The organism is Sulfurimonas hydrogeniphila (assembly GCF_009068765.1).
GTDB lineage: Bacteria > Campylobacterota > Campylobacteria > Campylobacterales > Sulfurimonadaceae > Sulfurimonas > Sulfurimonas hydrogeniphila.
Map to the genome: position 1 here is coordinate 1,553,050 of NZ_CP035534.1, position 57,671 is coordinate 1,610,720.

52 protein-coding genes and 2 rRNA genes (2 of these 54 only partly in view) are annotated in these 57,671 nt (G+C 37.6%); 18 read left to right on the top strand and 36 right to left on the bottom strand.

Features of this window, described 5'->3' with window-relative positions:
* Window positions 1–1,105, top strand: the 3' portion of a protein-coding gene (locus ETP70_RS08170; RefSeq protein ID WP_151900726.1) for a GGDEF domain-containing protein. The gene continues 743 nt to the left of window position 1, outside the view; the window shows 1,105 of its 1,848 coding nt (coding positions 744–1,848); its start codon lies beyond the left edge, outside the window; the stop codon is at window positions 1,103–1,105.
* Between the two features lie 54 nt (window positions 1,106–1,159).
* On the opposite strand, the gene ETP70_RS08175 is transcribed toward ETP70_RS08170, so the two are convergent.
* Both ETP70_RS08175 and thiC read right to left on the bottom strand, forming a co-directional pair.
* Window positions 1,160–2,317: an Mrp/NBP35 family ATP-binding protein gene (locus tag ETP70_RS08175; RefSeq protein ID WP_151900727.1), complete on the bottom strand. Its 1,158-nt coding sequence runs from the start codon at window positions 2,315–2,317 to the stop codon at window positions 1,160–1,162.
* A 210-nt stretch (window positions 2,318–2,527) separates the two neighbouring features.
* Window positions 2,528–3,928 (bottom strand): phosphomethylpyrimidine synthase ThiC, encoded by a 1,401-nt coding sequence (gene thiC / locus ETP70_RS08180; RefSeq protein WP_151900728.1) that lies wholly within the window; start codon window positions 3,926–3,928, stop codon window positions 2,528–2,530.
* Window positions 3,929–4,146: 218 nt separating this feature from the next.
* Here thiC and ETP70_RS08185 point away from each other — a divergent pair, with 218 nt between their 5' ends.
* Genes ETP70_RS08185 through ETP70_RS08200 form a run of 4 tightly spaced genes read left to right on the top strand, consistent with a single transcriptional unit; the run spans window position 4,147 to window position 7,843 of the window.
* Window positions 4,147–5,271 (top strand): bifunctional 2-C-methyl-D-erythritol 4-phosphate cytidylyltransferase/2-C-methyl-D-erythritol 2,4-cyclodiphosphate synthase, encoded by a 1,125-nt coding sequence (locus tag ETP70_RS08185; protein ID WP_151900729.1) that lies wholly within the window; start codon window positions 4,147–4,149, stop codon window positions 5,269–5,271.
* Window position 5,272: 1 nt separating this feature from the next.
* Window positions 5,273–6,160 (top strand): response regulator, encoded by an 888-nt coding sequence (locus ETP70_RS08190; protein ID WP_151900730.1) that lies wholly within the window; start codon window positions 5,273–5,275, stop codon window positions 6,158–6,160.
* Window positions 6,138–7,328, top strand: coding sequence for a sulfate adenylyltransferase (locus ETP70_RS08195; protein WP_151900731.1), 1,191 nt, complete (start codon window positions 6,138–6,140; stop codon window positions 7,326–7,328). Before ETP70_RS08190 ends, ETP70_RS08195 begins: the two co-directional genes overlap by 23 nt.
* Window positions 7,329–7,336: 8 nt before the next feature.
* On the top strand, window positions 7,337–7,843 hold the full coding sequence (locus ETP70_RS08200) for a phosphatidylglycerophosphatase A family protein (protein WP_151900732.1): 507 nt from the start codon (window positions 7,337–7,339) through the stop codon (window positions 7,841–7,843).
* 124 nt (window positions 7,844–7,967) lie between these two features.
* Here ETP70_RS08200 and ETP70_RS08205 read toward each other — a convergent pair whose 3' ends face one another.
* The 3 genes from ETP70_RS08205 to gdhA all read right to left on the bottom strand — a co-directional run bounded on the left by ETP70_RS08205 (window position 7,968) and on the right by gdhA (window position 11,356).
* On the bottom strand, window positions 7,968–8,162 hold the full coding sequence (locus ETP70_RS08205) for a YwbE family protein (protein ID WP_151900733.1): 195 nt from the start codon (window positions 8,160–8,162) through the stop codon (window positions 7,968–7,970).
* Window positions 8,155–9,939 (bottom strand): mechanosensitive ion channel family protein, encoded by a 1,785-nt coding sequence (locus ETP70_RS08210; protein WP_230973245.1) that lies wholly within the window; start codon window positions 9,937–9,939, stop codon window positions 8,155–8,157. The genes ETP70_RS08205 and ETP70_RS08210 overlap by 8 nt, the downstream gene beginning before the upstream one ends.
* 67 nt (window positions 9,940–10,006) lie before the next feature.
* Window positions 10,007–11,356 carry an NADP-specific glutamate dehydrogenase gene (gene gdhA, locus ETP70_RS08215; RefSeq protein ID WP_347400469.1) on the bottom strand — a complete coding sequence of 450 codons (1,350 nt, stop codon included), beginning with the start codon at window positions 11,354–11,356 and terminating at the stop codon, window positions 10,007–10,009.
* Window positions 11,357–11,537: 181 nt separating this feature from the next.
* Between gdhA and ETP70_RS08220 the strand changes: the two genes are divergently transcribed.
* Window positions 11,538–13,451 carry a methyl-accepting chemotaxis protein gene (locus tag ETP70_RS08220; protein WP_151900735.1) on the top strand — a complete coding sequence of 638 codons (1,914 nt, stop codon included), beginning with the start codon at window positions 11,538–11,540 and terminating at the stop codon, window positions 13,449–13,451.
* 9 nt (window positions 13,452–13,460) lie between these two features.
* Here ETP70_RS08220 and ETP70_RS08225 read toward each other — a convergent pair whose 3' ends face one another.
* Window positions 13,461–13,832 (bottom strand): hypothetical protein, encoded by a 372-nt coding sequence (locus ETP70_RS08225; protein WP_151900736.1) that lies wholly within the window; start codon window positions 13,830–13,832, stop codon window positions 13,461–13,463.
* A gap of 78 nt (window positions 13,833–13,910) precedes the next feature.
* On the opposite strand from ETP70_RS08225, the gene ETP70_RS08230 reads away from it, so the two are divergent.
* Window positions 13,911–14,309 carry a rhodanese-like domain-containing protein gene (locus tag ETP70_RS08230; protein WP_151900737.1) on the top strand — a complete coding sequence of 133 codons (399 nt, stop codon included), beginning with the start codon at window positions 13,911–13,913 and terminating at the stop codon, window positions 14,307–14,309.
* A gap of 129 nt (window positions 14,310–14,438) precedes the next feature.
* Here ETP70_RS08230 and ETP70_RS08235 read toward each other — a convergent pair whose 3' ends face one another.
* Window positions 14,439–14,912, bottom strand: a complete 474-nt coding sequence (locus ETP70_RS08235; RefSeq protein WP_151900738.1) for a hypothetical protein — start codon at window positions 14,910–14,912, stop codon at window positions 14,439–14,441.
* Window positions 14,913–14,987: 75 nt separating this feature from the next.
* On the opposite strand from ETP70_RS08235, the gene ETP70_RS08240 reads away from it, so the two are divergent.
* A complete protein-coding gene (locus ETP70_RS08240; protein WP_151900739.1) occupies window positions 14,988–15,695 on the top strand; it encodes a DUF445 domain-containing protein in 708 nt (235 codons plus the stop codon).
* Between the two features lie 4 nt (window positions 15,696–15,699).
* Here ETP70_RS08240 and ETP70_RS08245 read toward each other — a convergent pair whose 3' ends face one another.
* Both ETP70_RS08245 and ETP70_RS08250 read right to left on the bottom strand, forming a co-directional pair.
* Window positions 15,700–15,906, bottom strand: a complete 207-nt coding sequence (locus ETP70_RS08245; protein WP_151900740.1) for an RNA-binding S4 domain-containing protein — start codon at window positions 15,904–15,906, stop codon at window positions 15,700–15,702.
* Window positions 15,896–16,156, bottom strand: coding sequence for a GIY-YIG nuclease family protein (locus ETP70_RS08250; protein WP_151900741.1), 261 nt, complete (start codon window positions 16,154–16,156; stop codon window positions 15,896–15,898). Before ETP70_RS08250 ends, ETP70_RS08245 begins: the two co-directional genes overlap by 11 nt.
* A gap of 159 nt (window positions 16,157–16,315) precedes the next feature.
* Between ETP70_RS08250 and ETP70_RS08255 the strand changes: the two genes are divergently transcribed.
* Window positions 16,316–17,068: a response regulator transcription factor gene (locus ETP70_RS08255; protein WP_151900742.1), complete on the top strand. Its 753-nt coding sequence runs from the start codon at window positions 16,316–16,318 to the stop codon at window positions 17,066–17,068.
* Here the strand turns inward: ETP70_RS08255 and ETP70_RS08260 are convergent.
* From ETP70_RS08260 to pepN, 5 genes are all read right to left on the bottom strand, one after another.
* Window positions 17,065–19,359 (bottom strand): hybrid sensor histidine kinase/response regulator, encoded by a 2,295-nt coding sequence (locus ETP70_RS08260; protein WP_151900743.1) that lies wholly within the window; start codon window positions 19,357–19,359, stop codon window positions 17,065–17,067. The two genes, ETP70_RS08255 and ETP70_RS08260, sit on opposite strands and share 4 nt — an antisense overlap.
* Before the next feature lie 10 nt (window positions 19,360–19,369).
* Complete coding sequence (locus tag ETP70_RS08265; RefSeq protein WP_151900744.1) at window positions 19,370–20,188, bottom strand: peptide deformylase; 819 nt, start codon at window positions 20,186–20,188, stop codon at window positions 19,370–19,372.
* 57 nt (window positions 20,189–20,245) lie between these two features.
* Window positions 20,246–20,422, bottom strand: a complete 177-nt coding sequence (locus ETP70_RS12425; protein ID WP_188109968.1) for a hypothetical protein — start codon at window positions 20,420–20,422, stop codon at window positions 20,246–20,248.
* A 15-nt stretch (window positions 20,423–20,437) separates the two neighbouring features.
* On the bottom strand, window positions 20,438–21,907 hold the full coding sequence (locus ETP70_RS08270; RefSeq protein WP_151900745.1) for an NAD(P)/FAD-dependent oxidoreductase: 1,470 nt from the start codon (window positions 21,905–21,907) through the stop codon (window positions 20,438–20,440).
* 169 nt (window positions 21,908–22,076) lie between these two features.
* Window positions 22,077–24,638 (bottom strand): aminopeptidase N, encoded by a 2,562-nt coding sequence (pepN, locus tag ETP70_RS08275; RefSeq protein ID WP_151900746.1) that lies wholly within the window; start codon window positions 24,636–24,638, stop codon window positions 22,077–22,079.
* 210 nt (window positions 24,639–24,848) lie between these two features.
* Here pepN and ETP70_RS08280 point away from each other — a divergent pair, with 210 nt between their 5' ends.
* Window positions 24,849–26,657, top strand: a complete 1,809-nt coding sequence (locus ETP70_RS08280) for an EAL domain-containing protein (RefSeq protein WP_188109969.1) — start codon at window positions 24,849–24,851, stop codon at window positions 26,655–26,657.
* Here the strand turns inward: ETP70_RS08280 and ETP70_RS08285 are convergent.
* Window positions 26,654–27,928, bottom strand: coding sequence for a DEAD/DEAH box helicase (locus ETP70_RS08285; RefSeq protein WP_151900748.1), 1,275 nt, complete (start codon window positions 27,926–27,928; stop codon window positions 26,654–26,656). The genes ETP70_RS08280 and ETP70_RS08285 overlap by 4 nt on opposite strands.
* Window positions 27,929–28,081: 153 nt before the next feature.
* On the opposite strand from ETP70_RS08285, the gene ETP70_RS08290 reads away from it, so the two are divergent.
* On the top strand, window positions 28,082–29,932 hold the full coding sequence (locus ETP70_RS08290; RefSeq protein WP_151900749.1) for a GGDEF domain-containing phosphodiesterase: 1,851 nt from the start codon (window positions 28,082–28,084) through the stop codon (window positions 29,930–29,932).
* A 79-nt stretch (window positions 29,933–30,011) separates the two neighbouring features.
* Window positions 30,012–30,500, top strand: coding sequence for a DUF2062 domain-containing protein (locus tag ETP70_RS08295; protein ID WP_151900750.1), 489 nt, complete (start codon window positions 30,012–30,014; stop codon window positions 30,498–30,500).
* Between the two features lie 84 nt (window positions 30,501–30,584).
* Here the strand turns inward: ETP70_RS08295 and lgt are convergent, their stop codons facing one another.
* The 7 genes from lgt to ETP70_RS08330 form a co-directional block, all read right to left on the bottom strand.
* Window positions 30,585–31,370 (bottom strand): prolipoprotein diacylglyceryl transferase, encoded by a 786-nt coding sequence (gene lgt / locus ETP70_RS08300; RefSeq protein WP_151900751.1) that lies wholly within the window; start codon window positions 31,368–31,370, stop codon window positions 30,585–30,587.
* 1 nt (window position 31,371) lies between these two features.
* Window positions 31,372–32,655: a (Fe-S)-binding protein gene (locus tag ETP70_RS08305; protein ID WP_151900752.1), complete on the bottom strand. Its 1,284-nt coding sequence runs from the start codon at window positions 32,653–32,655 to the stop codon at window positions 31,372–31,374.
* Window positions 32,656–32,657: 2 nt separating this feature from the next.
* Window positions 32,658–34,028, bottom strand: a complete 1,371-nt coding sequence (gene hemN / locus ETP70_RS08310) for an oxygen-independent coproporphyrinogen III oxidase (RefSeq protein WP_151900753.1) — start codon at window positions 34,026–34,028, stop codon at window positions 32,658–32,660.
* 118 nt (window positions 34,029–34,146) lie between these two features.
* On the bottom strand, window positions 34,147–35,433 hold the full coding sequence (locus ETP70_RS08315) for a 3-deoxy-D-manno-octulosonic acid transferase (protein ID WP_151900754.1): 1,287 nt from the start codon (window positions 35,431–35,433) through the stop codon (window positions 34,147–34,149).
* Window positions 35,434–35,537: 104 nt separating this feature from the next.
* Entirely contained in the window at window positions 35,538–36,797 is a 1,260-nt protein-coding gene (locus tag ETP70_RS08320; RefSeq protein WP_188109950.1) for a transposase, read from the bottom strand.
* A gap of 238 nt (window positions 36,798–37,035) precedes the next feature.
* A complete protein-coding gene (locus ETP70_RS08325; protein WP_151900755.1) occupies window positions 37,036–37,407 on the bottom strand; it encodes a GtrA family protein in 372 nt (123 codons plus the stop codon).
* Complete coding sequence (locus ETP70_RS08330; protein WP_151900756.1) at window positions 37,397–38,329, bottom strand: glycosyltransferase family 2 protein; 933 nt, start codon at window positions 38,327–38,329, stop codon at window positions 37,397–37,399. The genes ETP70_RS08325 and ETP70_RS08330 overlap by 11 nt, the downstream gene beginning before the upstream one ends.
* 71 nt (window positions 38,330–38,400) lie before the next feature.
* On the opposite strand from ETP70_RS08330, the gene ETP70_RS08335 reads away from it, so the two are divergent.
* Window positions 38,401–39,069 carry an acyltransferase gene (locus ETP70_RS08335; protein ID WP_151900757.1) on the top strand — a complete coding sequence of 223 codons (669 nt, stop codon included), beginning with the start codon at window positions 38,401–38,403 and terminating at the stop codon, window positions 39,067–39,069.
* Here the strand turns inward: ETP70_RS08335 and ETP70_RS08340 are convergent.
* Genes ETP70_RS08340 through ETP70_RS08350 form a run of 3 tightly spaced genes read right to left on the bottom strand, consistent with a single transcriptional unit; the run spans window position 39,066 to window position 41,705 of the window.
* Window positions 39,066–39,614: an acyltransferase gene (locus ETP70_RS08340; protein ID WP_151900758.1), complete on the bottom strand. Its 549-nt coding sequence runs from the start codon at window positions 39,612–39,614 to the stop codon at window positions 39,066–39,068. The two genes, ETP70_RS08335 and ETP70_RS08340, sit on opposite strands and share 4 nt — an antisense overlap.
* Window positions 39,611–40,690 carry a glycosyltransferase family 4 protein gene (locus ETP70_RS08345; RefSeq protein WP_151900759.1) on the bottom strand — a complete coding sequence of 360 codons (1,080 nt, stop codon included), beginning with the start codon at window positions 40,688–40,690 and terminating at the stop codon, window positions 39,611–39,613. Before ETP70_RS08345 ends, ETP70_RS08340 begins: the two co-directional genes overlap by 4 nt.
* Window positions 40,680–41,705, bottom strand: a complete 1,026-nt coding sequence (locus tag ETP70_RS08350; protein ID WP_151900760.1) for a glycosyltransferase family 9 protein — start codon at window positions 41,703–41,705, stop codon at window positions 40,680–40,682. Before ETP70_RS08350 ends, ETP70_RS08345 begins: the two co-directional genes overlap by 11 nt.
* Window positions 41,706–41,763: 58 nt before the next feature.
* Here ETP70_RS08350 and ETP70_RS08355 point away from each other — a divergent pair, with 58 nt between their 5' ends.
* Both ETP70_RS08355 and ETP70_RS08360 read left to right on the top strand, forming a co-directional pair.
* Entirely contained in the window at window positions 41,764–42,504 is a 741-nt protein-coding gene (locus ETP70_RS08355; RefSeq protein WP_151900761.1) for a lipopolysaccharide kinase InaA family protein, read from the top strand.
* A complete protein-coding gene (locus tag ETP70_RS08360; protein ID WP_347400456.1) occupies window positions 42,494–43,267 on the top strand; it encodes a glycosyltransferase family 2 protein in 774 nt (257 codons plus the stop codon). The genes ETP70_RS08355 and ETP70_RS08360 overlap by 11 nt, the downstream gene beginning before the upstream one ends.
* 67 nt (window positions 43,268–43,334) lie before the next feature.
* Here the strand turns inward: ETP70_RS08360 and ETP70_RS08365 are convergent, their stop codons facing one another.
* A complete protein-coding gene (locus tag ETP70_RS08365) occupies window positions 43,335–44,300 on the bottom strand; it encodes a glycosyltransferase family 9 protein (RefSeq protein ID WP_151900762.1) in 966 nt (321 codons plus the stop codon).
* Between the two features lie 190 nt (window positions 44,301–44,490).
* Here ETP70_RS08365 and ETP70_RS08370 point away from each other — a divergent pair, with 190 nt between their 5' ends.
* Both ETP70_RS08370 and waaF read left to right on the top strand, forming a co-directional pair.
* A complete protein-coding gene (locus ETP70_RS08370) occupies window positions 44,491–45,780 on the top strand; it encodes a glycosyl hydrolase (RefSeq protein ID WP_151900763.1) in 1,290 nt (429 codons plus the stop codon).
* Complete coding sequence (gene waaF, locus ETP70_RS08375) at window positions 45,761–46,756, top strand: lipopolysaccharide heptosyltransferase II (protein WP_151900764.1); 996 nt, start codon at window positions 45,761–45,763, stop codon at window positions 46,754–46,756. The genes ETP70_RS08370 and waaF overlap by 20 nt, the downstream gene beginning before the upstream one ends.
* On the opposite strand, the gene ETP70_RS08380 is transcribed toward waaF, so the two are convergent.
* The 3 genes from ETP70_RS08380 to rfaD are packed head-to-tail and all read right to left on the bottom strand — an operon-like array spanning window position 46,753 to window position 49,760.
* A complete protein-coding gene (locus ETP70_RS08380; protein WP_151900765.1) occupies window positions 46,753–47,328 on the bottom strand; it encodes a YfaZ family outer membrane protein in 576 nt (191 codons plus the stop codon). The genes waaF and ETP70_RS08380 overlap by 4 nt on opposite strands.
* Window positions 47,322–48,752, bottom strand: a complete 1,431-nt coding sequence (gene rfaE1 / locus ETP70_RS08385) for a D-glycero-beta-D-manno-heptose-7-phosphate kinase (protein ID WP_151900766.1) — start codon at window positions 48,750–48,752, stop codon at window positions 47,322–47,324. The genes ETP70_RS08380 and rfaE1 overlap by 7 nt, the downstream gene beginning before the upstream one ends.
* A complete protein-coding gene (rfaD, locus tag ETP70_RS08390; protein ID WP_151900767.1) occupies window positions 48,753–49,760 on the bottom strand; it encodes an ADP-glyceromanno-heptose 6-epimerase in 1,008 nt (335 codons plus the stop codon). It lies immediately after the preceding gene.
* Between the two features lie 112 nt (window positions 49,761–49,872).
* Here rfaD and ETP70_RS08395 point away from each other — a divergent pair, with 112 nt between their 5' ends.
* Complete coding sequence (locus ETP70_RS08395) at window positions 49,873–50,160, top strand: c-type cytochrome (RefSeq protein ID WP_151900768.1); 288 nt, start codon at window positions 49,873–49,875, stop codon at window positions 50,158–50,160.
* Between the two features lie 40 nt (window positions 50,161–50,200).
* On the opposite strand, the gene ccoS is transcribed toward ETP70_RS08395, so the two are convergent.
* From ccoS to ETP70_RS08430, 7 genes are all read right to left on the bottom strand, one after another.
* Window positions 50,201–50,443, bottom strand: coding sequence for a cbb3-type cytochrome oxidase assembly protein CcoS (gene ccoS / locus ETP70_RS08400; RefSeq protein ID WP_151900769.1), 243 nt, complete (start codon window positions 50,441–50,443; stop codon window positions 50,201–50,203).
* Between the two features lie 3 nt (window positions 50,444–50,446).
* Window positions 50,447–52,786: a heavy metal translocating P-type ATPase gene (locus ETP70_RS08405; protein WP_230973336.1), complete on the bottom strand. Its 2,340-nt coding sequence runs from the start codon at window positions 52,784–52,786 to the stop codon at window positions 50,447–50,449.
* A 43-nt stretch (window positions 52,787–52,829) separates the two neighbouring features.
* On the bottom strand, window positions 52,830–53,333 hold the full coding sequence (locus ETP70_RS08410; protein WP_230973246.1) for an asparaginase domain-containing protein: 504 nt from the start codon (window positions 53,331–53,333) through the stop codon (window positions 52,830–52,832).
* Window positions 53,317–53,829 carry a D-glycero-beta-D-manno-heptose 1,7-bisphosphate 7-phosphatase gene (gene gmhB, locus ETP70_RS08415; protein WP_151900771.1) on the bottom strand — a complete coding sequence of 171 codons (513 nt, stop codon included), beginning with the start codon at window positions 53,827–53,829 and terminating at the stop codon, window positions 53,317–53,319. The genes ETP70_RS08410 and gmhB overlap by 17 nt, the downstream gene beginning before the upstream one ends.
* Before the next feature lie 3 nt (window positions 53,830–53,832).
* Window positions 53,833–54,426 (bottom strand): D-sedoheptulose 7-phosphate isomerase, encoded by a 594-nt coding sequence (gene gmhA / locus ETP70_RS08420; protein WP_151900772.1) that lies wholly within the window; start codon window positions 54,424–54,426, stop codon window positions 53,833–53,835.
* Window positions 54,427–54,546: 120 nt separating this feature from the next.
* Window positions 54,547–54,662, bottom strand: a 5S ribosomal RNA gene (rrf, locus tag ETP70_RS08425).
* 256 nt (window positions 54,663–54,918) lie between these two features.
* Window positions 54,919–57,671: ribosomal RNA gene (locus ETP70_RS08430) — 23S ribosomal RNA — on the bottom strand (it continues 140 nt past the right edge of the window).

Consider the following 57,671-nt stretch of genomic DNA (forward strand, 5'->3'; position numbering starts at 1 on the left):
GCAAGAGACCTTTGGCGACATAAAATACAACCTTGCAACATTTATTCCCCAGGGATGTGTCTCTTCAAGTGACCCTCTTCAAGAGGCAAAAACAATCATCGGAGAACTCTCAGATATATATAAATTTAAAAAGACGATTGAGCATGATCTTACAAAAGAGATAGTCTATCAAAGAATTGTAGATGTACTGAGTAATAAATATGAACTTTCGCATTTTGCATTTTATGAAATAGATACACTCAAGGCTGTAAGAAAGCTTATTTACATCTCCAACGGCAAAAGTGTCTGCAATGACAAAGTGGATGAAGATGCATCATTATGCAGAGCACACAGAACAAATACGGCAGTAATCTCAAGTGAATTTGTCAATTTATGCCGAGAATGCAGTTGTGAAGGATTGGAATATATATGTATTCCTTTTACCATTAATGATGAAAACTCTCTTGTCATTTCTATTACAACCAAAGAAAAAAATGAATTAAACAGAGTCAATAGTTTTATTAAAAGTATTGAAAACTATCTTGAAGCGGCTAAACCGGTTATAGAGAGTAAAATTTTAATGTCCAAACTCCGTGACACCTCTCTCAGAGACGCAATGACAGGACTTTATAACAGAAGATTTCTCGAAGAATTTATAGACACTTTTGCAAATCAGGCAAAACGGGACAATACAACATACAGTGTTTTAATGCTTGATGTTGATTTCTTTAAAAAAGTCAATGACACCTACGGGCATGATGTAGGAGACAAAGTCATTGCCAAAATAGGAGAAGTACTCCGCAGCAGTATCAGAGAATCAGACCTGGCAATTCGATACGGAGGAGAAGAGTTTGTTGTCCTGCTGCACAATGCCACAGATGAAGGAACAAAAATGATTGCTTCAAAAATTCACTCTGAATTTTCAAAACTTGTTTTTGATGTCGGCAACGGAAAAACCATACAAAAAACCATGAGTATAGGTATATCCAAGTTTCCCAAAGACGGTGATACTATTTGGAAATGTATCAAATACGCAGATACTGCTTTGTATGTGGCAAAAACGACAGGAAGAAATAAAATTGTTGAGTATAAACCGGAGATGTCAGAGGATGAGCACTTACGATAAACAGATATAGAGGAAGCTTAAGCAACGCAAAAAGCGTTGCTTGTTTATAAGTTTTTAGCTACAGCCGCATCCGCCGCCGCTTTGCTCTTTAGGTGCAGAAGCAGCACCTGTTGAACATGCACTTACACCCGGTGGTGTTGTCGGCTGAACAGACTGATTGTCCACTCCGCCGTTTGCATTGATCTCTTCAATTGTACTCCAGATAGATTCAGCAGCTTTCATATAACGTTTTGCTGTTTCTGATGACGGGTCTGCAAAAATAATTGGTTTTCCTTCATCTCCACCGGTACGGATAGCCGGCTCAATTGGGATTTCGGCAATTATTTTCGTATCAAACTCATCCGCCATTGGCTGAGATGTGCCTTTTCCAAAAATATCATACTCAACACCGGTATCAGGTGCAATAAATCCGCTCATATTTTCAACAATTCCGGCTATAGGAATGTTTAATTTTCTAAACATATCAAGTGAACGGCGTGAATCATCAAGTGAAACAGACTGTGGTGTTGTTACAGTCAGACCCGCAGTTACAGGCACAGCCTGTGCAAGTGAAAGCTGTGCATCACCTGTTCCAGGTGGCATATCAATCACTAAAACATCCAGTTCTGACCATAAAATATCACGTAAGAACTGCTCTATCGCTTTCATAATCATAGCACCACGCCAGATTAACGACTGCCCTTCTTCCATGAGTGAGCCCATAGACATAACTTCAATACCGTATGCTTTCATCGGAAGCACTTTATTTCCGGTTACTTCCGGTTTTTGATCAGAAATACCTAACATACGAGGGATATTCGGACCATAAATGTCAGCATCCAAAAGACCTACTTTTTTGCCTTGTTGCGCAAGTGCAATTGCAATATTTACAGCAGTAGTTGATTTTCCGACACCGCCTTTACCTGAACTCACCATCAAAAAGTTTTTGATTTGCGGTGCGATGTTTTTGCCTTGAGACGAACTTTCTTTTGGCATTTGCGGTGCTTTTATATTTACAGTAACATTTTCTGCCCCTGCTGATTTTAAAGCTTCTGTAGCTTCATCTTTAATTTGTTGTGCTACTTCCGGAGCTGATGATGTAATTTCAACAGTGAAACTTACATCATTTCCGTTTATTGCTATATCTTTTACAAAACCAAATGTTACGATATCTTTGGTAAATCCTGGATACATAACTTTTGAGAGTGCCGATTTTACAATTTCTTCAGTCATTCGTTTTCCTTTAATTTATTTAACTTTTTTGCCATTCTCAGCCCGCACTAGAGTGCGGATTCCCAAAGAGTCGCTTAACTTATTGGCATTGACCCTAAAGGATAGTTCCGACTATTTAAACTTTTTGACAATTTTTGCTTTAAAAGTGTACTATATCTAAATAAGATAAATATTGTCTTGTTTAAAATCAATTTCTTTTTAAGCCAGACTTTAAACTAAAGCTTCTGCTTCAGCCTCTGCCGCTTCTTTATCTTTGTTGTCTTGAATAATTCTTTCTATTCCCTCAGGGTTGTCCATAATTTCCTGTGTAATTTTGTATGAACAAAATTTAGGCCCGCACATAGAACAGAATTCTGCTTCTTTAAATACATCCTGAGGCAGTGTTTCATCATGGTATTCGCGAGCGCGTTCGCTGTCAAGTGCCAATTCAAACTGTTTTTCCCAGTCAAATGTATAACGTGCATCGCTCATGGCATCATCAATATCACGGGCACCTTTACGGCCACGGGCGATATCAGCAGCATGTGCCGCAATTTTATAAGCGATAATTCCCTCGCGGACATCATCGGCATTTGGAAGACCAAGGTGCTCTTTTGGTGTTACATAACAAAGCATGCTCGCACCGTGCCATCCGCCGACAGCCGCACCGATTGCAGAAGAGATATGATCATATCCTGCTGCAATATCAGTGACCAACGGACCTAAGATATAAAAAGGTGCTTCGTGGCAGAGTTCTCTTTGTATCTTCATGTTACGCTCAATCTGGTTGATTGGAACATGTCCCGGACCTTCAATCATAACCTGTACATCTTTTTCCCAGGCACGAAGCGTTAAATCTCCAAGCACTTTGAGTTCACCAAGCTGTGCTTCATCAGACGCATCTGCCAGACAACCGGGACGAAGAGAGTCTCCTAATGAAAGAGAAACATCATACTTTGCGCAGATATCCAAAATATCATCAAATGCCGTATAAAAAGGGTTTTCTCTGTGATAATGCATCATCCAGGCAGCCATTAAAGATCCCCCGCGAGAGACAATACCCATTTTACGTTTTGCAACTTTTGGCATAGTCTCAAGCAGGAAACCCGCATGAATTGTAAAGTAAGAAACCCCTTGTTTTGCCTGACGTTCCAGCACTTCAAGCATAACATCTATAGTCAAATCCTCGATTTTGTTTCCGACATCATGCAAAATCTGATAAATAGGCACTGTTCCGATAGGAATCTTTGAAGAAGCGATAACAGCTTTTCTGATTTCATCCAGGTCGCCGCCGGTTGAGAGATCCATTGCCGTATCTGCCTTATAGTGTTGAGAGACCTCCATCTTTTCTACTTCACCCTGTACATCAGAGGCAATGGCAGAAGAACCGATATTTGCATTTATTTTACATTTACTTGCAATTCCGATAGCCATTGGTTCCAATGAAGTATGATTTATATTTGCCGGTATAATCAGTCTACCGCGTGCTATCTCGCTACGAACCAGTTCAGGAGACAAATCTTCTACTTTTGCAACATACTCCATTTCTTGTGTGATGATGCCTTTCTTTGCGTAGTGCATCTGTGTTCTTACAGAATCACCCTCTCGCTCTTTTACCCATGAAGATCTCATAAGTTACTCCTCAATATTATATTTTCATTCTTTATATATGATGGAAATATAATCAAATAAAGTTAATCTAACATAAAGTGAAACAATTGATGAGATTATTTATGTAAGTGCTTAGTCAAAAAATGTGAACATAAAAATGACAAATTTACACATTCAAGATAAAAAAAAGCTTTCTATGTGTATAATTTCGTAACACTTTTATATATGTAGGAGACTATTTGTCTGATTTAACGCTTGTACTATTGTCAGCCGGTAGTTCTAGTCGCTTTGACACCTCTGTAAAAAAACAGTGGTTGCGGATACAGCACAAACCTTTATGGCAGTTTGTAGCAGACAGGTTTGCTCACAGCGGGCTTTTTTCAAAAATTATTATTGTTTCATCCGAAGAAGATATTGCCTTTATGCAAAACTATGCCGATTACTCTTTTGTAAAAGGAGGCAGTTCCAGACAAGACTCTTTGCAAAATGCCTTACTACATGTAAAGAGTGAATATGTTCTTGTCAGTGATATAGCAAGAGCCTGTATCAGCGAAGATTTGCTTCAAAGAATACTTGCGCAAAAAGAAGAAGCTGACTGTATCGTTCCTTTTTTACCTGTAACAGACACCATAGTATATGAAAATACGACAATAGACAGAGACAAAGTCAAAAAAATCCAAACACCCCAACTCTCCCGCACTAAAATACTTCAAAAAGCCCTGCAGACACCTACTGAATTTACAGATGAGAGCAGTGCCATTGTTGCCTACGGAGGAACCCGCACCTTTGTTGCAGGGGATGAAGATGCCTGCAAGATAACTTTTACCCATGATTTAAACAGGCTTCCCTGCCTCGAAGCACCATCAAGTGACATTTTAAGCGGCAACGGTTTTGATGTCCATGCTTTTGACGAAAAAGGAAAAATGTTTCTTGGTGGTGTAGAGATAGATGCTGATTACGGATTTAAAGCCCACAGTGACGGAGACGTTGCTCTGCACGCACTTATAGACGCCCTTTTAGGGGCTGCAGGCATGGGTGATATAGGCATGCTTTTTCCGGACAACAACAGTGCCTATAAAGATATAGATTCAAAAGAACTGTTACGAACAGTCGTGACAAAAATCTATAGCTACGGTTTTGAAATTGTCAATGCAGACATTACAATAGCCGCACAAAAACCAAGACTTGCAAACTATAAAGATGCAATGAGAAAAACTATTGCAGAAATACTTAAAATCGACAAAGCAAGAGTCAATGTCAAAGCAACAACCACAGAAAAACTTGGTTTTATAGGCAGAAGTGAAGGTGTTGGAGTCATTGCCAATGCAAATTTAAAATATTTTAACTGGAAGATAATAGGATAACATGAAGATATTAATTATAGAAAATGAAGTGTATTTAGCCCAGAGTATTGCAACAAAACTAGGTGAACTTGGTCACACATGTGAAATGTGTACATCCACCAGAGATGCCATCGGGAGTAACAACTATGATGTTGTTTTACTCTCGACAAACATCAACGGACAGGATTTTAACCCGCTTATAGAAACATTTAAGAACTCTATCGTTATTTTAATGGTTTCCTACATTAGCAATGACACGGTTTCAAAACCACTGAGTGCCGGGGCAAAGGACTATATCCTCAAACCTTTCATGATTGAAGAGCTTGTACGGAAAATTGACCATTATCAGGATTATGAAAAACTCAAAAAACGCACTGAAGCCTATGAAAAATATCTTGCACACACATTTTCCAATACAAAACATGAACAGAATTTGGATGAAATTGAGTTGCCGCTTTTCGTATCATCCAATTTTCAAAAATATGCGGATGCATTCGCCTTTGAATATGCCCAAAAGAAAAATCTTCCCATACATTTTTTATCATTAAGTGATTCAAAAGCATTAAATGAGATAGCTTCGCTGCCACAAAATTCAATTATATATATCATTGATTATCAGGCACTCAAAAAAAGTGATAAAAAACGTTTTTGTGACCTGATACAGGGGAAAAAAGCCATTATCGCCAGCAGCGATAAAATTGAGGAAGTCGCCTACCCTGTTATAGAGATAAAAAGCGACAGCAATGTTTTTGACAAAGGAGAAATCCTGCCAATAGAAGATTATGTCAAATTTATTGTTTTAAACTATCAAGACAAATATCCGGATACAGAATTGTCAAAAAAACTTGGGATAAGCCGCAAAAGTTTATGGGAAAAAAGAAAAAAATATGACATCATCAAGAAAAAATAAAACAATTTATATAGACAAAGAGGCTGCTTCTGTTCTTGAACTCGTTACAGAAGGCCTTTTGGCCCCTGTAACAAAACTTATGAATGAACAGGAATCCAAGGAAGTCCTGCAAACCGGTCTTGTAAACGGTCAGTCTTTTCCCTTCCCTTTTATATTGGCTCCTTCGGGCAAAAAAAATGAAAAAATCATTCCTACCTTGGAGCCGGGCGAAGAAGTTACTATTATCTGCAATGGTAAAGAGTTTGCTGTGCTGTGTGTCGAAGAAACTTTTCAAATTAATCCCAAGGAACGGGTAAAGCACATCTATGGCACTGATGACCTCACCCATCCGGGTGTCATGGCCACCATTAAAAGAATAGGCACCTGGGCACTTAGCGGTAACTATACCATTCTCAGTAAAACAAAACACAAGAACAAAATAAAAATCCAAAAAGCAAAAGAACTCATAGGAGCAAAACACACCTCCTCTTTGATGATGGGAGTCAACCCGCTTCACCGTGCCCATGAAAGGCTGATTCGCCAAACACTTGAAAGTACCGATCTGCTTGTTATATTTTTACTCAAACCTTATGACAATGCAAATTTAAAGTATGAAGTACGGAAAGAAGCATTAGAATATTTTATCAATAATTTTCTTCCTAAAAACCGGGTAATTATTATTCCTCTTGAAAACAGCTATATCTTTGCAGGCTACAATGAAATTATTGTCGATGCAATTGTCGCAAAAAACTATGGCTGCGACAGACTGACCATTGGCCGTAATCATGCCGGTTTAGGCATGTTTTATGACTGTAATTCAAACAAATCGATCATAGACAAAGTTACAGGCATAGATATCGAGATTACCGTTGCAAGTGAGTATGTGTACTGTGATGAGTGCAAAACGCTTGTGAGCAAAAACACCTGTCCTCACGGACAGCATCATCAGATCTCTTACCATGCGGACTCAATTTTGGCACTTTTGGAGGCAGGACTTTTACCTCCTGCTGTTCTTATACGGAAAGAAATTTCATCATTTTTACTTTCTAAACTCTTTCCGAACAGGTTTAAAAATCTTGAAAAACTCTATTATGACACTTTTCCGGTAAAAGGTTTGCTTGAAGAACATACAGAAAAAGATTTTTATCTTGAGTTAATGAAACTCTATCAAACAACATCACTGACATAAGGAAAACAATGAACTGGTTTTTTCTCACTTTAGGCTACAGCGGACTCTCTCCTAAAGCTCCCGGGACTATGGGAACACTGGCTTCACTGCCGCTTGGTATGGCAATACTTGTCTACTTTGATGCAACTACACTTTTTTTGGCGGCACTGCTTATTTCGATTATAGCCATTAAAGTTATTAACAAATATGAAGATGAAACAGGCAATCATGATGACCAAAGAATAGTGATAGATGAACTTGCCGGGATGTGGTTTGCACTCAGTGTTGCACCCGCTGTCGGTGTTGCAAGCACTGAGATAACGGATCTTCAAAATGGGTTTTTGGTGCAGGCACTTCTCTCTTTTGTTCTTTTTCGATATTTTGATATAACAAAACCCTCTATTATAGGGAGAATAGACCGTGAAGCAAAAGGCGGCGTCGGCGTGATGGGAGATGATATTATTGCAGGTTTTGCGGCCGGAATCTCCTCAGCTGCGCTTTGGCAGGGATGGCTCTACATCAGTAAAATGATATAAAACATCCCCCGTCAATGCCATTAAGTTAAGCAAATCAATACTTTCTCGGAACCGGTACTTCAGTGCCGGCTGTTACAATAGTCTTGCCACTCTCAGCCCGGACTAAAGTCCGTGTTGCGAAAAATCAATATATCTCCTTTACCCGTCCTACTTCGCCACTCATCAAACGGACTTTAATACCGTGAGGGTGTGTTGCAGATTTTGTAAGAATATCTCTGACAATCCCGTCTGTTAAATAGCCGCTTTCCTGATCCTGCTTTAAAACGATGGCAACAGAAGCACCCTGTTTGATATCTGCTCTTTTCGTACCCTTATTCATGTTCATCCTTTGTTTCATTATAAATTGAGAGAGACGGAAAGGCAAATTCTAAAGAGTTTCTTTCAAAAATTATCATTATTTTTTCCATAACATCCTGCTTCGTCTTCAGCCACTCTTCCCACTCCACTGATTTTGAAAAACAGTATACAAGTATGTTAATGCTTGAATCTGCAAACTCGTCAAGATACACAAGCAGTGTCTTTTTGACACCTTCAAGATCATCTTTAGAAACAAGTTTTGCTATATGTCCATACTCAATCTCATGCTCATATTTTGTATTTTTTGTTGCAATTTTCGGATGATTTTGCAGCATTTCTCTGATTTCTTTGATGGCATTTTTAATATCTTCCTGTCTGGAGTCATATTTTACACCCAGTTTCATCTTTATTCTGCGTCCAAGTTTTCTTTTGTTCCAGTTTTTTATATCTTTGGATGCAAAGGTGCCGTTTGGAATGGCAATAAGAGCATTATCAAAGGTTCTTAGTGTTGTCACACGCAGACCGATTTCAACAACAACACCCTCTTTGCCGTCAACTTCTATCCAGTCGCCTTGTGAAAATACATCGCTGAAAAGGACAGAGAGTGTTCCAAAAAAGTTTGAAATTGTATCTTTTGCTGCAAAAGCAACCGCAAAACCACCAATTCCAAGACCAGAAAGTACAGCGGTCAAGTCAACACCGGCAAAATACAGAACAATCAGCAAACCGATAATGACAATAAAGAAATTGATAATTTTCAATCCGACATTAATCAGTTCGCTTTTTATATTTGATTTTTCTTTTTCAAAAGTATTGAGCTTGATAATGGCTGCCGTATTGACAATAATATAAATAATATATGTAAAATAAAAGCCGTATATCATGTTAAATATACGACTTACTTCCTCTATGGAGCTGAAATTATTGTAAACATATATAACCATGTTTACATTAATAATCAGGATGAGGATCTCTATACTTTTACGCAGTTTCTCAAGAATCTGTTCAGAGTATCTGCTTAAAAAGTCTATTTGAAGAAACAGTTTTTGCAATGCGATATAAAAAACTTTTCTTAAAACATAAATTACCAAAATCAGCAAAAAGATAATAATAAGCTTCACAACACTCAGTCCGTACGACTCTAAAAACCCATCTACAGCTTTCACCACCGTAAAGGAGTTAATAAAAACAACAGGCTTGATTATATGGTATTTGACATATTTGTTCAGTCGGTAGAGTTTATTCTCTGCTTTGTATAAAAAGGCTATAAAATCACTGTTTATCTCCTGCAGCGCATAGTATTCCTCTATATTTTTTTTTGCCGCTTTTAAGATGGGAGAAGGATCTTTGAGTGCCAAAATATGTTTATAGTCTTTTGCTGTAATTTTACTCAGGGCTTCTTGATTCTGTGCCGTATAAACATTTAATTTTTCTTCAAAATCCTGAATATTCGGTACATCCAACGACAAAAGTACATTTTTAATCAATATGTTCTGATTTTTGACAATTTCATACGACTTCAATTGTGCCTCATCTCTGATTACGGCATATCCGTTACCCAGCCGTCTGTTAATCGCAATGATTTTTTTCAGTGAAAATATTTCCTTGCTGAAATCCTGCACATTCTCAATATACTGCTGTTTGTTTGAGATGATAGTATTGAGTTCCTGATCATACATGTACTCCTGTTTTTGCAGTAAATTTTCTATCTGCTCCTGGGAGAGATTTGCATCATTCATTTGATACACCAGCTGTAACTGTGCATCTATAAACTCTGAGTATTTTACCTTTGCACTCAATGTCCCGGCAAATATAAAAACAAAAGTCAGTAAAATTAATTGAACTTTTTTAATGGGAAATCCTTTATTATATACCTTCAGCTATCATAGCATCAGCTACTTTTTTAAATCCTGCAATATTTGCACCATCAACATAATTCCCCTCTACTCCATAGTCTTTTGCCGTAAGCGCCACCCGTTTACAGATCATCTGCATCGTCTCCTGAAGCTTGTAGTTCACCTTTTCATAACTCCATTTACTCATAGAAGCATTTTGACTCATCTCAAATTCACTCACAGCCACACCCCCTGCATTGGCAGCTTTAGCCGGTGCAAAGCATACTTTATGCGATTGCAGCAAAGCAATAGCATTTGGAGTCGATGGCATATTCGCACCCTCAGAAACACTCACGCAGCCGTTTTCTATAAGGTTTTGTGCATCCGCTTCAAAGAGTTCGTTTTGCGTAGCGCACGGAAAAGCCGCATAACACGGAATATTCCAAACAGCATGCTCCCCTTCAGGGTACTCTGATACAGGCGTATATTTTGCCTCTGTATGTGTCTGTACATACATTTCCAAAGAATTGCTTCGATTCAGTTTTAACTCTTTTACCAGAGCCAGGTCAATCCCTCTTGGATCATACACTGTCCCGTGAGAATCCGAACATGTCACTACAACAGCACCAATCTCCTGCAGCTTTTCGATTACATGTAAAGCAACATTTCCAGCACCGCTGACTGTGCATATTTTCCCCTCAAGCGGCTCTTTGTTTTCAATTTCAAGCATACTCTGTGTAAAATAGACCACCCCGTAGCCTGTTGCTTCGGGACGCATTAAAGAACCTCCGAAAAAATAGGGTTTTCCGGTCAAAGCACCTTCGTATGAAGATGTAATCTTTTTATACTCTCCAAAGAGATAGCCGATTTCCCGGGCACCGACTCCGATGTCACCGGCAGGAACATCTATGCGCGGCCCGATATATTTATGCAACTCTGTCATAAAGGCTGTACAAAACTTCATAACTTCAAAGTCACTTTTTCCTTTTGGATCAAAATCACTCCCTCCTTTGGCACCACCTATAGGTAAACCCGTCAGTGAGTTTTTCAAAATCTGCTCAAAACCCAAAAACTTCAAAATCCCTTCATTCACACTCGGATGAAAACGGAGTCCTCCTTTATAGGGTCCGAGTGCGTTGTTAAACTGTACTCTGTATCCTGTATTTACCTGTATTTGATTATTGTCATCCAGCCAGGTCACTTTAAACTTTATAATCCTGTCAGGAACGACCAATCTGTCTAAAATTCCGAATCTGCTGTATCTCTCATCAGACTCAAGCAACGGGGCAATCGAGTAAATCACCTCCTCCATCGCCTGGTAAAATACATTGTTTTCAGCACAGTTACCATGCTCAAATTTTTTAATTTCTTTCTCTGCTATCGACAAAAAGAATCCTTTATAAACTACTATTGTGAAGGAATTGTAGCACAAGCTGGAAAAAAAGTAAAAACTATTGAAAAAAGTCACAAATTTATCATAAAAGCCCTTGCTTTAAGTCAGTCATAATATATAACATATTATTATGTGACAATCTTGTGATTTACTTATAAGGAACATATTCATGTTTAGAAACAAAAGCATAAAAGAACTGATGTGGCTATTAACAATAGTTATTGTTGTATCTCTCGTCGGTGCAGCCGGATTTACATATTATGCGCTTAACAGCATAGAAAAAGAGTTCAATGAGATAAAAGAGAGTTCCATTGACACATCTCTGACTATCTATGATATAGAAAAAAGAATGAACTATATCAGCAGAAATGACAGAGATGTTATGCTCGGCGGCGATATTGAAAAAGACAAAAGAGAGCTCAGAGAAAATATCAGTGCAATTGCAGAAAATTTCAAAAAACTTGAAAAAGTGTCCAAAAACGGTTCCAATGCAGAACTTCTGAAAAAGGCAAAATATTCAACACTGAAATTTATCAATGAAGCATATAAGTATATAGATTCTTTAAGCGCTGATGATATTAAAAACAACAAAGAAGGCATTTACCACGTTTATCATCAAAAACTCTCGCCTTTGGCTATGGAGTCACGAAAATATTTTAAAACATTTGTAAAAAACAAAAAAGAACAATTTATAAAAGATATGAAAGCCATGAGAAGCGCCATAACATTTTACAAATTATTTGTACTTGGTTCAAGTCTCCTTATTATCATTATATTATTTTTGCTCACTACAAAAATCAGAACTTCCATAGTTTCGGGTATCAACAGATTCAGATGTCTGATAGAGACTGCTTCCAATGGTGATTTCAGCAAAAAGAATGAAATCAGAACACAGGGAGACACCGAACTTGATGCTATGGGCAAAGCACTCAAAATCCTTATAGAACACACTGAAAATATGATTCATGAAGTAAATACTGCTATAACAAATGCCTCCCAGGGTGACTTTTCCAAACCTATCTCTACTGAAGGAATGCACGGAGAGTTCCTGGTTGCTATCAGAAATGTCAGTAAAAGTATAGATTTTATGCGTGAACAGTATCAAAAAGCACAAAGAGACTCTTTTAACTCAAAACTGAGTGTAAAAAGCGTCAATGTGTCCGAATCTCTTACCGTTATTCAATCTGATTTAAAAACAAATATAGAAAAAATCAAAGAAGTAACACATGCTACAGATTCTGCTGCAAAACTTGCAAATGACTCTCGGGCAAATATCAACACTGTTGTCAATGGACTGCATGAACTCAATGAACAGGTAGGTACAAACCATTCAAATATAGATGAACTTGCTTCACAAACAAATAATATTACATCAGTCATCGAGCTTATTACCGATATTGCCGATCAGACAAATCTTTTAGCTCTTAATGCTGCCATAGAAGCAGCCCGTGCAGGTGAACATGGTCGAGGATTCGCAGTTGTAGCAGATGAAGTCAGAAAACTTGCAGAACGTACACACAAGGCTACAAGCGAAATTTCAATCTCTATAAAATCACTCCAGCAGGGTATGAGCGAAATTCAGACAAGTTCTGAACTGATGAAAGAGACAGTAGATGCCTCTACCGCTAAAATAGAAGAGTTTGAAACGACACTCATTGAACTGAGTGACTCCTCAACAAAAATTGTAGACCAGTCATACTATATGGAAAACAGTATATTTATTGTACTGGCAAAAATAGATCATATTTTATATAAATCACGAGCATATAACTCTTTGATTTCTTTGAAAAAAGTACTCAAAGCAGTCTCTTCTCATGAATGTAATCTTGGAAAATGGTATGATCATGAAGGAAAAGAACGATTTAGCAATACTTCGGCTTATCCGCAAATAGCACAACCTCATAATATTGTCCATGAAAATGCAAACAAAAATCTTGCATTCCTTGATAAAACAAACGCGCAAGAAGAGGTATTGGAACATGCTCAGGATATTTTACACAACTTCGAAGATATGGAAAAAGCATCAGAAGAACTCTTTATACTTCTTGACACTATGCTGAGTCAAACACAAAGAGAAGAATAAGCTCTTTGTTTACTCCCACTCCTCATATTTGGAGTGAGAGTGCTTGTCTTTTTTATACCGTTTGGCATTTTTACTTTTCTCCAACTGGTTTATACTGTAAAGCAGTTCTTCTTTAATATTATCAATATCTTCATCAGAATCTTTATAGCCTATCATTTTTTTTACGAGCTGTTGCAGATCCTGCAGTTCACCCTTGTACAGTTGCACCTCTTCCACCCGATTGAGCAGTTTCAGCGCATTGTCAATCTTTTTATTGTACTTTTCATGGTCCAGGGCATCGCTGTTTAGCAAGTAGGACAAAATACTTTTTTTAAATCTTTCCAGTGCTCGGATATACCGAAGCCTGTTTGCATTCTCGATTGCTTTTTTTGATGCTGCCATTGTAAGCCTATTATTTATTTATGAGTATAATTATACAAGAGATTTCTAAGAACTCGAACAATATTTGGAGAAAATACCATGAAAAAAGCAATTTTACTGCTGATGCTCTTTGCTCTGTCCTTAGCAGCAGAAGTAAAAAATGAATATATTTCACAAGAATTACTCAAGCAAAATATTCCTATTGTAGATATCAGAACACCGGGAGAATGGAAAGAGACCGGTCTTTTAAAAGGTGCAATTCCTATCATGTTTTGGGATGCAAGAGGAAACTATGATGTAAGAAAATTTTTAAATGAATTACATAAAAAAGTTGACACCACAAAACCTTTCGCCCTTATCTGCCATACAGGCAGCAGAACTTCCATAGTCGCGCCGTGGCTTGCAAAAGAGTTTGGGTATAAAGTAATCAACCTCAAGGGTGGAATGGAGTATGCAACCAAAGGGTTACATCTCAAAACAGTATCCTACAGGCAATGAGTCGATTAAAAACAGTTTTAAAATTTCTTCTTTTTCTGACACTCCGAATTGTGATAACATTCGGAGTGCTTGGATTGCTGATTTTTCTTCTCTGGGGTGCTCTTTATCTTATTTTTTACTAAATCCGAATCAGAGTAATGATTTTATAACATTACTGACCCCTTGGTGCAGATTATAATTGGCTATTGGAAAGTCCAGACTTTCATTTTCCAAGTTCACCGTATACCTGCTTAAATATGTCCCTAACTCACTCAAGTCTATCGGTGTGTACTGCTCACATTTCTCCTCTTCAAGTTTTGTCCGTACTAATTTATTTGCCTCATTAGAGTGTGCAAGGGTAAAAGCCAGTGTTTTCAAACTCAAAAAATCACTCCATCGAAGAAAAATTTCGGGAGTCAACGTCTCTATATACTCTCCTTCCGGTGTAAACAACAGGTCATTGTCCCGCAAAGGAATCAGTACCGATAAAATTGCACGTGAAAAGGGGGCCACTTTATCACTCCAAAATGGTGACTCATTTCTTGTTTTGAGCTCTTTTTCAATTTCATTTACTATCGTATCTAGACTTTCATTTTTAAAAAGTTCATATGTTTTTTGTTTCATACCCTCATCCATGTAATATTTTTTATAATCATACACTTTTAGTATATAATTTCACATTTAAAAAGGAGCAATAGTATGAAATTACATAAAAGTTTTATCACAAACCTCACTGCGCTGTTTCTTGTTGGAATATCTTTTATAGTGCCTTTATACAAAGAAGCTTTATTATATGCAGGTCTGTTTGCACTCTCTGGTGCCTTGACAAATCAGTTGGCAATTCACATGCTCTTTGAAAAAGTACCGTTTTTGTATGGTTCCGGTGTTATCGTAGAGAGATTTGAAGCATTTAAAAGTGCTATAAAAAATCTTATCATGAATGAATTTTTCACAAAAGAACAGCTGGAAAAGTTTTTTGCCAATGAAGAAAAAAAAATAAACCTTGTACCTATCATAGAAGAGACAGATTTTACACCTGCTTTTGATGCTTTAAGCAAAACAGTAATGGAGTCCTCTTTTGGCGGCATGTTAGGGATGTTCGGCGGAGAAAATGCCTTGAACACTTTAAAAGAACCTTTTACAAACAAACTTAAATCAGCAGTCATAAAAATAGTCACATCCAAAGCATTTAATGACACCCTGCAACACCACCTTAGCCATTCATCCTTAAATGACGATATGATACAATCAATCGAACGCGTTGTAGATGCAAGACTAAGTGAACTGACGCCTCAAATGGTCAAAGATATCATACAAAAAATGATACATGAGCACCTTGACTGGTTGGTTGTATGGGGTGGCGTATTTGGAGGGCTGATCGGACTACTGAGTTCTTTTATACTATAGAAGTTTAAACAACTTCTATAGTTACATCATCACCTACACTCAACACATCGCCTGCTCTTATTTTGGCTCGTTTTCGCAGTTCAACTTCTCCATTACGGGTCACATATCCGTCAGCTACAATCATTTTTGCCTGTGCGCCGCTGTCTACAAGATCTAACACTTTTAATAATTTATACAACTCTATATACTCATCTTTTAACTCAAATTTCATCTACTCTCCTCTTTATAATTTTCAGTTTTTCTGACCGTGATAATTTTTTTATTTCATATTCACGCTTTGAAGCACTGCTTCTGTTTGTATGTTCTTCATTATATACCAATCTTACCGGTCTTCTGATTTTAGTATATTTTGCACCTTTTTCTGAATAGTTATGTTCAGAAACCCGTCGTTTCAAATCTGTTGTTATCCCTGTATACAGGCTATTATCACTACATTGTAAAATATATACATAATATACCATTTATACGTCCTTTCATCAAACTATATCATAACTACAGTATCATTTTGTAACAATTTCTTAAAAATATATGAATTTAGTTGTAAATAACAAAAAGTTATAATATAATAAAGACTTAATTTATCACAAATTGGTCACTTTTTTTTAATATAGGAAAAGAACATGGAAAAACAAAAAGTAATAATAGTCGAAGATGATGAAATCACATCACTTAACTTAAATATGTCTTTACAAAAGCACGGATACAGTGTGGTGGCGATGTGTGATAATGCTCCTATGGCAAAAAGTAAAATAGCTACACACAATCCGGATGTCATTATTATTGATATCTCTTTACAAGAAAGCAATGACGGAATCGAACTTGCAAAAACTATAAAAGAAAAATATGATATTCCTTTTATTTATCTCACTTCGTACAGTGATGATGACATTATTGCCCAGGCAAAACTTACTGAACCTTATGGATATATTGTAAAACCTTTTGACCCCGGATCTCTGCATGCAACTATTCAAATGGCTTTGTTCAAATACCAACAGGAAAATGAGAGAAAAGAGAATATCAATTCACTCAAAGTAGATAAACTGAATCTTGAAAAATTACTCTATTCCAAGCGTTCACAAGACAAACCAATTGTTCCGTTCGGGGGTGGTGATTACCATCTTGACATCAGTATATGCGAAACCTTTTACAAAGGGAAAAAAATCAAGCTTACAAAAAAAGAAAATGCTTTTTTACGCCTTCTTGTTGCCCAACTTGGTTTGGTTGTATCATTTGAGCAGGCAATGAACTATGTCTGGGACGAGCACGGTGCTACAGAAAACAGCGTCAGAACACTGGTTTGGAGACTGCGGAATAAACTTGAAACAGACATTATAAAAAATGCCTCAGGAATTGGCTATTATATAGAAGATTAATTTATTTTAATGGATGCAATTTTTTCTTCTATTTCTTTCAGGGTTTGCTCATAATTATAGTCTGCATTTTCAAGTTTTGCCATTCTTTCCATTTCAGTTGCATTTTTTTGTAAAATTTCAATTCTGAAATTTCCACTTGACCCTTTAATACTATGAGCCAGAAGTGCTGTTTTTTTATAATCTCTTGCAGCAACCGCTTTTGCCAAGTCACTCAGGGTCGTTTTCATTTTTTTGATAAAAAGTGTCAAAAGCATAATAAGTTCATCTTCATTCAACATCAACTCTTTCATCAGTTTCTTCGCATCCAACCCTGTAATCTTTTGGTTGTCAGCGGAAGATACATCTGTTTTATCTTCCTGTATAACACTGTAGGAATCCAGTTTCAGATATGCCATAAAAACACGTTCCAACTCTTTTAAAACCAGAGGCTTCCCTAAAAATGTGTCAAATCCGTTCAGTAAATCTCTCTCTTTACTCCCCTTTAACACATTGGCCGTCAGGGCAGAGATTGGCGTATGACTTAAACCGTTTTTTTCCTCGTATTCGATAATTTTAATGACGGCATCTGTTCCGTTCATAACAGGCATCTGTTCATCCATAAGAATCAAATCATATTTGTTTTTTTGATACAGTGCAACCGCTTCTTTTCCATTGTGAGCCAAATCAAATGTCAAGCCATATCTGTTGAGGACAATCTTCATTAATTCCTGGTTTGCCTCATTGTCCTCAGCAACCAGGATATGTCCCTTAAATCTATTGGATATTTTTTTATTATGAATTAATGATAATTCAGGGTTGAGCAGCTCATTGAAATGTTTATGAATTTTTGAACAATACAGAGGAAAACTCATCGCTTTGATGTGCGCATAGTGTTCATATGTATCATACTCTTTGCTCATAAGTGCTATATATTTTTTCCCAGAGTAGATAATCTCTTTTTGTATGTTTATGTCACATGTCTCATGTACAAATATACATATGTCAAACTCGCAGTCCAGCGTCTCTACAACACTGATGTTCATCGCAAAAATTTCAGCATACTTCAAAAAGGATTCATGTCGGAAATCCAAAACTTTGTCTTTTGCATAAAGTACCATTTTTAGTTTCTGAAAATCACTGATATCTTTAAATACCTGACACTCATCATTTTGCACTGCAACAGGAATATCCAGCCAAAAGGTACTGCCCTCTCCCACCTGTGATTCTACATGAACACTTCCATTCATTAACTCTGCAAGCTGGTGTGATATACACAGACCCAGGCCCGTTCCCTCTTTGTTGTTGTTTTGGCTAAACTGTGCCTGTGTAAATGCTACAAATATACTTTCCATATCTTTTTCGTTTATGCCGACTCCGTTGTCTGTTACACTGATTTTCAGTTGGTTGTCATGACAGCTTGCTTCAACCTTTATCACACCGCCGTCGGGTGTAAATTTTATGGCATTACTTAAAAAATTTGAGACTATCTGTTGAATTCGAAGGACATCGCCAAACAACTCTTTTGGAATACGAGGATCTATAAATGAAGTAATGGTAATATTTTTTGAATTTGCACTGGCTACAAAAAGCTCCATCGTATGGCTTAGCTCTTCATGCAGAGAAAAAATCTTTGGTTCAATCGTAAACTCACCGCTTCTCAGTTTTGAAAAGTCCAAAATATCATTGATAATACTCAGTAAGTTTTCGCCGCTGCTTAATATAATATCTAAATAATTTCTATGTTTATTGCTTATATCTTCATCCATCAAAAGGTTTACAAAGCCTAAAATAGCATTTAAAGGCGTGCGAATTTCATGAGACATATTGGAAAGAAAGTACTCTTTTGCCTGAGAAGCACGCAGTGCTTCCTGTCTTGCGTCAATAAGCTTTTGAAAAATACTGTCTGTATAATACTTTAAAATACCTTTAAAATTTTTATCAAAAATATACGAAATTTCTTCAAAGATCTCTTTTGAATTTATCTTCGCATCATAAGTGAACTCTACCATAGAACGACGAAAATTACTGCATATCTCAAACAACTCGTCAGCACTGATTTCACGATGTTTCAAATAGGCCAAAAACTCCTGCATAACAGGACAGTCACCGATATCTCTCTCACCCGCGATTACACCCATAAAGTAGTCAAATACACCGCTGGCATATTTTTCTATAAATTCTTTTTCATCTATCTTATGTAAATGAAGGATCTCTTTTACAGAAGCATACGATATCCATTGCTGTAATATATCTGACTTTGAAGATACAAATACGCCTTTTACTGCTCTTAAATGGATGCTGCCTTCTTTCATTGTTATACCATTATCCTACATGTAACAAAAAGTATGACGCAACTGTAATGACAAACAGTTTCACCAAAGATATTGCAGTTGTTCCGACAATATTGCCCAATTGGCAACTACTGCATGCGACATAAAGTTTTCCTTCATACTGAGCATAAAAAAAGTAAACTATGTTTAACCCAAGGACTCCGTATATCGTATAAAGTTGATATGTCCATAAAGTCTGTAACGTCTGCTCCTTATCAATAAAGAAAGATGCTACAAGCGGAAGAAGCATAAAAAACATAACGACATGTATGAGTTTCAAAATTTTGTCTCTGAAAAAGACCGTAGGACAGTAATCGGCATTTGTAGTATTTATACCATTTTCTAAATTTTTTTCAAACTTCTCTTTTTCTTCTTTGGACATTTTTTGCACAAAAGTAGCGCCAAAGGTATAGTCTATTTTTCGCTGAATTCTTACAGAAAAATCTCCACTTGCCTGCAGTGACTTATCATTTCCGTTTCTGTCTTGATAAACAACGCTGATAGTTTCAAACCGTTGTATCTGTGCTGTTTTTCCAGGATAGTACAGTGTTGATTCTGTAGCCGTGACAGTACCCTTATGGTTTATCAACCGGGGGTTTATCATCTCTATCAGCTTCCCTTCATCATCTTTTACAATAATCAGGTTATAGTAACTCCCTATCTGATAAGCACTCAAAGCATCCAAATTATTTTCATTGATAGTATCTTTGAGATCTTCTATCAAGGCAAACAATTCATCATCAAATTTTCTTATGTCTACAGCGTATTCTATACTCAGGGGCGTAGGATGCGTTATAATCTCTCTTACCATTATTTTTTATACCTTATACACGAAAGAGTCTTGAATAAAATTTCAAGACTCTTCTTGTTAATGACTTTTACCTACAACTATAATCATTTTTATATTGATTATTATAAATCTGATAAACTGCCAGATTACACACGTACGCATTTTTCTAGCAAATGCCCCCGGTATCATTGTTAATGTAAACTGATCATTCTTTTGAAAATTTACCTCTTCTTCAACATGTTTTACTTCGCTCATAATATCTCCTCTTTTTTATTCTGGAATTAATGTCCAACCTGGATTTAGTTTTGCTTTATAGATAAACAGATAGTGTAAAATATGTTTAATCCAGTGCCCAGCAAGACCTATTTCACCAAATGTATAGTCTGTATCACGCCCTGTTCCCGGATATTTTTCAAAATCAGGAACAACAGGATAGACTGTCATAGCAGCCGCAGTTCCGTCAAACAAACCTTTTCCGGCACTTGCAACACAGGCAGCACCCATTTCAGCCATTGACGCTTCATGCAGGTGGGCATTTTCGCCTTTTGTAATCATATCACAAACAGAGTGTGCAACCGCTTTTCCGATAATACCAGAAGGCATACCCGTTCTTGGAGGCGTCGGATTAATCGGTGTTCCGTTTGGTGATTTCATCGGTTTAGAGATAAGATGTGGCGGAGCAAAAGCAATACCTGCAGCAAACATATTTTTATAAGTAGGATTTTGGTATGTTCTTGGCCAGTCACTTGCTTTCCACTCTTCGTATGGCTTTGGCGTATAGTCCGCATCCACTTTCATGAAGCCGTTTGGAGCAAATACCGTATCAGTAATATCTTCACCGGCTTTGTTGTAGGCTTTTAAACCAACACCCGCAAAAGGAGGAATAAGCATTGCAAAATCAAACTCTTCTTCACCAGTTGAACCGTCAAGCAGTTCATACTCAACTTTTCCGGCTTCTACTTTACTTGTATGTGCACCGATAAGCCAGTCAACATTTCTTTCGGCAAAAAGGGATTCTGCAAACAGTTTGGAAGAAACAACATAGCCGCCAACTTTCATATGCAGTCCGCCCATACCGAAGTCACCTAAAAAAGATTCATTGGAAATCCATTTCATATCCGCCATGTCACGCACACCGGCTTTTCTTAATTCATGCTCAATATTGAAAATATACTCAAATGCAGCCCCCTGACATGTACACATTCCGTGTCCTGTTCCTATTAGGAATTTTTGACGGGTACCGCCTTTCATTTTTTCAATGGCTTCATTTAATTTTTCTGAAGCATGGACTGCATGGTCAGCTGTACAGACAGAAACAGTATGCTCACCCAATTGACTACCTTCGCCTAAACCCGGAGTAGCTCCGAAATTCAGCTTTGGTCCTGTCGCATTGACAATATAATCATACTCTATATTTTCAGTCTGTCCTGCTTTGTCAGCACTTGTATACTCAATAGTCACAAAAGGTTTATCACTTGACTGCGAACCTTCCGGATTTAAAGAGAGCGCTTTTGCCTGACGATAATCAATACCGGCTTTTGCATAAACAGGCGCTAAATCAAATGTCACATCCTCTTTTTTCATTTGGCCGACACCCACCCAGATGTTTGACGGAATCCAGTTCCACTTGGCATTTGGAGTGACAACAACAACTTCATGATCTGAGCCTAACCATTTTGCAGCGAATGTAGCTGTTGTATGACCAGCAACACCACCACCTAATACAACTAATCTTGCCATATAATTTTCCTCTATAATTTAAGTTCTTGGTAACTTTATCAAAATAATATCACAATGTTATCACATGATTTTCTTTCTTTTTTAGATAAATTTTAAAAGCAAAAGACACAACAGCCTGAAAATGCCTAAAACAGGGCATTTGTAAAAACAGTAACTCCATAAATTAAGTTTATTTTAATATTTTATCAATAATTTCAAAACTGTTTTTTGAAAGCCCCTGTGTAGAAATTACACGCGAGAGTTCTTTTTTTATCAGTTCTTGATTATGTTTGTTCATTTTATCACAGACTTTAAAAGCACCGCAGAGCCCTGAAGCTATTTGCGGATTGATTTTATCTATTTCTATGATTTTGTCAGCCAGGAATTTATACCCGCTTCCGTCTTTGGCATGAAAATGTTTATGGTTTCGCGCGAAAGAACCGACTAAAGAGCGGACAAGATTAGGTACTTTTTCATCATATACTTTATCTCTTTGTAATTTTTCAACACGTTCGAGCACATCATAACGGCTCGAAGATGCCAAAATTGCAAAATATTTGTTCATGACGAGTGTTTCATCTTTATATCTGTTATAAAAATCCTGCAGTGCAACTTCAGCATACGATACATGTAAGTTTTCCAAAACATCCAAAGCAACAATACGGTCAGTCATCGTAAGTGATTCTTCATACTGCTTTTGTGCCAACTCTGCGACCTCACTATTTTTCAAAATAGAGAGAATTTTCAATGCTCTGTTTTTTATAGCTCGTTTTGCAATATGTTTTGCTTCTAAACTTCCTGATGCAGGCAGATGATTTTGTTTATAAATATCTAACAACTTCTCTTTGTATTTTTGCGCTATATGCAACAACAGTTGATCCTGTGCATCATATATCACGTCAAAATCTATCTCTTTTTGCAGTTGCATAATTGCCGAAACAGACGGCAGTTCCAAAAGCAGTGCTTTGTAAGACAAGTCGACATCCAAATCAAGCAAATGTCCATAGGCATCTACAAAATCATTATTGATTGCATTCGACTCTATAATTTCATTGATTGTCCGGAGTGCAAAATTCTGTGTTGCCTCATACTGCGTAAAACTGTTTGTATCATACTTCATTAAAAAGGCATAGTTGTTTTCTTCCTGTTCTACAATTATCGGTGCAGAAAAATCCCTGTTTATCGAAAGTACCGGTTTTTCTTTTAAATTATCAAATACAAAAGTTTCACTTTCTTTCGATATTATCAAAGTTTCTGCCAAAATCTCATTGCCATCTCTGTCTAAAAGCCCCATCTTTAAAGGGTAATAATAAGGCTTTTGTTTTTTTCCATCAACATCATCTGGAACTTTTTGTGTTAATACTATGCTATATGTCCCGTTTTCAAACGACTCCTTTACATGTAAACGCGGTGTACCGCTTTGTTTGTACCATCTTTTAAAAAGTGCCAAATCAAAATCACCGCATTGATACATCGCCCATAAAAAGTCATCAGTGGTAACCGCCTGTCCGTCAAAGGTTTCAAAATACAAATCCATTGCCTGTCTGTAGTTTTTCTCACCCAAAAGTGTATAAACCATGCGTATCACTTCTGCACCCTTTTCATAGACCGTAGCTGTATAAAAATTGTTCATAGATATATAAGACTCCGGCTGAATAGGATGGCGTGTCGGGGAAGCATCTTCGACAAACTGTCTTTCTCTGAGTGCTTTTACATCTTCAATGCGTTGCACCTGTACTGAATTCATATCTGCTGAAAAGCACTGGTCGCGAAAAACTGTCAGTCCTTCTTTGAGTGTGAGTTGAAACCAGTCTCTACATGTAATGCGGTTTCCTGTCCAGTTGTGAAAGTACTCATGCGCTATCACAGACTCTATTCCCATAAAATTGGCATCAGTGGCTGTATCGGTATCTGCCAATACATAGGCGGAGTTAAAAATATTGAGTCCTTTGTTCTCCATTGCACCCATGTTAAAACTGTCAACCGCTACAATATTGTATATATCCAAATCATAGGCACGCCCGTATTTCTCTTCATCCCATTTCATAGAGGCTTTAAGCGAGTGCATGGCATGATGACACTTCTGCTCATTTCCCAAATCGCAGTAAATATTCAATGCGACTTTATTGCCTTGTATTGTTGTAAATTCATCACTTATACTGCCAAGATGCCCTGCCACAAGCGCAAAAAGATACGAAGGTTTTGGATGCGGATCCTGCCAGGTTACCCCATGGCGTTCATTGAAATTATCATGACATTTAATTTTATTGCCGTTACTGAGTAAAACAGGATACTTCTTTTTGTCTGCAAAAATCGTCGTTGTAAACAGACTCATGATATCCGGACGGTCAAGGAAAGGTGTAATACTTCTAAATCCCTCAGGCTCATTCTGGGTACAAAAAATATCGCCTGATTTATACAGCCCTTCAAGTTCTGTATTGTCTTGCGGATATATTTTGTTTTTTATTTTTAGCTCAAACGCATCAGGAACATTGAGAACAGTCAGGTGTTCCTCTTCGATAATATAACGGCTCTCCTGCAACTTTAAGGCGTTTAAAGAAAGCTCTAAAAGTTCCAGATTCACAGCATCAAGAGTTAAATCATTCACACTTGCATCTATTTTTTTTATCTGCATAGTATTTGTCACAAGTGTCTCTTTTTCAAATAATTCAAACAACAAATCAACACTTTCAATTGCATAGGCGGGCTTTTTATAATCTTTTAGATATTTTGCTTTTACTTCTGTATTCATTATTACTCTTTCATTTTTAATACTGATATTTTACTTAAATTTTCCATGAAAATTCATTAATTTTAAAGTATAAGAAAGTTTTATACAATATAATTCCACATGTTCAATTCAAAATTAATAAATTTCAAAAACTTACTTGTTTTTATCCTCATATACACACTCTTTTTCTTTCTTTACGGATTATATTCTTACAGTACGGCCGAAAAAGCCTTGCATGCAAATATTAAACAAGAACTGCTCCATGGTGCAAACAGTGTCCCTTTGATTCTTAAAAGTACCTACCATGATGATAATTTGCTTGCAAAGAAACCTTCGTATGCACAAGATTTTGAAAATATTAAAAATCTTACTCAGTTTATCCGTAATACCCATCTTGCATATGTATACTCCTTCGTCCGGGATAAAAACAATATCATCAGATTTTCAAGTTCAAGTGCCAAAGAAAAAGATTTGGAACAAAACAGCAGTGACATCTACTCTTTTGATACATATACAGACCCACAACTGCAAGAGCTTTTTAACACTGCAAACTTCAACCAACCTCTTTTTAATCATTCAAAAGACAAATGGGGAGACTTTTACAGTGTCTACATCCTTAAACAGACAAAAAACGGTAAAAAATATGTTGTCGGTGCCGATTACAATATTGAGGACATCATCACACTCAAACATATACTTTTAAGTAAAATTCTGTATTTGATTGTCCCTGTATTTTTTATCATTCTGTTTTATATGTTTTTCAACTTCATCGTTGTCAAACGTTTAAACAGTATTGTGACACAAAAAACAGACGAAATTGAAAAGGCTTACAATGTTGATGCACTTACGCAGCTTGAAAATGCCAAAAAACTTGTTTATGACTTAGCTAAAAAACACAATGACATTCCCTTTTTTATTGCCATTTTGGATATTGAACATTTTGGTATGCTGAATGATATTTACGGTTATGCCTACGGAAATGAATATCTGAAATATGTTGCAAAACTGCTGCAAAAAAATATCTCTTTGGACCTGAAACTGTATAAACTCCATGCAGACTTGTTTTGCATAGTCAACACACAGACAATGCCGGTAAAAACATTTATGCAAAAAACAGAAGATATACTCTCTGCTTTGCATCACCAAAAATTTACCTGTGAGGGATATAAAACTACACTCAGTATGAAAGCCGGCATAGGAGAAGTTGTTGAAAGTTCCAATCCATTTATTCATGCCGAAATAGCCTTGAAGTTTGCAAAAAAACACAATATGCTCTTAGCCCTGTATCATGAAAATATGAATCACAACAAAAAAAACAAACGTATTTTGGATGATATAGATTATGCCCTGCAATATAACAAGGTCTACAGCTATCTGCAACCCATATATGATGTCAAACAGCACAAAATCATCAAATATGAGACACTTATGCGCCTAGAGAGACAAAACGGAGAGATTGTTGCTCCATGGTATTTTTTGGATGTAGCCAAAAAGACACCTCTTTATCATAAACTCTCTCTGCAAATGTTTACACAGGTTATTCAAATAGCCAAAAAGAACCCTTCTTTAAGCTTTTCTTTTAATATTTCCGCTTTGGATATTCAAAATTCAGAATTCTGCGAAGCCATTTTTACGCAGGCGGTCCAAGAAAATATTGCCCGGCAGTTAACCTTGGAAATTTTAGAAAGTGAGGAGTTTGACAATTTTGATGCACTCTGTAAATTTATACAAAAAGCAAAAGATGCCCGGATCACAATTGCCATGGATGATTTTGGAAGCGGATATTCCAATCTTTCAAATGTCATTAAACTGAATCTCAATTATCTTAAAATTGACGGTTCCATAGTCAAATATATTGCATCAGACATACATTATGAAAAACTCTTTAAAAATATTATCAATTTGGCAAAAGAGCTTGACCTTATAACCATTGCTGAGTATATAGAAGACGAGACGATACAAAACAAGGCTATAGAACTTGGGATTGATATGCTCCAGGGCTATCATATAGGAAAGCCTCTGCCCGATATTTTAGACTAGTCTCTCTTGGTTGTCTTACGCTTTTTCGGATTTCGTTTCGTCTGTATGCCTGTGGTATTTTTACTGTAGTGACGAATTCTTTTACTTTCAGGCTTTTTATGCTCTGCTTTGAGTTTGACTTCATCCACATCTTTTCTTCGTATCGTCGGGTCCGGTTCAAAACCTTCTACCACTTCTTGAGGAATTTTTTGTCCTATAAGCTTTTCTATATCTTTTATGTCATATTTTTCATAAATATCAATGAGAGAAATTGCCTCACCTTCACGTCCTGCACGCCCCGTACGACCGACTCTGTGAACATAATCTTCAGGAATTGAAGGCAGTTCGTAGTTAATGACATAAGGCAACTCTTCTATGTCCAAACCACGTGAAGCAATGTCGGTTGCCACCAATACTCTTGTTTTACCCTCTTTAAACTGCTTGAGTGTTTTTAAGCGGTTTGCTTTTGTTCTGTCTCCGTGAAGAATCCCACATTTTAGTCCGTCTTTTTGCAGTTCCTCAAAAAGTCTGTCGGCACTTGCTTTTGTTCTTGTAAAAACCAAAACCTGAGGAAAGTTTCTTGAACCGATGAGATACGCCAAAAGCTCGGCTTTTCTTGCAGTATCCACAAGATAGGCCACCTGATTGATTGTATCTACCGTTGTATTTTTCTTCGCTGTTTCTATAAATGCCGGTTTGGTCAAAATCAGTTTGGAGAGCCTGCGTACCTTGTCACTGAATGTTGCCGAAAAAAGAAGTGTCTGATGTCTCTTTGGCATAAGCGGATGAATTTTTCGAATATCTTTGGTAAAACCCATATCTAACATTCTGTCCGCTTCATCAAGCACAAAGATTTCCACATCTTTGAGGCTCAGACCGTTTTCTATATGTTCCAAAAGACGTCCGGGCGTTGCAATAACAATCTCCGTTCCCTTTTTCAAGGCTTCACGCTGCTTTTGCAAATCTTTGCCGCCAACCAGAATCGTTGTCCGAATCTCCATATATTTTGATAAAGCCGTAATATCATCATGTATCTGTATACTCAACTCCCGTGTAGGAGAAAGTATAACAGCACGGACTCCTTTGCCCTGTACAGGTTTTCTCAGTTTTTGCAGTATCGGCAAAACAAAAGCGGCTGTCTTGCCCGTTCCCGTCTGTGCTGTTGCAAAAACATCTTTTTTTGCCAGTACCAAGGGGATAGCCCTTGTTTGCACCAGAGTAGGCTCTGTATAGCCCAAATCCTTTATAGCATCCAGTAACGGCTTAAAAACTCCCAGCTTTTCAAATGACATTTTCTTCCCTCAATTAATATATCTAATTTTAGCATATTTTCTTCCCTTTGTATCACATTTTGTTTATAAATCAGATAATAAAATTTAATAGCTGTTTCAGCAATACTTGTGATAATTTTGTGATATAATTACCAAAAAATTAAAAGTTAGCGAATGATTCAAGCCTATAAACATTATTTACATATACTGCTTAACACTGAACAGGTCAGTGAAGATGAACTCAAAGAAGCATCTATTATTATAGTACCGATGATTATAGGGCCCATAAGCCTTGTCTGGGCTCTTATTTATATCGCTTTTGAACAGTATATTCCGGCACTCATCCCTCTTTTTTACTCTTGTGTCTCATTTATAAACCTTTGGTGTTACAGGCGAAATAAAAATTTGTTAATCATTCAGAAAGTCCAAATGTTACTGGTCCTTATTTTACCATTTCTGCTCATGTGGACCTTAGGAGGCTTCGCACAGGGAAGCTATGTCATGATTTGGGCATTTTTTGCCCCTATTGCCTCGCTTATTCATGAAAAAGAGCAAAAGTCTCAGTACTGGCTCTATTCATTTGTAGCCCTGGTGGTGTTGTCAGTAGTCATAGATCCTCTCCTGATTACACATTACAATCACACCATACCGCCGCTTGCACAGGAAGTTTTTTTCTTTTTGAATGTTACTGCCGCTTTGTGCGGTATATATCTTTTACTCAAATATTTTATTCGCAAAACAGATATCAACACAAAAGAAAAACTCAAAGAAAAACACAATGAACTCATGGAATATACCCAGGATGAGTTAACCAAAATGTTTTACACAGACTCTCTGACAGGTTTGCCAAACAGACGGGCCCTGATAGAAGCAAAAAAGGAGATACACAATTTCTCGCTTCTTTTGATAAACATAGATACTTTCAGTCAGATCAATGATCTTTATGGTGAAAAATTCGGAGACAAGGTTCTTATAAAATTTTCTGAATTTTTGCAGGAAAATCTTAAAAAGAATCCGGAATGCAAACTGTTCAGACTCAGCGGAGACGAGTTTGTTTTACTCTCCAAAGAGAAAAACCGCGACACACTCAAAAATAATCTCACAAAACTTATAGAGGAGATACACAAACATCCTCTTACAATTGAAGACCATGATATCTATTTAAACATAACCGTCGGCATCTCTTTTGAAGAAACAGAACTTCTCCTGCCAACTGCAAATATGGCACTCAAACTTGCAAAAAAAGAGTCAAAAAATATCGTTTTTTACAGTGATGAAGCCTCACTCAACGAAGAATATGAAAATAATCTAAAATGGATTCAGGAGATAAAAGATGCCATCCTTGAGAACAGAATTGTTATGTTTTTTCAACCTATTATGGATAACAAAACGCATACAGTTACCAAATACGAATCACTGATACGGCTTGTAGACAAGAAAGGCAATATTATTACACCATGGCACTTTTTGGAAATTGCAAAAAAAGCCAAACTTTATAAAAAACTGACAAAAATTGTGATCAGAAAGAGTTTTGAAGCTTTTAAAGACAATACCTATGATTTTTCCATTAATTTAACCATTGAAGACATTCTGGATCACAATATGAATGAATATATTTTTCAAATGCTACAAAACTATGGCATAGGGAAGAGAGTTATTTTTGAAATTGTCGAGAGTGAAAGTATAAAAAACTTTGACACCGTTGAACGCTTTATAAAGAAAGTGAAATCCTACGGATGCCGTATTGCCATAGATGATTTTGGCACAGGGTACTCAAACTTTGAATACCTTATGAAACTGCAGGCAGATTTCATCAAAATAGACGGCAGTATTATCAAATCCATTCTAAACAACAAAAGTTCAGAAGTTTTGACCTCCGTCATTATTTCCTTTGCCAAAGAGATGAATATAAAAACAATAGCAGAATATGTTGAAACGAAAGAGATACATGAAAAACTCATAAAAATGGGTGTAAACAAATCACAGGGTTATTATATAGACAAACCGAGTGCAGACCTGCACTAAAACATTTTTCACTGCTGTTTATAAGTTCTCTCCTGCTATAATCGTGGTCAAATATAATTTATATAAAACAAGTACAGAGATGATAAGAAAAACTTTAAAAAAAACCTCCAAACATAAAAAACTCAGAGATTTAATAAAAAAATATAAAATACCCCCAGAGTATCTTGCAACAAACCGTAAAATGATTTCACGCGGTGTACTTATAGGTCTCTTTATAGCATTTATTCCTATGCCTATGCAGATGGCAGCCGTTTTGCTTTTTGTGCCCTTTATAAAATTCAATGTACCTGTAGCTCTTGCCATGTGTTGGCTGAGCAATCCTTTGACAATGCCTCCAATGTACTATATGGAGTACCTGACCGGTTCATTTTTGCTTGGCATACAACCGGAACCTGTACAAATGACACTTGAATGGTTTTCAAACAACTTAGACAATATTTTCATACCTCTTTATTTTGGTACTACGATCTATTCTGTTTTTGGTTCCATTGCAGGGTACTTCTTAGTAAACTTTCTTTGGAAACAATCTGTTGAAAAGGAAAAAAAGAAACATTATTCAGACAGGTAAACTGCTTTGTTTTTGCTTCACCTTTTAGTCTTTAAAGACGCATAGTCCAGACTGAAGTCTGGATTCCAAAAGAGATATTAAGGCTTAAACCTTTTGACTCTTTTTATAACTCCACGCCATTAGGCCAATGCCTACAATCAAAAAGGGAATACTAAGCAGCTGCCCGGTTGTCAAATCAATTCCTAATGAATAATCAGCTTGGCGAACTTTGACAAATTCAATTAAAAATCTTGCACTGAAAACCAACACAAGAAAAAGCCCAAACAAAAAGCCCTTTTGCAGCTTCTTATAGTTTCCTTTATAAATCAATGTCAATACAAAAAAGATAAAAAGGTACGACAAAGCCTCATAGAGTTGCACAGGATGTCTTGGAATCATATCCACCCTGCTAAAGACAACAGCCCAGGGCAGGTCACTCGGTTTGCCTATAATTTCGGAATTTATAAAATTTCCCATGCGGACAAAAAAACCAAAAAGTGCCGTGGGGATTACAAGCCGGTCAATCAGCCATAAAAAGTCTGTTTTATACTTTTTACATCCGTAATACAGAACAATCAAAACACCCAGTCCACCACCGTGAGAGGCCAATCCGCCTTCCCATACGGCAAAAATCTTCATAGGATGTGCCAGATAATAATCCGGATCATAAAACAGGACATGACCAAGTCTTGCTCCTATAACTATTCCGACGACCGCATACAAAAAAAGCGGTTCAATCGTGCTTTCATCTTTGTTTTCCAAACGATAGACCCATTTCATAAACTCCAGACCCGAAAGTATCGCTGCAGCAAACAACAGCCCGTACCAATGTACCTGCAAGGGTCCAAATGAAATTAAAATAGGGTCAGCGTTCCAGACAAAATGATTCATACTACTCTTTTAACGCCTCTGCTATAAGTTCAATCGGATTTTTAAAAACCGTCTCAACCCCAGCATTGTGCATAGAATTGTTTATCTGCATACGACAGGCACTGCACTCTGCACTGACAATCTCCGCCTTTGTTTCTTTAATCATGGCCGCTTTTGGCACACCTGCAGCTTTTGCAAAATGATACTTTTCTGTCTGCATGGTCACACCGCCAAATCCGCAGCATAAATTCGGATCACTCATTTCCACTATTTTATAGTTTTGGCGAATCAGATTTCTCGGTTCTTCGTGAATGCCCTGCATCTTTTTCGCATGACAGGGGTCATGGTAGGTTACTATCGGACTTGCTTTTTTCTTGGATGCCAGAAGATGTTCCAAATGGGTATGGTGCTGCAGCCACTCCGTAGCCATAAAAACCTTCTCCATAACCGCTTTGGCACGGGCTTTCCATTCCGGCTGGTCATGAAAATAGTGTTCATAATCTATTTTGAGCATTGCACTGCATGTAGCCTCAGGAACGATAATAGCCTCAACATCTTTGGCAAAACTCTCAAAGTATTCTATGTTAAACTTTGCATTTGCATCAACTGTATCAAAATCTCCCGTAAAATACGCAGGCGCAGAACAGCATTTTTGACTTTTTGCCAAAAATGCATCAATTTCAAGCACTTCTAAAATTTCTAAAAGAGAATCTCCTATGTTTTTGTAATTGTAATTTGCCAAACAGCCTATAAAAACAGCTACTTTTCGCTTTCCGCCGTTGTTTATATTTTCAGGATGAGAATTTAAAAAAGATGTTTTTGTCAAACTCGGCATCAATCTGTCAGATTTTATAATCGGCAGATTGAAGCGTGATGTCATAGAATTAATATCATCTTTGATTTTAAATCCGCAGGTCTGAAAGGTATACCCAAGCTTAAATGCAATGTCATTGAGCCATCTGTGACGCAGAAGCAAAAAGAAGGCTTTTTTGTACCATGCTATACCGAATTTTTGTGCAATGTCACTGCGCACCTGCTCTATTATCATATCTGTCGGCAGTGACTTGGGGCACACTTCAACACAGGCCGTACATAAAAAACAGCTCTCAAATATATCTTTTGCCGTCTTGTCAAGCTCCAGATTTCCGCGTTTGTACGCTCCCAAAAGGTCTATAAATCCACGTGGAGAAGTCACCTCATCCGCATTGACATTATGAATGGTACACACAGGAATACACTTCCCGCATTTGACACAATCATCAGCGATCTCATTAAAATTAAAAATATCTTCTGGTTTTTTACTCATACTTACACCGTCTTTGAAAATGTTTTGTCACTGCCGGCATGACGCTTCATATAGGCATCAAAAGGCATGGCAATATTTCGAATGAGCAGGGTGCCTGTTGGGGAACACTCTATATACTCATTATTCATTGTTATTAATTCTTCTTCCATAAAAGGTTTTAAATCCAAAAGTGCATCTTCAAAATACTTTTTAAATTCCAACCCAAACATAGCTTCAAATCTTTTAATATCAAGCTTGAAATTACTCATGAGTTCCATAATGACATGCTGGCGAATCATATCATCTTCACTCAAAGCCACTCCCCGTTCAAACGGCAGTTTGCCCGCATCAATTGCTGCTTCATACGAAGGCATATCTTTAAAATTCTGAGCATAGTAATCAACCCCTTCTCCGATGGAAGTTAGTCCTACTCCGATCAAGTCTGCTCCGCCTTTGGTGGTATAGCCTTGAAAGTTTCTATGCAACTCACCCTTGTCTATGGCTTTAAAAAGTTCATCTTCTGGTTTCGCAAAATGATCCATACCTATCATTTTATACCCGTTGTTTGTTAAAAAGTCAATTGTGTACTGCATAATCTGCAGTTTTTCATCAGGACGCGGCAGTGTTGTTTCATCTATCTTGCGCATTGTCTTTTTCAGCCATGGCACATGTGCATAGTTAAATACCGCAAACCTGTCAGGATTTAACGTCAATGCCAACGAAAGCGTCTCTTTGAATGTATCAAGTGTTTGAAAAGGCAGCCCGTAAATCAAGTCAACATTGACTGAGTCCATATTGTATTTGCGTGCCAGATCCATTGCATCTTTTGTGATATTGTACGGCTGGACGCGATGCACAGCAACTTGCACTTTTTCATTGAAATCCTGAATACCAAAACTTACACGGTTAAATCCGTGTTCACTCATCACACGCATTTGCTCTTCATTGATATGGCGCGGGTCTATTTCACAGGAAATCTCTGCATCTGCGACAAAATTCGGAAAATAGGACTTGATTTCAGTTATGATTTCATCTAGTTGTGCAGCAGAAAAAAAAGTAGGCGTACCTCCGCCAAAATGCATTTGAATCACGTCTCGCTTACAATCCAAATGCTCTGAGAGAATTTTCAGTTCACGCTTGAGATACTCCATATACCGAATCATTTTATCTTCTTTTGAGGTAAAAACAACATTACACCCACAAAAATAACAGGCATTTTTACAAAACGGTAAATGAAAATAAAGGCTCAAAGGACGAGAAGAGTCCTGTGTTTGCAGTTTTTTTATATATTCGTCATAACCAAAGGCATCATTAAATTCCAACGCTGTAGGATACGAGGTATATCTTGGTCCCGGCTTGGAGTATTTTGTAAATTTTGCGAAGTCTAATTCCATCTGTTGCTTCCCTCTGTCAATAATTCATTGGATTATCTCCAAAAAGTGTTGAAGAACTCATAAAAGCATGTGAGTTTCGAATGAAATCTAATTTTCATTTTATATTTAAAGCCAACACCTATTGAATGACACTCTTTTTGATATACGCTTCAGTATCTTGGATGTAATTGGTATTGATAGAGTATTTTCGACTGTCTAACGCACCCATTATATTGATAAAAGTAAAATACAACACGATAAAAATTAATATTTTTGTCATATACTTTTGTCCATATTCTTTAAGATAAATCACAACAGGAAGAATGGCAAAAGGAAAAACAATGATAAGGTGCCAGTAGCTAAAAATAATCGGCGACAAAACAGAACTGACAAACACCCCGACAAGTGCACCAAACACATACAGAAGCAGCCATTCCTGTTTTGTTTCTATGGGTTGATGTCTTGTAAATAATTTTCCTTTGATAAGTGTATAAAAATATCTGTTTGCTTTGTAAGATATGTAAATTGTAAAAGCACCTACTGAAAAAACAAGTGCTTTATACCCATACACAAAAATCATCTGCACAAAATGCGAAGCCCCCAGCCAGTCAAAATGTGCACTGGCAATGAGCTTGTTTGGAAAGAAAAAAGAACCATAGCGCAACCAGTAAAGAAATGACTTCAGGACAGGATAGACATGCACACCGCCCCAGCCTATATACCGTCCCGTATCATCAGCATGATGGATTATTGCACTGTTTTGCATCACGGTCAGCAAATAAGGCACCAAAGAGATACCAATAACAAGCGTTCCAAACAACACGCCGTACCAATTTACTTTTACCATGTTTCTATAAAGCAGATAGAGTGAAATAAGCGCAAGTATAATCCACGAATAATGAAACTGCAACGCCAACCCTATAGCTGTTACATGTAAAAAAGAATAAACAAAAGAACTTTTCTCACGCTGTTTGTAGGCAGTCCAAATATGCAGGGCAGAAAAGAAAAAAAGATATGACGGATTGTATAAAATGTTTTCAAATAAAAACCAGGGATTGAGCCAGTACAGCACCAAAAAGATCAAACGAACATCTGTTTTGTATATATCTTTGAGCACACTGTCCAAGAGAAAATAAGAAGCAAGATGCAAAAATATCAAAAAAAGCATCGGTGACATCGGAGAATCATAAAGCATCACAGGCAGTGCTACCACATACGAAATCATACTTCCCGGTACATTACCGACCGCACTTGCCGCATTGCCGTAGTTAATCCAGACATGATTATATGCCCCCATATAACCCTTGTAAAGCATTTGCGTTTGATCACCCGTAAGTATTTGGTGCTGTGCATAAAACCATGCCAAAAACAGACCCAAAACAAGTAAACTTATCTGAATAATTTTAAATCTTTTTTCTAAAAACAAATCAACTTCCTTTTTTAAATATTTGGAACCTAAACTTTAAACTTGAAAAGAGCACAAAGCCATTTAATCGGAATCGGTACTTTAGTCATAAGTATCTACACAACTTAAAACTCCATCTGCATAAAGTCATTGAGTTCTTTTTTAATGCTATGGAGTTCTTCAATATCATAAAGTTCAAGCATATCCATAGCAGAGAAGAAGTTCCATAAACCTGCTAACAGAGCCGGAGAGGTAGATATCTTCTTTCTTGCTACCAATCTCCCGCTTAATCGAACTAAAAACTTTCTAATTGCCAGCATGTTTTTACTATTTGTATGTTCAATTTCCCATACAAGCAAACAGGCATAAGAGGCAACAAACAAGCGTTTAAATATAGCCTGTGCACTCTCTTGCTGCCATTTTTCCAAATTAAACCCTGAGCTTTTTAACAGTTTAAAATACGTTTCTATATTCCATCTGTAATAATACCACAATCCTATCCTTGTTATATCAACATCTTTTGGAAGATTGCTTAACAGAAGCCAGGTAGCAACTGTATTGTTCTTCTCATCTATGAGTCTTTGGACTATAAATCTGTTTTTTATTGGCTTGCCTTTTACTTTTTGTTTTATTGTTTTACCTTGTGGCGTATCTGTCTTTTGATAGCTGTCTCTTGTTATAAGTATATCTACCGTATTAACATAAATTTTTACTTTTTTATTTTGATACTGTATAGTTTTTACATATTTGCCTTTATCCATTTTTTTGGACAACTCTTTTTGGGTAATATCTTCATCTTCATACCTGACTTTGACATTGTCTAATGCTCGTACTATATATAAATCCTCTTTTTGCAGTCCTCTGAAAAACCCCGCACTGTCTGCTTCTCTGTCAATTACATGTACAATTTTCTTTTGTATGTTGAGGGATTGATTGATATAAGCTATTCTTTGTGTTAATTCACCGAGATGGGTAAGATGACTCTTCATTGTAGGATTATAGCTTGAGAGCACTTTATCTTGTGTCTTTAGGTTCTGTACCAAGGGAAGGATTGGTTTGCCGCTGCTGCTCTCAATTGCAAGGGAACTTTGCAACTCATATCCTCTTGATGAAGCATTATTTACATTGCTTCTGCGTTTTCGTATACAATCTGTTTTTGCCGTATGGTTTTTATAATTTATGAGTGACCAGTCATGGGCTACAAGTATATATTCATCACTGCTTTTATTAATAGTTTTAATCCCTCTTGTAAGCATTGGCTCATTGAGTGACTCTATATCTACATGCTCATTATTGTAAAATCTCCAAGCACTTTGTGCTTGTGAAAATCCTTCAGTCTTTTGTAGCAGGTTTAATCCATTGGTACTGTGTTGTTTATGATTCATATGACTTTTTACCAGTCTCATATATCTTTTTTTTTAAACGCTCTTCCATTGCATAAACTCTCTTGTTTTTTAAAATCTTATGCAATATCTATTCCGCTTTCTTTGCTTTTTTGAGTTGTGTAGATACTTATGACTTTAGTACCGACTGAGAGTGGAAAGACTATTGCATCAGACGGCACTGAAGTACCGGTTCCGAAAAAGCATTAATTTTCTTAACTTAATGGCATTGACAAAAAAATTATTTAAATGTCCAAAACTTATGAATAACAAATGTAATAAGCGGCATTATAGCAACTATCACCAGTGTGTGCAAATAGCTGTTTTGAATCGGAAAAATATCAGAAAGCAGATAAGAAAACAGAAAAGTTCCGTACTGCACCAAAAAAAATTTCATGAACTTTTTTATATGAAAAGTGCTGTGAAATACATAGAGCGTTTGAAAAACATAAGAAAAGACAAACGCCGTAAAAAATGCTAAAGTATTGGCAACAAAAACAGAGGCCGCAAAAAAGTAAATAATTGCCCAGGCAGTCAAAAGATGCACAAGCGTTGCTATGACTCCAAAAAAGCCGTATTTTGCCAACTGAAGTATATGACTTTTAATATTCATCTTCTACTATATAAATCGGTCGGTTTTTTGATTCTACATAAATTCTGCCGATATATTCGCCGAGTATGCCTATGCCCATCAGTTGAATACCGCCTAAAAAGAGTACAACCGTAATCATAGAAGCATACCCGGGAGTATCTGCGCCAAACAAAAGCGTTTTTAAGATAATCCATGAACCGTAAATAAAAGAGATAAAAGCAAGCCCCAAACCTATATATAGCCACACACGAAGCGGTGCCGTTGAAAAACTCGTGATACCGTCAAGCGCGAAGTTCCACAACTTCCAGCCGTTAAAACTGCTGTCTCCGGCAATACGCGCATCTCTTTTGTACTCAACAACCGCCGTTTTAAACCCAAGCCAGGCAAAAAGCCCTTTCATAAAACGCTGACTCTCAGGCAGTTTTTTCAGTTCTTCAACCACCCGTCGTGACATTAATCTGTAATCACCGACATTATGAGGAATCTCAATATCTGAAATTTTATTATGAATTTTGTAAAAAAATTCGGCACTGATACGTTTGGCAACACTGTCTGTTGTACGATCGACACGCTTACCAACGACCACATCATAGCCTTCTTTGTATTTTTTGATAAAATCAAGTATCAACTCAGGCGGATCTTGTAAATCAACGTCTATAGGAACGACAACTTCCCCTTTGGATGCATCAATCCCGGCTGTAAGTGCCGCCTCTTTGCCAAAGTTTCTTGAGAGATTTATTACTCGTACATTGTCATACTCTTTGGATTTTTCTTTGAGCACAGACAAAGTACTGTCACGACTCCCGTCATTTACAAAGACTATTTCAAAATCTTCACCGGTGTACGCCAAAACAGAGAAAATTTTGTTCAGAAATACATCTATAACATCTTCTTCATTATAACAGGGAACGACTATGGATAAAAAAGGATTACTATTTTTCATACACTAATTATACCTTTTTTAATTTTATTTGTGTACACTTTTCAGATAAATAAAGAGGTGCTTACAAAATCATGAACATTGACAAAATAGTAAAACTCATACGATATACTGCAGGACTTCCAAAAAGTATTTATGTCAACCTGAGACTTTTGCCACTTTCACAGGCAGTTCTTCTGCCTATAATAGTTTCCCGTAAAACAAAACTGCGTTCGTTATCTGGAAAAGTGCAACTTTCCAAAGTAAAAACCGGCATTGTTCGCATAGGTTTTGGTGGGACAGATATGATGGACTATGCTTATGAACGCACTATTTTAAAAATTACAGGAAAGATTCATTTTCAGGGCAAAACAAAAATTGGCGTAGGTGCAAAAATAATGGTCAGCGGAAACCTTACTTTAGGAGACAGGTTCGATATCACCGGTGACGCCACCATAATCTGTGCAAAAGAGATTGAAATCGGGAACAACACTATGATAGCGTGGCAAAGTATCCTTATGGATACCGACCAGCATGCTATTTATAATGCGCAGCATACTGTTATCAATCAAGATAAAAAAATCACTATTGGCAATAATGTCTGGATAGGGGCGAGAAGTTTTATACTCAAAGGGTCTGTAATTCCGGATGGCTGTATTGTCGGTGCAAATACAACAATTACAAAATCTTTCACTACGAAAAAAAGTATTATTGCAGGCAATCCTGCTGAAATTTTAAAAGAAAATATAAGTTGGAATCATTAATGCATCCAGTTCGTGATACCTTTTTTCACAACAACAGCCGGATTGCCAACAGCGATAGAAAAAGCAGGAATATTTTTTGTCACAGTAGCATTGATGCCTAACACACTTCCGTCCCCTATATCTACTCCTTTTAAAACAGTAACGTTATCAGCAAGCCAGACGTGTTTGCCTATTGCAATGTCTTTCCCTTCATTGATAACAGCAGTGTCTACATAAATAAAATGCCCGTCTGAAGTCATAATTTTCACATTTCTAGACAACATACACTCATCCTGAATAATTAATTTTTTGCCCTCTTTTGCTGAGAGATAGCAACCGTGACCCACAATAGTATTTTTACCTATATGTATGGAACAGTTGTCTCCTAAAATTTCTATCTGTGTGTATCGTATCGTTACACCGTCTTCAATAGTCAGGCTGTTATTTTTTCCTTTTATGGAAATATCACAGTTGGTAATTTTTGCGTTTTTTGAAAGCGACAAAACGACGCTGCCTTTGATTCTTATTTTATTGCGGAGCTTCTGAAGGAGTGTAAATTTTTTCATCTTATTACTCTGTAGAGTTTCTCAAGCTGTGCAGTATAATCAAACTTTTCTTTTACTTTTTTAAAAGCTGCTTGAGCAATTCCTTCCTTCACATGTAAATCATTATATAAAAATCGGATTTTCTCTCCCAAGTCATCTACACTTCCGTCAAACAGCAGTCCATCCACACCCTCATCTATAATTTCCAATGGCCCCCCTTTGCATGTAGCTATGACCGGAATTCTGTTTGCCATCGCTTCAATGACTACAAGTCCAAAGGTTTCGTTTTCTGTGGCAAGCACATTCACGTCAAAAAGTTGCATATGCTCATTCACATCTTTTGTAAAACCGGTAAAAATCACTTGTTGTTCTATACCCAGCTTTTTTACATACGCCTGCAGTTCCTGTGCATAATTATCATCCATAAAAGCTCCCACAACAACTGCTTTTAGATTTGCATCTTTTAAACCAACGACAGCTTCTAAAACTTTATACTGTCCTTTGCCTTCTTCTATTCTGCCGACAATTCCGACAACAAAAGCATCTTTAAGTTGATATTTTTGTCGCAATTTCGCCACTTTATCTGCATCTGTCTCCGGAGTTTTTACGCCAAGATAGACCATTTCAAGTTGTGGTCTTACTTCTGCAGGAATGAACTTTTCAAGCTGTTTTTTCACCTGCAGGGTTACTGCATGTATCATATCAATATTTTTATAAAGCCATTTATGGTAAAAATCATCTTTAAAACGGGTCATTCCCATATGTCGGCTCTGCACCAGCTTTGGTTTTTTTCTGCTCAGTACTTTAGCCAAAACAGCCGTTACGATATCTTTACTCCAGTGAAAATGTACTATATCAATGTCATTTTCATCTATATATTTAGCCAGTTGCAAAGCCGGTATAAATGGAAAAAATTTATTTCGTTTAAGATAAAATTTGTCATTGATATCAAGATAGTCATCAAGTTTGCTTTGCGGTGCTACAACCACTTTACATGTAGTCTTTTTAGAAAACTCTTCATAACAACTTGCCACAAACATCTCAAGCCCACCCAGTCCGTGTGCCAGACACAATTCCAAAATATTTTTATTTTTCATACAGTTTGTCTATGAGTTGTTTTGTAACGGCGAATACATCCGCAACTTCCGGTGAGGTATATTCAACATTAAAAACACAGTCATGCTTCTCTTCGCGTGGCCAATACCGAAACGGCGGTATATGAAAAAAGATGCCTACTGTCGGAATCTCCAATGCAATGCCCATATTTCGCACACCGGTGTCATTAGAAACAAGGCATCGACTGTTTGCCAAAAAGTGCATTACTTCTTCTATGGGCATAACTTCTTGAAGTTTTATGTTTTTTCTCTCTTTGAGCGGTTCGTAAATTTCATAAAATTTTTCATCTTTGCCGATACCTTGAAGAATAACATGATCATAATCCTGATAGTTTTGGGACATCTTTGCAATTAACTCCCGAAACTTATCTTCCTCCCAACACTTGCTTTTTGTCGAAGCACCGGCAAAATAAACAATTTGTTTGAGATCCTCTGTTTTCGGGTATAGTTTTTCCAATCCGTAATGAAGCGGAAACTCTGTTTTTGCCCCTAAAATATTGAGCATATGTTCCACAGAAACAGCCTCCACAACAAAATCACTTCTGAGTGTCGCTATATCAAAAAACATTCTTCTGATAGTTCTATACGGGTAACCTATTTTTAATTTTGCCTGAGACAAAAAAACCAGTAAAAGGCTCAAAGTACTGTCTGTCAAATCAAATATAATATCCTGAGGAGGCAGTTCTTTTGCCTCTTTTATCCGCGTAAGAAGTCCTGTTTTTGAACCGTCTTCTTTATATCTGCTCATTACATGTAATGCATCTGTCAGATCCTCTGGAATACCGTACATATAATGTTTTACAACACTTAAAGTAATTTTTGCATTGGGGAAAAATTTACGAAGTTCTATCAAAAAAGGACGTATGTTCATAAAATCGCCGATAGCCGCATGACGGATAACTGTTATACTTTTTATATCTTGCGGTTTTTTGTCTTTTAAATATTCTCGTGCTTTTTGAGATGCAAACGCACTGCCTCTTCTAAAATTTAACTTCAAGCTAATGCCTTTTTTTGTATAATTATTTTTATTATACAAAATTATTTATGAGAGTTCTATGAAATACAAACTAAATCCGTCTTTTGAAAATGAGTTTAAAGATTTTTTGCTGCACATGCAAAAATATTTCAGGGATAACAAAAACTCTATTCACAAAGCCCGCAATGAACTAAAAATAATTTCTTACAAAGAGATACAGACTGTTGTCAAATCTTTTAAAATTCCAAACTTCTTTCGTCGCATTTTTTATACCTGTTTTCGGGATTCAAAAGCAAAAAAATCGTATGACAACTCCATAAAAGTAGGCAATTTTGCACCTGAACCTATTGGGTATATTGAGTTTTACAGACAGGGACTTCTGGCTGAGAGTTATTTTGTGGCAAAAAAATTTGATTATGATTTTACAATCCGAGAACCTTTACTCGATAAAAATTTTCCAAAAAGAGAAAAAATTCTAAAAGCCTTTGCCCGCTTCAGTCTGCAACTGCATAATGCCGGTATATTTCACAATGACTATTCTCCGGGAAATATTTTGATCAAACAAGAAGCTGAAAACTATATATTTAAAATAGTAGATGTTAACCGCATGGATTTTTGTTCCCTAAATGAAAATAAAAGAGCAAAAAGCTTTGCAAAACTCTGGGCAAGCAATGCAGATTTACAGATCATTGCGCAGGAGTATATGCAACACCGCAAAGTCAAAGAAGATTTTGTACAAAAGGTTATAGAGTATTCTGTTCAAAACAAAAGACGAAAAAACTTCAAAAAACGACTCAAAGGAAAAGAAATTGATTGGTAATATCTCTGCTGTCGTATTAGCAAAAAACAACGAAGCAACTATACAAAAAACACTCCAATCTCTGCGCGAATTTGAAGATGTTGTGGTGTATGACAACGGTTCTACTGACAAAACAATGGAGATTGCAAAACAGTTTTCAAATGTAAACTTAGTCCAAGGCGAATTTAAAGGTTTTGGCTGGAGTAAAAACAGAGCGGCAGGTTTTGCCAAAAATGATTGGATTCTCATCATCGACAGCGATGAAGTCATCGATGATACTTTGAAAAAGACACTGCAACAAAAAAAGCTTGATGCGCACACTGTCTATATTCTAAATTTTCGAGCTTTTTACAAAAATATAGAAGTCAAACACTGTGGCTGGAACAATCAAAAAATCAAACGCCTCTACAATAGAACCGTCACAAAGTATAATGACAATGATGTCCATGAAGACATCATCACAGAGGGTTTGCATACAGAGATTTTAGACGGCAACGTACTGCATTACAGCTACCAGAGCATAGAGCAGTTTATAAACAAAGCCAACACCTACTCCACTCTTTTTGCAAAAAACAATGCAGGAAAAAAATATTCCTCTCCGGCAAAAGCTTTCTTTAACGGAGCCTATTCTTTCATTAAAACCTATTTTTTCAAACAGGGATTTCGAGACGGCTATGTGGGACTTGTCATCGCCTATTCGCATATGGTGACGAATTTTTATAAATATATCAAACTCTATGAACTCAATAAAGAACAAAAAAACAAAAAACCCGGTCGGCACTAAAGTACCGATTCCAAAATATTTCTCGGAACCGGTACTGCAGTGCCGGCTGGTGTATGCCTGAATATTTTTATACGTTTAGCAAATCATGTTTCACTGCTTCAAACATCTCTGCACGCTTGGCTTTATCACTCGGCAACATATAATGTGTTTGCAGTTTTTCATCCCCAACGGCTTTCCATCTCTGCGCACTTGCAAACTTTGAGTCACCAAAAAATGTCATCGTCGGGGTTCCTACTAAAGATGCCAAATGATAGGTACCTGTAGAAGTAGAGATAAAAAGTTTAAAACTGCTGATAAGTCTTGCAAAATTTACTATGCCGTCATTTGAGAGATAAAAAACAGCATCAGTATCTTGCAGACGCTTTTGCATCTCTTCTTCCAGGCTTTTTTCATCCGGACCAAAAGTTAGTACTACACTATACCTGTTTACATGTAAGGTTTCACGAATCAGTATTTCATACTCATCCAAATTCCAGTTGGCATCCGAAGAACCGCCAAAACCTACATGAAAAGCTATAACATCTTTTGTTATATTATACTTTTGGCAAAACTTTTCATACTCCTTTTGGGCATTATCAAACTGAAGCAGTGGTTTTGGATATTGCAGTTTAATATCCGGAAAAAGAGTTTGTGTCAGTGCAAGATTGTATTCAAACTCAGCCATTTTAACTTCACTGCGTCTCTGTTTTATTCGTTTGTTATAAAAGATCTGCGCTATTTTTGTTGCGGGAGCAATTCTTGTTGGTATGCCTGCTAAAAACTGTGCAAGTGCCACTCTTGTATTTGAAAAAAGCGTGACTGATGCATCAATATCTGAATGTTTGAGCTTTTTGGCAAGTGAAAAAACAGAGCTTTTTCCATCATCTACAATAACCTCATCTATAAAGTTACATGTAAGTGCCAAAGCTTTGTTCACAGGAGCGACAAGTGCTATGATTTTATTTTTAGGATTATGCTGTTTAAGGAGATACATTGCCGGCAACGCTGTTATAAAATCGCCTAGCTTGTCTGTACGCACGACCAATATTCTCATTCCGTATTATCCTAACAAAAGAATTCAAAACTAATTTTTATTTTTTTCGGAAACGATGCTTTAGCTTCGTCTTTTAGGCATATAAGCAAATCAGCCCAGGTTAAAATCCAGGTTCCAAAAAAACTACATAATTTTTATAATCTGTCTCAGTTTTTATGTATTTTATCCTAAAAAGGATATAATCCTACTTATGAAAAAACCTTTTACCTGGGATGATTATTCCGACCAACCGGCACCGCTGCAAGACAAGAGATACAAAAAGTTTATGCGTAAAAAAGAGAAATTTTCTTTGCTTTTCACATTTGTCTCTTCTTTGATTATTCTTCCCTTGAGTATTTTAATGATGCCCTTTGTCAAAAGAAAAGAGGTTAATACAGCAAACTTTTTTTCTTTAGGTGTCGACTGGCAGAGAAACACTCAAGAGACACAGGCAATGCTTGAAGAGTTGAAAGTAAAAAGCATTCTTGTCCGTTTTAAACTTTGGGAGATGGACCGACTCAATGAACTTGCAGCATTTATCAAGCAAAACAGCAATAAGCAGATTATACTTAAAATCCTGCAGGACCGTGAACATATAGAAGATTTACAACTCCTTAAAAATAATTTACATGTAATCTTTACAAGCTTGGGCACCTCTGTAACACGCTATGAAATCGGTTCAACACTCAACCGTGCAAAGTGGGGATTTTTCTCCGTACGCGAATATCTTGATTTTTATAAAGTTGCATATGATTTGAAAAAAAAGGAATTTCCCGACATTCGGCTTCTTGGCAGCGGTGTTATAGATTTTGAATTTTACTTTACTGTACACACTCTTTTTAACTTTTGCAAATGCAGATATGACGGCATTGCGGCACTTTTATATGTTGACAGACGTGGTGCTCCTGAAAATACACAGCTCGGATTTACCCTAAGCGATAAAATTGCCCTGCTGAGCACTCTGGTGTGGCTCTCTTTAAAAACAAAGCAGGAGTTACATGTAACCGAAGTGAACTGGCCTCTCTCAAATACGGCACCTTATGCACCGACAAGTGAGTATGAATGTGTCAGTGAAGCACTCTATGCTGATTATATGCTGCGCTACTATCTTTTGACTTTTGCTTCCCAGCAGGTCGATTCCGTCTCCTGGCATCAGCTCATAGCTCCCGGCTACGGTCTGGTTGACAACAGAGAAGGGATTAAAAAAAGAGAAGCTTTTTATACTTACATGTACATGCTTCAAACACTTGAAAATGCGCAGTTTTTACGCATGGATATTAAACGAGGCTACTACACAATGCAGGTACTTGTCAATGACAAGATACTTCAAATCCACTGGTCACTCAAAGAAACAACCCTCCAAAATCAAGACTTTTTTGATGTTTACTCCAAAACCGGTGAAAAAATAGAAGATGAAACCTTGACTGTCGGCTCTTCTCCTTTGTATATTTTCATTACAAAAGAGGTAGGAAAACAGGTCAATGCAAGTGAGCGCATCTAATATGAAAATTTTAATCATTTTGCCAAACTGGCTGGGTGATGCCATCATGGCAACTCCGGCCATAGAACTTTTGGCTTTAAAATATCCCAATGCACAGTTTACTTTTGTCGGCAGTTATGTCAGCATAGAAGCACTCAAACACCACCCTTTATGTGAACGTGCCATTGTTGATGAGACAAAAAAAGCATCTTCGCGTCTTGTGGCAACCTACAGACTGGCAAAAGAGCTGGGAACTTTTCATCTGGCAGTCAGCTTTCGGGATCAAATCCATTCTACACTGTTACTGCGTTTTACAAACACCGTCATCTGCTGTGCAAGGGCTTCGTGGCATTCAAGACTGCTTCTTTCACACACACCGAAGATCAGAACAAACCAACACTTGGTAGAGCAGTACACACAAATTGCCATGGTCAATGTAGATGATTTTACCCAGGAAATTCCACCGCTCAAACTATATATAAAGGCAAAAAGTTTTGAAAAACCGACACTTGGTATCAATGCCGGTGCAACCTACGGCAGTGCAAAAAGATGGTACCCCGAACGTTTTGCCAAAGTTGCGGCTTATTTTAGCAAACAGTATGACATTATAATATTCGGCGGGCCCAATGAGGTCGAAATGGCACAAGAGATAGAAGATAATCTCAAAGCTTTACATGTAAACAACTATATAAATTTAGCCGGAAAAACAAATATAGAGGAGTTGTGTGCAAATATCGGCGGCTGTTCTCTTTTTATTACCAACGACAGTGGACCTATGCATGTAGCTGCCGCGTATCAAGTACCCACAGTAGCTATCTTTGGACCGACAAGATATAAAGAGACTTCGCAGTGGAAAAATGAAAAGAGTATCATCGTACGGCATGAACTCGATTGCAGTCCGTGTATGAAGCGGGAATGCCCACTTAAGCATCACGACTGCATGAAAGGCATTACAGCTTCTGAGGTTATAGAAGCTGTAAAACAGTCAGCAGTTTAAAATTCAAATTTAAACCCTATATATCCTGATGCATTGTATGTGAAATTTCCTCTTAGATCATCATAATCAGTTCTGATGTGCCGGTATCCAAGCACAACATGACCATGATCGATAACCTCGGCATCACATTCCACTCTGTATTCAAAATATTTATTTGCTTTGTCAAAGCTTAAAACTTTTGGCGCATAATAAACATCTGCGTGTAAAGCCATAGGGACGACTGTTGCCGAAGGTAAAGCATACTCAAATACAATTCCCAAAGGCAAAGCTCTGTAATCCTTTGTATAGTTCGCTTTAATACCCAAACCAACAGACAGGTCACTCTCACCCACCTCTTTTTTCATTAAAAAACTAACTTCATACAGTGCTTCATTGTTTACACGATTTGCATTATCAGCATCTAAAAATCGAACTCCCACAAACATTGTTTCCGGTTCAACATTCTCATTAAACTGTCCAACATCAAGATTTGCATTTAATTCTAAATCTTCATTGTTTATATTGATACTTGCACTGTTCATTGCAAATACAGCCACAGCCGAAACTGCCATTAAAGTGATTTTTTTTAACATATTTTTCCTTGTATTTTTTCTATTGTTTTTGTTGTACTTTTGCCATCGACAAAATCAACCAGTCGTAACTCACCAGCAAATTCCGTACCTATAACCTCTTTTCCTGCATAATCCCCTCCTTTTACAAGCACATCCGGCTCTATCATTTTAATCAGTTCATAGGGTGTATCTGCTTCAAAAGGCACGACAAAATCGACCGCTTCAAGTGCAGCCAGCAAATAGGCTCTGTCCTCCGCAGGATTTACAGGACGGCTCGGACCTTTGAGACGAGAAACCGAGGCATCAGAATTAAGCCCGACAATCAAAACATCCCCAAAACTTTTGGCAATTTGCAAATACTTTACATGCCCTACATGCAAGATATCAAAACAGCCATTTGTAAAGACTATTTTTTTACCGCTTTTTTTGTATCTTTGCACAATGGCATCGATCTCTTCAAAATTTTTAATATGCGCATCCGAGGTACTTTTATGCAAAGAAGCCTCATAATCTTCTATCTCATCAATGGTTACTGTAGCCGAGCCTATTTTGCCAACCACGACACCTGCTGCAAGATTTGCAAATGCTGCTGTCTCTTCAAGACTTTTGCCGACACTTAAAGCAAATGCAATAGAGGCTATCACCGTATCACCCGCACCTGTTACATCAAATACTTCTTTGGCAACGGTAGGAAAAATTTTTACTTCCTCTTCATATGTTGCTATTCCCTCTTCTGAAAGTGTTATCAAAGAAACATCCAAATCACACTCATTTTTCAGTTTCAAGAGTGCTTTTTTTAAAGATGCTTCATCATTTATATCAATACCTGTTGCCAAAACCGCTTCTTTTTTATTTGGTGTCAGCAGATAAGCTCCACGATATTTTGAAAAATCTTTTCCTTTTGGATCAACCAAGACTTTTACATTATGTTTTTTTGCAAGTTTGATGATGCCCTGTGAAAGTTCCTGTGTCAACACACCTTTGCCGTAGTCGGACAAAATCACTGCATCATAAGTATCAATACTTTTTGCAAGGGAATCTAAAATCTTTTGTACACTTCTTGGAAGTATGTCATTTTTACTCTCTTTGTCATATCTGAGAATTTGTTGGGAAACGGCAATAACACGACTCTTTTTTGATGTTTTTCTGTTCTTCTCTATAATTAAATTTTGCGTATTGACATTAATAGCATGCAACATTTTCACAAGTTCTTTACCATTGTCATCATCACCCATCACACTGCTGACACTGACATTTGCACCCAAAGCTTTTAGATTGTTAACCACATTTCCCGCACCGCCTAAAACTGTCGTTTCTTTATTGATATCCACAACCTGCACAGGTGCTTCAGGAGAGATTCGTTCACAACTCCCCCAAAGGTAGTGGTCAATCATCAAATCGCCCAGAACCAAAATGTTTGGTTTTGCCTCTTTAAATACCTGCATCTATTTTACTTCTGTCTCATATATACGTTTAATTTCCGGCACATAAGCTTTTATGCCCTCTTCCATCTCATAAGCCGGTGTATAGCCCAAAGCCTCTTTCGTTGTTGCTATATCTGCTTCTGTATGAAACTGGTACGAACCGATATACGGGTTTGGAATATATTCGCATTCCAAAGAGGTACCCAGCTCTTTTTGCAAAATATCAACAATATCCTGAAAACTTCTCGCCTTTCCTGTTCCGACATTGTATATACCGCTTGTATTTGGCTGCATTGCTTTTATATTGGCCTGTATAATATCTTCTATATAGATAAAATCTCGAAGAATTTTATCGCTGCCTTCAAAAAGACGGGGATTTTTTCCTGCAAGTATCTGATGTCCAAACTGCAACACCATTGAAGCCGTTGTGTTTTTAAAATATTCACGCGCACCGTACACATTAAAATAACGAAGCCCTACTATATTGATATCGCACTCTTTCATATACTCGCGGCTTAAATGATCCATAGAGAGTTTTGAAAAACCGTACACATTGTTTGGTGCCTCTCGCCCAACTCGCTGCGGAGACTCAGCATTTCCGTATGTTGCGGCAGAAGATGCATATATCATACTGGCATTATGTGCCACAGCCAGGTCAAGCAGATCTTTATAGGCATTGACATTTGTTTTTATCATCAAATCCTGTTCCTGTGCCGTTGTATCAGAAATGGCCGCTTCATGGAAAATATAATCAAAGTCATAATTTACTTCCAAGTCAAGCAGTAAATCTTTATCGTTAATATCACCGCTGATAATTTCACCGTTAAAGCCTATGAGATTTTTAAAATGTCCGAAACTTTTTAAATTTCCGTTACTCAGTGTCTCTGTACTTCGAAAACTGTCAAGTACCACAATTTTGGCATCCGGATGGTTTTCTTGAAAATAAAATGCTAAATTTGAACCGATAAATCCCGCACCGCCTGTAATAAGTATTGTTTTGTCTTTTAAGTCATCTTCTATGTATCGCATCTTCCCATCCGTCTAAATAAATTTTAATAAAATGATACCTTTTAATTCATTAACAAGTATTTAAGACTTTACCCATTATAATATAAATTGAATTCGAAATTAAGGAAACAAAATGAAAAAAATCGTAATCGCTTCAATCGCTACATTAGCATTAGTTACAGCTGCATCTGCTGCAGTAAACGGGAAAGCTTGTGCTGCATGTCATGGTGCTAACTGGGAAAAGAAAGCAATGGGTAAATCTAAAGTTGTTGCTAACATGACTCACGCTGAAATTGCTGAGGCTCTTAAAGGGTATAAAGCTGGAACTTTCGGCGGACCAATGAAAGGTATCATGAAAGGGCAGGTTGCTCGTTATTCTGACGCTGATTTAGAAGCTTTTGCTCAAACAATCGGTAAATAGTATTTTTAGAGTTACCTTTTTAGGTAACTCATTCTTACCGTCATTCAGGTCTGTAATCTTTCTTTCGCAGACTTTCTTTCTTTTTATCTTTTAACTCTTTTACTCTTTGCTCTTTTTCATAAGCATCATTTAAATCATCTGTTCCGTCAAATTTTACCGCATTTAAAAAATGTTCCGAATCATCAAACTGCCCTTTCTTTATCGCCCATATCAAAGCCACAACAGCTATGCTTCCTAAAAAAATAGACACTCCAAGCATCATACCTATTACCCAACTGCTCATACTCTAATCCTTATACCCAAATTTGATTCTCATTGAATTTCCTACTACTATTAATGAGCTGATACTCATAGAAATTGCGGCAATAAGAGGAATAATATATCCTGCCATTGCCAACGGAATTGTAATAGCGTTATAAATAAAAGAGAGTGCAAGATTCTCTTTTATCATTGTAAATGTTTTTTTAGAGATTTTAAAACTGTCATAAAGTGAACTGAATGTATCATTTAAAAGCACTACATCACTCACCTCTATGGCAATATCACTTCCGTTGCCCATTGCTATTGCAATATCTGAACCTGCCAAGGCTAAAATATCATTCACCCCGTCCCCGGCCATAACGGTTACTTTGGCATCTTCATGCAGGTTTTCTATAAATACGGCTTTGTCCTGAGGTGTCAGTTCATATTTGTACTGTTCAATTCCAACGAGTTGCGCTACTTTTTTGGCACTCTCTTCATGGTCTCCTGTGAGCATAATTATCTCTATACCCATTTTTCTAATTTTGGCTATAGCCTCTTTTGCATCCTCACGCGGTATGTCAAAAAGTTCATATTTAGCCAAAAGTTCTCCGCCGTACGCAAAATAAAATTCACTGTTTTGGCTTGAACTACAGACGTCAATCCCTATGGTTTGCATGAGTTTCGCGTTCCCGCCTGCAAGCATCTTACCGTCATACATCGCGCTCAAACCCTGCGAAGGTATATTTTGAAAGCTTTCCAGTTCTAAGGGATCCAAATCCTCATCAAAAATATATTTTTCCACACCTTTGGCAACAGGGTGTTTTGAGTTAAGCAATAACGAATAAAGCATAGACTTGTGAAACGGCAGAAATATCTCCTCTTTGACAACCTCAGGTCGACCTTTTGTAATCGTTCCTGTTTTATCAAGTAATAAAACATCTGCCTTTGCCATTGTCTCAAGCTGAGCAGCTTCCTTAAAAAGTATCCCCCTTTTTGAAGCGATAGAGAGACCGACCAGTGTTGCGACAGGTGTCGCCAGAGCAAGGGCACAGGGACAGGCTATCACTATAACGGCAATACTGATCATAAAAGACTGCTCAAAATTGGATGAGTAAAGATACCATCCAATAAAAGTTATAAAAGAGAGTGCCAGTATCACTTCGGAAAAATATTCACTCAGCCTGTTTGCCAACTGCTGAATTTTTGGCTTGTTATTCATTGCATTTTCCAGCAAGGCTACAATATTACTCATTGTGGAGTGTGCAAAATCTCTCGTAACTTTATATTTGACATCGGCATCAATACTTACCGTTCCACTGATGATATTCTCTCCTGCAGTTTTAAAAACAGGCTCACTCTCACCGGTCAGGCTTGATTCATCAAAATTTCCGCTTCCTTCTTGTATCTCACCGTCAAGAGCAACACGTTCTCCTGAATTTACCAAAACAATTTCGCCTACAATGACATCATTGACATTTTTCGTACTAATCTTTTTATCCACAACAACTTTAACATCATTTGGCAGATGATGATTCATAATATCCAAAGTATCGGCAATACTTTTTTTACTTAAAACCTCTAAGAATTTTCCAACCAGTACAAAAGTAATAATCATCGTCACCGAATCAAAATAGGCTTCACCACTGCGCGTAACAGTAATATAAATAGAGTATATATAGGTTAGTATCGCCCCAGTAGCAACAAGTGTGTCCATATTTACTGTTTTTGTCTTCATCCCGTAATACATTCCGCGAATGAAAGGCCATCCACTGTAAAAAAGTACAGGAGTTGCTAAAACCCACTCTCCGATATTGAGTATATGTTTGATATTTTCAGATATACCACTGAAATAACCGGCATACTGCGCAACCATAATCGTCATCATGTTCATCGTCGCAAAAACAGCAACAGCCATCCGTGTGTAATATTCCTTTCGCTCCTTATCTGCTTTTTGTTCCTGCAGTGAAGCATCATAAGGGTATGCATCATATCCGATGGCACGAATCATATCTATAATTTTGGAGAGTTTGACCGTATCATCATCCCAGACAATCTTTGCTTTGTTGTTTGTATAATTGATGTTCGTAGCAATAACACCTTGCATATTTGTCAAAGCTTTTTCGTTCAGCCAGACACATGCAGCACAGTGAATACCCTCAATAACCAAAGAAACTTCACAGAAGCCATCTTTATTGAGTGTAACAAAGCGTTCATAAAATGCCGGCGAATCAAAATTTAAAGAGTCTTCGTACTGCTGTGAAGGCGGTGCAAGTTTATTATTGCCCAGCTTATCATAAAAACCGTCCAATCCTTCATCTGAAAGTAAATGAAATACACCCTGACAGCCGTTACAGCAAAAGTAATGTTCATCCTCTTGTATCATTACATCTTTTGAAAATTCTAAATGACAGTGATCACAGGCTATTTTATCTGACAACTTCAAACTTCCCTATATTTCTATTTTTTTGAATGTTTTTCCAAGGTTCGACTAAGCCGCTCATACATATATAAACACCATTTTTTTCTACCGCTTTTGCATATCCGATAGCCATACCAAGATTTAAGGATGCTTCAATATTGTCAATTTCAAACGGTTTCATAGCGCCCGTAATAATGATTTTTCTGTCATCAAATACTTCATCCAAAAACTCGGCACTGAGCTCCATAGTGTCGGTGCCATGCACTATCACAAAAGTATCTTCTGTTGATTCCCGTATAATATCAGCAAGCATACGTCTGTCATTACTGTCCATCTCCAGACTGTCTTTGTAAACGACTCCTGCAAGATTGTACACTTCCTGAGCACTGAATAAAATTCTTTCAATAGCTGCATTGTCATAAGGAACTTCAAGTTCTCCGCTTATTTCATTGTATCGTTTGTTAAATGTACCACCACTGTTGAGTATCAGCATTTTATTTCCATATTTCATCAAGTTTACTGACTGTTTTTGTTGCTTTGGAACTTCTGATCTGATTCATTTCATCAAATAAATATGTTTCTGAAATACCGGCATTTATGGCAGCCTCAATATCCCGTTCCTTATCACCAATCATTAAAGAATGTGTTAAATCCAAATTAAATTCTTTTTGTGCTTCCAAAATCATTCCCGGTTCAGGTTTTCTGCAACTACATTTTATATTAATATCCGGATGATGCGGGCAATGATAGACTTTTGCAATATCAATATTTCTCTTTTTAAACTCTTGTATCATCCAGTCTGTAAGCAACTCAAAATCTTCTTCTGTATAATATGCTCTCGCTATACCAGACTGATTTGTTACAATAATAATCAAATATCCTAAATTCTGATAATGTTTACACAAATCAAATATACCATCAATAAATTCAAAATCTTCTCTCTTATAGAGATACTCTTTTTCAACATTGACAACACCGTCTCTATCTAAAAAAAGTGCCTTTTTCATCTCTTATCTGCCAACACCCTCACCAAATATCTCTTTCTCAATGATGTCGCAAAGAATATGTCCTATCAATATATGAGCTTCCTGAATTCTAGGTGTTGCATTTGAAGGAACAATAAGGGCAATATCAGCCATTTTTGCCATTTCACCACCATCACGACCCGTGAGAGCAACTGTCATAATCTTTTTTTTCTTTGCAGACTCAAATGCCTTAATAATATTAAGTGAATTACCAGAAGTTGAAATACCGATAAAAATATCACCTTCTTGTCCCATTCCTTCAAGTTGACGGGAAAAGACCTGATCATATCCGTAATCGTTGCCAATGGCAGTAAGATTTGATGTATCTGTAGTAAGCGCCAATGAAGGAATGGAAGGTCTGTCAAAACCGTACCTGCCCACAAGTTCCGCAGCAATATGCTGTGCATCCGCAGCACTGCCTCCGTTTCCTGCAAGAATTGTTTTTTTGTTTGCATGACGGTATATATTCACGCACTCATACGCCACCTTTTCTATCTTAGAAAGTAAATCATCATTTTCATAAATAGCCTGTTTTGTTTCATATGATTTTTTAATTTGATCTTTTATATATTTTTTCATATATCATCCTAAAATTATATATAAAATAATATCATAGAATTACTTAGTAAAAGGTAGATTTGGTAAAAAAGTCAGTTGTTTGATTAAAAAGATTGAAAGTTAGAAAGAAAAATCTGATCAACTAGGCAGCGACCTACATTCCCACAAGTGAAACCTGCAGTATTATCAGCGATGAGAGGCTTAGCTTCTGGGTTCGGAATGGGGCCAGGCGTTTCCCTCTCTCTATAGCCACCTAGACAAGATCAGATATAAAGACATCTGACTGATGTATTTATATCTGATCTTATATCAGTTAAGAGTTGAGTAATATCAATTGTTAAAGTCAACAAACTCTTCGGAACCCAGACTTCAGTCTGGGCTAATTGGCTTAAAAGCCTAAAAGGCAAGGTTAAAACCTTGTTTCCGTCATACTAAATAACTTCTTAACATATCTCTTATTAGTATATATACACTAAATAAGGTAGTGAAGCAATTGTGTTCATTTAAGAACTTGGTAAAAAGACAAACGTACTATTAGTACTGGTCAGCTAAACACATTGCTGTGCGTACACATCCAGCCTATCAAGCTTGTAGTCTTCAAGCGTACTTCAGGGAACGTTCATCTTGGAGTTGGCTTCCCGCTTAGATGCTTTCAGCGGTTATCTCATCCGTGCGTAGCTACCCAGCTATGCCCTTGGCAGGACAACTGGTGCACCAGTGGCACGTCCAACCCGGTCCTCTCGTACTAGGGTCAGCTCTCCTCAACGTTCCTACGCCCACGGAAGATAGGGACCGAACTGTCTCACGACGTTCTGAACCCAGCTCGCGTACCGCTTTAAATGGCGAACAGCCATACCCTTGGGACCTGCTCCAGCCCCAGGATGCGATGAGCCGACATCGAGGTGCCAAACCTCCCCGTCGATGTGAGCTCTTGGGGGAGATCAGCCTGTTATCCCCGGCGTACCTTTTATCCTTTGAGCGATGGCCCTTCCACACAGAACCACCGGATCACTATGACCGTCTTTCGACTCTGCTCGACTTGTATGTCTCACAGTCAGTCCGGCTTATGCCATTATACTCTACGAAGGATTTCCAACCCTTCTGAGCCGAACTTTGTAAGCCTCCGTTACTTTTTAGGAGGCGACCGCCCCAGTCAAACTACCCACCAGACATTGTCCTCGCACGAGATAATCGTACGGAGTTAGCTATCAGAATATTCAAGGGTGGTATCTCAAGGATGCCTCCTCCAGAACTGGCGTCCTGGATTCAACGGCTCCCACCTATCCTGCACATGAATATCCCAATAGCAGTGTCAAGCTATAGTAAAGGTGCACGGGGTCTTTCCGTCTTTCCGCGGGTAGGAGGAATTTTCACCTCCACTACAATTTCACTGGATCCCTTGTTGAGACAGCTCCCATCTCGTTACGCCATTCATGCAGGTCGGTATTTAACCGACAAGGAATTTCGCTACCTTAGGACCGTTATAGTTACGGCCGCCGTTTACTCGGGCTTCAATTCATGCCTTCGCCGAAGCTAAGCAATCCTTTTAACCTTCGAGCACCGGGCAGGCGTCACACCCTATACATCCACTTACGTGTTAGCAGAGTGCTGTGTTTTTGGTAAACAGTCGGGAGGGACTCTTTGCTGCGACCCGTCAGTGCTTTGGAGAGTAAATCTCCTAACACTTAGGGCACACCTTATACCGAAGATACGGTGCTAGTTTGCAGAGTTCCTTAACAAGGGTTCATCCACGCGCCTTAGAATACTCATCTCACCCACCTGTGTCGGTTTACGGTACGGGCAACATTACATCTCGTTTAGAGGCTTTTCTCGGCACGACAGTATCAAGGGTTCTGGTCGCTCTCCGAAAAGATTGACCAGCCTGTCAGATCTCGGTCTCATGTAGCGCGGATTTGCCTACGCTACGACCTACGTCCTTCGAGCCACTATTCCATCAGTGACCCCCTTTAACTCTATGCGTCCCCCCATCACTCAAACGATGTAATGTCGGTATCGGAATATTAACCGATTTGCCATCGTCTACCCCTTTCGGACTCGACTTAGGTCCCGACTAACCCTACGATGACGAGCATCGCGTAGGAAACCTTGGGTTTACGGCGAAGAAGATTCTCACTTCTTTTCTCGCTACTCATGCCTGCATGCTCACTTCCATCCGCTCCAGTACTCCTTACCGGTATACCTTCAGCGCTGAATGGAACGCTCTCCTACCACTTACAGTAAACTGTAAATCTAAAGCTTCGGTGTTTATCTTAGCCCCGTTATATTTTCGGCGCAGAATCGCTAGACCAGTGAGCTGTTACGCTTTCTTTAAAGGATGGCTGCTTCTAAGCCAACCTCCTGGTTGTCACAGCAACTCCACATCCTTTTCCACTTAGATAAAACTTTGGGACCTTAGCTGTTAGTCTGGGTTGTTCCCCTCTCGACATAGGATTTTATCACCCTACGCCTGACTCCCGAGGTTACACGTATAGTATTCGGAGTTTGATAGGGTTTGGTACCGCGGTAAGCAGCCCTAGCCCTGTCAGTGCTCTACCCCTATACGCTAATGCTCGAGGCTATACCTAAATATATTTCGGAGAGAACCAGCTATCACTGAGTTTGATTGGCCTTTCACCCCTATCCACAAGTCATCCCAAGAATTTTCAACTTCTACGGGTTCGGTCCTCCACTGGCTCTTACACCAGCTTCAACCTGCTCATGGATAGATCACTCAGTTTCGGGTCTGCAGCATCTGACTATGTCGCCCTATTAAGACTCGCTTTCGCTACGGCTTCTCGTTCGATTAACCTTGCCAGATACCACAACTCGCAGGCTCATTATGCAAAAGGCAGTCCGTCACACTTATTTAATAGTGCTCCGAATGATTGTAAGCCATAGGTTTCAGGTTCTATTTCACTCCGCTCACCGCGGTCCTTTTCACCTTTCCCTCACGGTACTTGTTCGCTATCGGTCTAGTAGTAGTATTTAGGGTTGGAGGGTGGTCCCCCCATATTCAGTCAAGATAACACGTGTCCCGACCTACTCGTTCCATACCTTAGTTCCACATAAATGTTTTCGCTTACGGGAGTATCACCCTCTATGCTCATCCTTTCCAGAATGTTCTGCTAACAAATATGCTAAATGTATGCGCCCTATTCCAATTTCGCTCGCCGCTACTCTCGGAATCTCGTTTGATTTCTCTTCCTTTGGGTACTGAGATGTTTCACTTCCCCAAGTTCGCCCCACCCGAAGGTGGTAACACGAAT

What these genes read in the sequence shown, in the direction of transcription:
- ETP70_RS08175 (WP_151900727.1), bottom strand. Translation starts at nt 2,317, where the DNA reads ATGACTGAAGAAATTGTAAAATCGGCACTCTCAAAAGTTATGTATCCA.
- thiC (WP_151900728.1), bottom strand. Translation starts at nt 3,928, where the DNA reads ATGAGATCTTCATGGGTAAAAGAGCGAGAGGGTGATTCTGTAAGAACA.
- ETP70_RS08190 (WP_151900730.1), top strand. Translation starts at nt 5,273, where the DNA reads ATGAAGATATTAATTATAGAAAATGAAGTGTATTTAGCCCAGAGTATT.
- ETP70_RS08195 (WP_151900731.1), top strand. Translation starts at nt 6,138, where the DNA reads ATGACATCATCAAGAAAAAATAAAACAATTTATATAGACAAAGAGGCT.
- ETP70_RS08200 (WP_151900732.1), top strand. Translation starts at nt 7,337, where the DNA reads ATGAACTGGTTTTTTCTCACTTTAGGCTACAGCGGACTCTCTCCTAAA.
- ETP70_RS08205 (WP_151900733.1), bottom strand. Translation starts at nt 8,162, where the DNA reads ATGAATAAGGGTACGAAAAGAGCAGATATCAAACAGGGTGCTTCTGTT.
- ETP70_RS08220 (WP_151900735.1), top strand. Translation starts at nt 11,538, where the DNA reads ATGTTTAGAAACAAAAGCATAAAAGAACTGATGTGGCTATTAACAATA.
- ETP70_RS08225 (WP_151900736.1), bottom strand. Translation starts at nt 13,832, where the DNA reads ATGGCAGCATCAAAAAAAGCAATCGAGAATGCAAACAGGCTTCGGTAT.
- ETP70_RS08230 (WP_151900737.1), top strand. Translation starts at nt 13,911, where the DNA reads ATGAAAAAAGCAATTTTACTGCTGATGCTCTTTGCTCTGTCCTTAGCA.
- ETP70_RS08235 (WP_151900738.1), bottom strand. Translation starts at nt 14,912, where the DNA reads ATGAAACAAAAAACATATGAACTTTTTAAAAATGAAAGTCTAGATACG.
- ETP70_RS08240 (WP_151900739.1), top strand. Translation starts at nt 14,988, where the DNA reads ATGAAATTACATAAAAGTTTTATCACAAACCTCACTGCGCTGTTTCTT.
- ETP70_RS08245 (WP_151900740.1), bottom strand. Translation starts at nt 15,906, where the DNA reads ATGAAATTTGAGTTAAAAGATGAGTATATAGAGTTGTATAAATTATTA.
- ETP70_RS08250 (WP_151900741.1), bottom strand. Translation starts at nt 16,156, where the DNA reads ATGGTATATTATGTATATATTTTACAATGTAGTGATAATAGCCTGTAT.
- ETP70_RS08255 (WP_151900742.1), top strand. Translation starts at nt 16,316, where the DNA reads ATGGAAAAACAAAAAGTAATAATAGTCGAAGATGATGAAATCACATCA.
- ETP70_RS08260 (WP_151900743.1), bottom strand. Translation starts at nt 19,359, where the DNA reads ATGAAAGAAGGCAGCATCCATTTAAGAGCAGTAAAAGGCGTATTTGTA.
- ETP70_RS08265 (WP_151900744.1), bottom strand. Translation starts at nt 20,188, where the DNA reads ATGGTAAGAGAGATTATAACGCATCCTACGCCCCTGAGTATAGAATAC.
- ETP70_RS12425 (WP_188109968.1), bottom strand. Translation starts at nt 20,422, where the DNA reads ATGAGCGAAGTAAAACATGTTGAAGAAGAGGTAAATTTTCAAAAGAAT.
- ETP70_RS08270 (WP_151900745.1), bottom strand. Translation starts at nt 21,907, where the DNA reads ATGGCAAGATTAGTTGTATTAGGTGGTGGTGTTGCTGGTCATACAACA.
- pepN (WP_151900746.1), bottom strand. Translation starts at nt 24,638, where the DNA reads ATGAATACAGAAGTAAAAGCAAAATATCTAAAAGATTATAAAAAGCCC.
- ETP70_RS08285 (WP_151900748.1), bottom strand. Translation starts at nt 27,928, where the DNA reads ATGTCATTTGAAAAGCTGGGAGTTTTTAAGCCGTTACTGGATGCTATA.
- ETP70_RS08290 (WP_151900749.1), top strand. Translation starts at nt 28,082, where the DNA reads ATGATTCAAGCCTATAAACATTATTTACATATACTGCTTAACACTGAA.
- ETP70_RS08295 (WP_151900750.1), top strand. Translation starts at nt 30,012, where the DNA reads ATGATAAGAAAAACTTTAAAAAAAACCTCCAAACATAAAAAACTCAGA.
- lgt (WP_151900751.1), bottom strand. Translation starts at nt 31,370, where the DNA reads ATGAATCATTTTGTCTGGAACGCTGACCCTATTTTAATTTCATTTGGA.
- ETP70_RS08305 (WP_151900752.1), bottom strand. Translation starts at nt 32,655, where the DNA reads ATGAGTAAAAAACCAGAAGATATTTTTAATTTTAATGAGATCGCTGAT.
- hemN (WP_151900753.1), bottom strand. Translation starts at nt 34,028, where the DNA reads ATGGAATTAGACTTCGCAAAATTTACAAAATACTCCAAGCCGGGACCA.
- ETP70_RS08320 (WP_188109950.1), bottom strand. Translation starts at nt 36,797, where the DNA reads ATGAATCATAAACAACACAGTACCAATGGATTAAACCTGCTACAAAAG.
- ETP70_RS08325 (WP_151900755.1), bottom strand. Translation starts at nt 37,407, where the DNA reads ATGAATATTAAAAGTCATATACTTCAGTTGGCAAAATACGGCTTTTTT.
- ETP70_RS08330 (WP_151900756.1), bottom strand. Translation starts at nt 38,329, where the DNA reads ATGAAAAATAGTAATCCTTTTTTATCCATAGTCGTTCCCTGTTATAAT.
- ETP70_RS08335 (WP_151900757.1), top strand. Translation starts at nt 38,401, where the DNA reads ATGAACATTGACAAAATAGTAAAACTCATACGATATACTGCAGGACTT.
- ETP70_RS08340 (WP_151900758.1), bottom strand. Translation starts at nt 39,614, where the DNA reads ATGAAAAAATTTACACTCCTTCAGAAGCTCCGCAATAAAATAAGAATC.
- ETP70_RS08345 (WP_151900759.1), bottom strand. Translation starts at nt 40,690, where the DNA reads ATGAAAAATAAAAATATTTTGGAATTGTGTCTGGCACACGGACTGGGT.
- ETP70_RS08355 (WP_151900761.1), top strand. Translation starts at nt 41,764, where the DNA reads ATGAAATACAAACTAAATCCGTCTTTTGAAAATGAGTTTAAAGATTTT.
- ETP70_RS08365 (WP_151900762.1), bottom strand. Translation starts at nt 44,300, where the DNA reads ATGAGAATATTGGTCGTGCGTACAGACAAGCTAGGCGATTTTATAACA.
- ETP70_RS08370 (WP_151900763.1), top strand. Translation starts at nt 44,491, where the DNA reads ATGAAAAAACCTTTTACCTGGGATGATTATTCCGACCAACCGGCACCG.
- waaF (WP_151900764.1), top strand. Translation starts at nt 45,761, where the DNA reads ATGCAAGTGAGCGCATCTAATATGAAAATTTTAATCATTTTGCCAAAC.
- ETP70_RS08380 (WP_151900765.1), bottom strand. Translation starts at nt 47,328, where the DNA reads ATGTTAAAAAAAATCACTTTAATGGCAGTTTCGGCTGTGGCTGTATTT.
- rfaE1 (WP_151900766.1), bottom strand. Translation starts at nt 48,752, where the DNA reads ATGCAGGTATTTAAAGAGGCAAAACCAAACATTTTGGTTCTGGGCGAT.
- rfaD (WP_151900767.1), bottom strand. Translation starts at nt 49,760, where the DNA reads ATGCGATACATAGAAGATGACTTAAAAGACAAAACAATACTTATTACA.
- ETP70_RS08395 (WP_151900768.1), top strand. Translation starts at nt 49,873, where the DNA reads ATGAAAAAAATCGTAATCGCTTCAATCGCTACATTAGCATTAGTTACA.
- ccoS (WP_151900769.1), bottom strand. Translation starts at nt 50,443, where the DNA reads ATGAGCAGTTGGGTAATAGGTATGATGCTTGGAGTGTCTATTTTTTTA.
- ETP70_RS08405 (WP_230973336.1), bottom strand. Translation starts at nt 52,786, where the DNA reads ATGATACAAGAGGATGAACATTACTTTTGCTGTAACGGCTGTCAGGGT.
- ETP70_RS08410 (WP_230973246.1), bottom strand. Translation starts at nt 53,333, where the DNA reads ATGAAATATGGAAATAAAATGCTGATACTCAACAGTGGTGGTACATTT.
- gmhB (WP_151900771.1), bottom strand. Translation starts at nt 53,829, where the DNA reads ATGAAAAAGGCACTTTTTTTAGATAGAGACGGTGTTGTCAATGTTGAA.
- gmhA (WP_151900772.1), bottom strand. Translation starts at nt 54,426, where the DNA reads ATGAAAAAATATATAAAAGATCAAATTAAAAAATCATATGAAACAAAA.